The sequence below is a fragment of the Agrobacterium sp. lyk4-40-TYG-31 genome, from assembly GCF_030209855.1.
GTDB classification, from domain to species: domain Bacteria; phylum Pseudomonadota; class Alphaproteobacteria; order Rhizobiales; family Rhizobiaceae; genus Agrobacterium; species Agrobacterium vaccinii.
This window is the reverse complement of sequence record NZ_JARVRE010000003.1, coordinates 287,954-345,624: the sequence shown is the minus strand read 5'-3', so window position 1 is coordinate 345,624 and position 57,671 is coordinate 287,954. Positions and strand designations below refer to the sequence as shown.

Sequence of the window (57,671 nt, the reverse complement as noted above, 5' to 3'; positions counted from 1 at the left end):
TATTTCGTTGAAATAGGTCGCGGGCCCACCGGGTATCGTCTCGAAAACGTGCAGAATCTTCATGATCCACCTTAGCCACGGCATTGGTTCGAAGACGACCTGCCCTTACAGACAAGACTTAAATCTTAAATTCCTTAATCAAGACAGAATATTGAAGGAGAAATAGCAAATGCCTGCTTTCGCCCTTTCATATTGCGCGCAATGCAAAGTGAAAAGGGCGTTTTGGCAGTTCCAGCCATCATTTTATGTTGATCATCTGCGGCAAAGACTACGGATTTTTGCACGGTAGCGTTCAATATATTTAAATGGTTGTAGCGTCATAAAGTAGCAACGGCCAGCAAGCATGGCGAACATCGCGGATTGAGGTAAGCGGATTTGAAAATCTGCATCGTATCGCAGACTTTTGCTCCACAGGAGGAGGGCGGCGCGGAAATTTCCGCGCGCCTCAGCGCAATCGAGCTTGGCATGCGACATGATGTGACCGTTCTTGCCCTGGGCAAGGAAGGCGACGCCATCGCACCTCCGGGAGAAGCGCGGTTGCCGGGCGGTATCCGCGTCGTGCGCCTTCCGTGGAACAACAGCTACCTGCCGCTGCCGCGCAAATCCTCTGCCGGGTTTCTGCGCCGGGCAGGCTGGCATCTGCGCACCGCCATGGGCGCGCTTTGCCCCGAGCAATTGACCCAGTTTTTCGTTACGGAAAAGTTCGACCTCATCTATGCGCAGAATTCGGCTTACATGCAGCCCGCTCTCTTCATCGCGGCGCGCAAGGCAAATATTCCGCTCTGTCTGCATCTGAGAGATTATGCCCTTCTCTGTCCCAAGACGAGCATGTTCCGCAATGGCGACAATTGCGAACGCCCCTGTCTCGACTGCTCCCTTTTAACCCGGCGCATGAAGGACATGACGGGTGACGGCATGACGGTGATCGCAGTCAGCGACGCTTTGCGGCACCGGTTCGTCAGCAACGGCGTGTTGCAGAGTGCCGACTGGCATGTGATGCACAACACCAATGCGACAAAAAGCACATACGACACATTGCTGATCGGCAGGCAGGCACCGGCGGCGGCGAAATTTACCTTCGGCTATCTTGGCGCCATGGCGGAAGAAAAAGGTGTGGCGGATCTCATCCGAGCCTTTTTGTCCCTGCCGCAACGCGGCACCTCAAGACTGGTCATCGCCGGTCGAGGCCACGAACGCGATGTTGCGCGACTTAAAAAGCTTGCTGCGGATGCGCCCATCGAATTCAAAGGCTTCGTCAGGCCGGAAGAAATCTACCGCATCGCCGATGCCATGATCGTTCCTTCGCGCTGGCATGAACCGCAAAGCCGAATTCTCGTCGAGGCACCGGTCTACGGCATTCCCGTCATCGCAACCACGCGCGGCGGCACAACGGAAATGATTCGGGAACACCAGACGGGCTGGTCTTACGATCCCGACAAACCCGATCTCCTCTCCCAACTCATGTCGAAAGCCCTCTCCATCGGCCAGAGCCAATGGTGGGAAAAACGTGACGAGATTTTCCCAGGTCTGGCGGATTTCAAGGGCACAGCGGAGTTATCGGGCTATTACGGACGCCTCGAATCCATCTTGGTTTCGGCTGCGGCTCGTTGAACGATCCAGCCCATATGGCTAACAGCTTCTTAATGGATTTCTGCGACGGTCATCGAACCGTTTTCGTTGCCGCTTCCTGCACAATGCGAGGCAATAAGGTTCGACATGTCCAATCTCGCTTGGCTCATCCTCATTATTGGCTGGTTGGTTTTTGCCTTTTATTACGTCAGCTCATTCTTCAAATGGGGCGTGCTGACCTTCTCGTCCTATTTCTGGATACGGTACAACGTGCTGCCCATTCTGGTCATGTCGCCGTTTGCGGAGTCCGACAAGAATATGGAAGCGGTCGGCGATTCCATCTACATCATCCGCGACTATATCAACGAGGCCTTCTATCTCTCTATTCTCGGCGTGGTCTTCGTTCTCGTCGGCATGGGATTGGCGACATTCAGTTCCGGCAAAAGTGCCATGTTCACCTTTGTCGAGAAGGGATATGCTTTCTGGCAGACGAAACCGGGTGCGTGGCTTTCCCTGATCGTCATTCTTTTCGCGACCATGGGCCTCATCGCACTGGGCGTCCGCCCTTTCCAGGGCAGGCAATTTTCGTTTGAAAACACCTCGTTGCGCCCCGCGATCAATCTCTATTCGGTCATCCTGCCGACGATCACGCTCAGCCTCCTCGTCTATGGTTTCGGCTATAGCCGGTTTTTCGTCTTCGCGGGCTTCATGTGCAGTGCGCTGGGCCTGATGATCGGCACACGCGGCGCCAGCATCGAAGTGCTGTTCATGTTCGTCGTCTGCCTCATCATCGCCTACCGTTACAAAAACCTCGCGACCTTCACCTTGTCCATCGTCGGCTTCGTGACGGTTGCCATCGTCATCGGTATTTTGCGCTCCACTGCAGATGGCAATGACAGCGTCGATATCTTGCAGGTCGTGTCCTACCAGATACTCTACGGCAACAATTTCTCCGATTTCCGCGATTACGCCTGGATTTTGAGTGGCTTCGATGGCCATTTCTATCGCGGCATGACGTATCTCGCGGGCTACATGGCGCTTGTGCCCTCATTCATCAGCGAGTTTCGAAACGACTTTCGCATGGGCATCATCACCAGCACGCTTGCGGGTCTCGATCCGCAGTTCCACGCCGGTCTGCGCCCCACCCTGTTCGGCGAGGCCTACCTGAACTTCGGCGTCCCCGGCGTCATGGTCATCGCAACCTTATTCGGGTTCTACTTCGGAAAGCTGCAAATGTGGGTGCACGACAACCTGCAACCCAACCGCTTCGGCCTGCGCAGGGTCGCATGCGGCTATATCGCCTTCCTGTTTCTGTTCAACGCAGTCTTCACACCGGGATTTTATTACGTTTATGTCGTGGTCGCGTGGCTTACGGGCGGCATTATTCTGTCCTATCTGCTGGACAAGCCCGCATCGGATGGCAAGATGACCCCGTCCACCCACAAAGCGTAACGCTATTTGCCGGTTGGCCTGTCTTTCCAGAACGTCCCCAGCCAAACATCGGTCGAGGGCGGCCGGAAGGCGCCAAAGCCGGAGGTTGGGCTGAAGGTCATTTCGCCGAACACAGGCCCGGAAGGCTTGTCGTAGAAATCGATGCGGACGAACTCGAACCCTTTCGCCAGCGTGCGCGCCGCCGAGAGAATGGCATCCAGATGCGGTGGACGCGGAAGCTCGCCTGTCTCAAGCGGATAATAATGCCCGAAATCGAGCTTGTTCCAATGCTCGTCATAAAAGCAACGGCGGTGATCGCTAAACCGTGCCGTATCGATCTGAATACAGGGAATATCATCCTCAAAGCAGAACAGTTTATAATCGACAGGCGCCTCGCCATTCTCGCCGATGAACGGCTCGATGAATATTTCCGGCTCGATATGATTGTACCACTCTTCCGCAAGCCGCCATGCCGTGCGGCCGGCCAGCCAGAGGTCGCATTTTTCCTTGGCACCGACCAGATCGGCGGGGCCATAAACGAATATATTTCGGTCCGACCCGTGGTTGACCTTGATGACATAGGGAAACGGCAGCGGCGGACAATCATCGAGATTTTTGCCGCGCCAGAGGATCGGCGTGACCCACTGCGGACCCAAGACCTCTGCGACATAGGCTTTGACGGCAATCTTGTCGCTGAGCGTGATGAGGCGCGGGTCCGACTGCGGCCCCGTCCAGGCAATCTTGCGCGCGCACAGATGCTCGTTCAGCGTTTTGGGGTGGTCGAGATCGGCCCAGAGCTTGTGGTAGCGATAATATTGCAGTTGCGTCGCCTGCTTGATCGGCAGGCTTTGAATGGCGGCATGATACAGCTTTTTAAGGAAACGACGTCTGGGTGAATGCTGCTTTTGGTCCAATGCCATGTCTTCAACCGCCTTCTTTAAATGAACCCGCTCAGTTAAATTTTCAAATCTATGATCGCGATGCCCGCCACAGCAACGTGCTGGAAATCGTTGCCGTCACAATTGCCGTGAAGAAGGCGGAGAGGCCAGCGCCGATAAAGCCGAAAGCGCTGATCAAGAGAAAACTCATGCCGATCGACAGCAGCACGCTGGACAGATTGACGAATGCGTAATGTCCATCCTTGCGCAGGCTGTTGAGCCCAAGCCCCATTAGGTCCGTGCAGGAGCGGACGACGGCGGTCAAAAGCAGAAGGGCAAAAATACCCTGATGCTGGCCAAGTTCCGGCATATTCATGAAATGCACGAGAATATTGCCGCTGACGAAAATGGCGACACCCAGGCCGAAGGCCACCGCCGCTGTCTTGGTGAACTGCCAGATCATGACCTTACGCCATTCTTTCATGGAGCCGGTATTATAGGCCTTGAACAGCGCAGGAATGGCAACCTGAAGGACCGCCGTTGAAATCAGCGTTTGCAACGCATTGGCCAGCGACCAGTAGAACGTATAGACGCCTGTCAGCGACAGCGTGAGCAGAATGGAAACGATGTAGCGATCCGCATAGACCAGCCCGACATTGCTCATATCGCTGATGTAGATCAACCACGCCTTGCGCATTCGCTTTTTGACCCAGCGTGTGCGCATCGGTGCCTGAAAAATCCGCCGGAACGGCCATTGCCGTAAAAAGCAGGCGAGCCCGAAGAACATGACGATATAGCCAAGGCTCCAGGCGACCATGATCGTTTCGATGTTACGGAAGCTTTCGAAGGCAAGCCCAAGACCGATGACGGGTAATATCCACGACGATGTTCTCAGGAAAAACAGTACATTGGCCTGACTGGACATTTCCTGCGCAATGAGCGGGACGTGGATGTCGCAGGAGATCGTCTCCAGCCAGACGACGAGAAGAACGAGAAAATAAAGCGGGATGACGGCATGGCCCATGAAATAGGCGACGATCAAGGCAATCGCCGTCATCGCAGCCAGCGATGACACGGTCACCATCAGTCGTGTCTTCATGTAGACCCCGGCAATACCCGAGGTCTTGCCGCTGAGGTCACGCGCGATGAAATAATTCAGGCCCCAGCCCAGAGCCGCAGGGGCGGCATTGACCACACCGAGCGCCAGCCCGTAGACGCCTGCAGCCTCAAGACCCATGAACTTGACGATGTAAAACGACAGCGCGAACCGCAGCACCAACGTAGAGCCGCGAAGCCCCATGTTGAAGATGACGTTGAGACCGGTGACGGAGCGACCTTGCAGAAAGGGAATACGCATGGCTGTCCTGTTGTTGTTTTCAGCCAAGGTCGGTCCTCAAAATTGCAAGCCGGACCGCGTCATGCGCAGCACTTTGATATTTTCCAGGCCGCTCTCTTCCAACGATACGAGCGCGATCACGACACTGCCTGTGTCTTCCTCATGCTGCATCAGGAAAACCTCATCCAGACCATGGCGCGCATCTGCATTCAGCCTCGATTTCGCCGCCACGCCACCGTCGATGACGACGAGATCGAAAGCCTCGCCCTTGTCGTCTCTCGGATCAGCGAGGTTTTCGCCGCCACGGATGTTTGCCGGTGCGAAGGTCAGAAGCGGAATGGTCTCGACTTGATACCGACGTTCGGTGGCACCCTCTTCCGCCTGCTCCGGTAGCAGCATGGCGGTCATCAGCGGATCATGGTTTGCGGAATCGACCAGCAGAACGCGGCGTCCCAATTTCGACACCTCTGCCGCCAGATTGAAAGCACTGTAGGCCGCCCGATTTTTCGGGCCCGTGGAGACGACGAGGATTCGGTGATTGCCCGCAGGTTGAAGTGCGGAGGACACAAAGCGAGCCAGACCATCGAAGCCCTCGTCTGCCGGGGCTGCGAGCGACTGCACTTCCCGCTGCCGGATGATACCGCTGCCAGTGGCAACCGGCGTCGCAGCAACGGCACTCCGCATAACAGGTAAAAGTGCCGCGGGCGGCGGGCTTTCGGCAGGGCCTGTCGGAAGAGAAGCCTGTGGCGCGCGCACCATTTGCAGATCACTCGGCTGGCCACGGAACTGATCGCGGAGGATCAGCAGTCCCGACGCCAGGATAAGACCAAAAATGCCGCCACCGGCCAGCATCAGCGCGCGCGGTGGTCCGGCCTTGCGCAGCGGCGGCTCTGCGGTGGAAATGATCTGCGGATTTTCGCTCGACGCGCCCTGCTGTTCGGAAAGCTGTTTGGTTCTCAAGAGGAACGCTTCGTAGACCGCGCGGTCACTATCCAGCTTCCGCTGCAATTCGCGCAGCCGCACCATGGTCTGCTCGTCACTGTTGAGACTTGTTTTCAGCGTGTTGGCGTTGGTGGTGGAAAGCTTCAGCTGATTTTTCAGCCGCGCCAGATTACCCGATGTCGCCGTCGCGAAATTCCGCAGCTGCTCGTCCAGAATATTGGCCAGAGACTGGGTCCGCGCCCGCGCCGCCTGCAAGGACGGGTGCTGCGCACCCAGTGACGTTGCCTGAACGGATTCCTCTTCGCGGCTTTCTTGATATCGCGCGCGCAGGGAGATAATGGCTGGCGTCAACGATGTGTCGGGAATGGACCGCAGATATTGCCGGTCGTTTCTTGCGCGATTGAGCTCGGAGACCAGCGCTTCGTTCTCGGCAACGGAGGCCTGTAAACGTGAAATCTCGGTGTTGGCATCCGCGATGCGCTGCTCGACATCCGGTCGGCCCTGAATATCCGCCAGATTATGCTCGGCCCTGTAGGCCTGAACGGCGCGGTCACCGTCTTCCACCGCCTTGCGCAACTGATCCAGCTGCGCCGCCAACCCACCACCGGTCCGGCGCAGGACATCGCTGTTCATTTCAATGCGCACCTGCGCGTAAGTCGTGGCAATCAGGTTGGCGAGTTCCGCCGCCCGCTGCGGGCTGTCGGACTTCACCGAAATGTTGACAACGAAGCTTTTGCCGACAGCGGCCACGGAGGTGACCTTGCGCAGCGCATCTAGCGCCAGATTGCTGCGCCGCTCCTTGTCGGGATAGACAGGCTCGGCAGCGCCAAAATCGGGATCGTCGTAAAGCTTCTGACTTTCGACGATGCGCGACAGAACCTGCGCCGATGTAATAATGTATTGCTGGTTCAGAACATGTGAGTCCACCGCACGGGGTTGCCCCGGCAGGTCGCTTTCCAGAACCCGCGATCCCTCTGGGTCCAGCAGGATTTGTGACGTCGCGACATAATAGTTGGGGATCAGCAGCGAGGCACCGAATGCCAGAGCCGCACACAATATCCCGATCAGAAGAATGAAAAGCGCATTGCGCCATAATAAAAGTGCCAGCCGCAGCAGATTGTTGGGCCCGCTTGCCTGTTCACGGTAGTGTGGCTCGTAAGACGTGGTCTCGTTCATCGCCATCTCGGTTTACGATCCCATGTTCTTATTGCGAAGTTTCGACATCGTCATACTCTCGAGCGCTCGCTCTTGTCTTTGGCAGTCCAGCCAGATCATACGCATTGCGCGCAATTGTGGCTGAGCCACAGATCTGCCGAACAATCGCCCCGCACTTGACCATCCGACATCCTAGACAGAACGAGTTAATATACCGTTTTGCGAAAACACAGACGCTTCAAGTCTATCGCGCTGGCCGAAACCTTAGATCGCAGGTCTTCTATCGATAGGGCATCATTCAACTTTAAAAGCGAGGGAAAAGGACTACAGGAATAAACTTAGTCGGCTAATGATTATATGCGGCTGTTTCCGAGCCAATCGCCCAGTATCAGAAAGTTGGCGGCGTGCAGGCACTGATCACCTCGCAGGGCACCGGGCCCACACAGCGAAATGTGTGCGGTCGCCTGCTTTCAAAATAATAGGCGTCGCCGGGACCCAGGATGCGTCGCTCGTCATCAACGGTCACTTCCAGCCGACCTGACAGAACGATGCCCCCCTCCTCTCCCTCATGCACCAATGGAACCCGACCCGTACCAGCGCCCGGCTGATAGCACTCCTTTAATATCTGCAAGCTTCTGCCAAACAGATTGTCGCCGATCTGCCGGTAGGAAATTGGTCCCTTGCCGATCTCAACCAGTTCCTCGGCAGCATAAAACGCCTTGCGCGGCATTTCCGGCTCGAACGTGAAAAACTCGGCCAGCCCAATGGGAATGCCATCGAGGATTCGCTTCAACGCCCCCACCGATGGATTGGTGGAATTGGATTCGATCAGCGAAATCGTGGAATTCGTAACCCCCGCCCGCTTGGCCAACTCACGTTGCGATAGCTTATGAATGGAGCGCAAATGCCGCAGCCTGTTGCCTATGTCGACGACCACCTTCGTCTCCCTGTTTTTAGATGTTCGATATTCAACAAACAGTCACACACGCAAACAGCGAAATCAATGGATTAGCCAATAGAAGAAAAGGACTGTTCGACACCGATGACATCTGGAATGGTACGTCATCACAACATGGGGAAACCAATGGATCACAACAGCAAATCCAACATGCCGAATTTGGAAAACTTCTGGATGCCGTTCACGGCAAACCGGCAGTTCAAGGCGGCGCCTCGCCTCCTGGCCAGCGCCGAGGGCATGTATTACACCGATATCGACGGCAAAAAAATTCTGGATGGAACTGCGGGTCTGTGGTGCGTCAATGCGGGACATGCGCGCAAACGCATCACTCAGGCCGTCGAGCGTCAGTTGTCCACTCTCGATTTCGCACCGACGTTCCAGATGGGTCACCCAATCGCTTTCGAATTCGCCGAAAAACTCGCCGCTGTCGCACCTGGCGGACCGGATGCAGAACTCGACCGCGTCTTCTTCACGGGTTCAGGCTCGGAATCTGTCGATACCGCGCTTAAAATCGCAATTGCGTACCAGCGCGCAATTGGCCAGGGAACCCGTAGTCGCATTATCGGGCGCGAAAAGGGATATCACGGCGTCGGCTTCGGCGGCATTTCCGTTGGCGGTCTAGTCAATAACCGCCGCGTTTTCCCACAAATTCCCGCCGATCACATGCGCCACACACTGGATCTGGATCGCAACGCCTTCTCGAAGGGTCTCCCAGCCCATGGCGTGGAACTGGCGGACGATCTTGAACGTCTCGTCGCTCTGCACGGTGCCGAGACCATTGCCGCTGTGATCGTAGAACCCATGTCGGGTTCGGCTGGCGTCATCCTTCCGCCCGAGGGATACTTGCAGCGCCTGCGAGCCATTGCAGACAAGCACGGCATTCTTCTGATTTTCGATGAAGTCATCACCGGCTTCGGCCGCCTCGGCAAACCCTTCGCCACGGATTATTTCGGCGTGGTGCCGGATCTGGTCACGACCGCTAAGGGCATTACCAACGGCGCAATACCGATGGGCGCGGTTTTCGCCAAGCGTGCCGTTTACGACGCCCTGATGCATGGACCAGAAAAACAGATCGAACTTTTCCACGGTTACACCTATTCCGGCCATCCCGTGGCGTGTGCTGCCGGTATCGCAACACTAGAAATCTATCACGACGAAGGCCTTCTCACCCGAGCCGAAACACTGGCAACGGCATGGCAGGACGCGCTGCATTCGGTAAAGGGCCTGCCCCATGTTCTCGACGTCCGCAATCTCGGACTTGTCGGTGCCATCGAACTCGCACCACGTGACGGTGCTCCGGGCACCCGCGCCTACGATGTTTTTGTCGAGTGCCTGAAGAAGGGCCTTCTCACCCGTGTGACCGGCGACATCATCGCTCTGTCGCCACCACTGATCATTGAAGAAAGCCAGATTGGCGACATCATCTCGATTATCAGTGATGTACTGTCCCACACGGCCTGAGATTGCCAAACGTTTCAGAGCGGCCAACCAAGGCCGCTCTGATCAAAAATCAGCGTTGCTTTGCCAAATTTCAGCTGATTTTACTCAATTGAATTAATTGAGAAAATCATGTCATACGAAACCGAAAGAGAACTTTCGTTTCAACACCCCGTATGGTCAATTATCTATGAATTTCCTGAGTTTCGGACCCACTCGGCTCCACTAAAACGGCGATATGCTCAGCCACTTGGCGAGTCTGGCTTCGAATGTCAGGCACAGCAGTAATTTCCCAAAACTGCCCCGCTGTCAAGGCTCCCACGGCAAACAAGCCAGGCCGGGGGGAGCCATCGCACGACAGAACGCGCGATTTGTCATCCACTCTGACGCCGAGGCCAAGTGGATCGATCTCCAGCATGTCCTGTTCCCGCATATGCTGCAAGAGCAGCGAGTGGCCAATTCCCGCACGTTCCATGCCGGTACAATTGACCAGCCAATCAAAAGCGAGAGAGATCTCTTCAGACGTGCCGCGTTTGCGATAAACGAGACTGTTCTCATCACCCTGCCGTGTGATCTTCGATACAAAACCGGCATGCACGGTCACCGTACCGTCCTGCACCAAAGAATCAAAGACCTCATGCACCTGCGGCGCAATCCGGTGCCGGTGAATGTTCCACCAAGCAAGAGCGTGGCGGAGGAAGCGGGAGCGTTGCTCCTGACCAAGGCTCTGCCACAATGGCTGCGTCTGATGCCTCAGTCCCTCCATAACGCCTCGCCACGCCGCGCCTGCCCTCACCTGACCCCGCAAGTCCGAAAGTATCTGGCTTATCTCCCGCCGATCATCTTGAAGTGCTGGCTCAATCGCCTTAACCGGCGCACGGCTATGTGGATGCGGTGCAAGACCCCTGCGCGACAGGACGTGGATTTTTCCACGATGACGTTTGTTGCGAAGCGAAAGAACCTGATCAATCATCGTTAGGCCTGAGCCGAGAATGACAATGGTGTCATCCGCGCCCACGCGAGACAACCAACCCAGCCGCCAAGGGTTCCGCACAACGCGTCGTAAGAGAGCCATGTCAGCATCCGAAGTTAGCCGCGGCAAACTCGCGGTCCCGACGCCCAAACAAAGAGCGACGTTAGCCGACTGCAATTTACGACCGTCACTCAATCGAAAGATCGTTCCATTTTCATCACAAGAAAGACAGGACATGGCTTTCGCTTTGACGAAATCTACTCGGGCCCGCTGGCTTTGGCTCCTAAGCAGAGATGCGAGCGTATCCCTGAGATAAAGACCATAATCATTGCGCGACGCGAACGTCGCGCCATCGACGGCTCGGCCACGCCTCGAAAGCCAATCCAAGAAATCGTTCGGCTTATCTACAAATGCACTCATCCTTGCGGCAGGCACATTAAGCCGGTGCAAATGTAATTCGGTGCGATAGGCAGTGCCTCGACCGAACGCGGAGTCATCCCCTACAATGGCGATGGATGCTGTGGCTGGTAGACGCTCCAAAAGATTGGTGACGAGACTGATCGCGGAGAACCCGGATCCGACAACGGCGACATCATAAACCACTTCAATACTCCCATGCTTTTACAGGCCGAAGAAAACCCCAACTGCTATCGAAAGGCAAACGGGAATCAGCTAGACCCGTACGAGACCTTATACAGCCGTCGCCAGATCGAGTTAGCCGCGGCTAACGGTATCACGTAGCGAACAGCACAACGCCGAAAATCCGGTCACGGAATCCCATTTCACGTGAAAAATCACGGTTAGCCGGCTGAAAAGATTCATGTTTGCTCTCGGCGAATGCCTATTGCACGAAAAAGAGAATCGGCGCTTATATCCCAGTTGCGGAAAAAACCGATTTCAGCGGAAAAAAACGCAACTGATCTAGCAAGTGGAAAAATCCGATATGACTCAAAGTGCCGATCTGAAATCTGCCGAGAAGGCGCCCGACCTGACGGGCCTCATTCTTCAGCATTCGGCCGCGCTGTCGGCGCAGCTGCAAGCGCACAACGCAAACACCTTCGCACCGCTTGCGGAAAAAAGCATGCGGAATTTTTCTCCGTCGGAAACGGCCAAGCTGATCGGGATCGGTGAAGCCTATCTGCGCCAGATCGCAGCGGAGCAGCCTGATCTCAGCGCGTCGCAAAGTGGCGGTCGTCGCAGCTACACCGTCGAAGACATTCACAACATCAGAAAGTTTCTGGACCAGGGCGCACGCGGCACGCGGCGTTATCTGCCGCACCGTCGCGAAGGCGAAGACCTTCAGGTCATAGCGGTGATGAACTTCAAGGGTGGGTCTGGCAAGACAACGACATCGGCGCACCTTGCGCAATATCTCGCGCTGCGCGGTTACCGCGTGCTCGCAATCGATCTCGATCCGCAGGCCAGTCTTTCGGCTCTGTTCGGTCATCAGCCGGAACTCGATGTCGGTCCGAATGAAACACTATACGGCGCGATCCGCTACGACAGCGAACAGCGCCCGATCGCGGAGATCGTCAGGGGAACCTACATCCCGGACCTCCACATCATTCCTGGCAATCTGGAACTCATGGAGTTCGAACATGATACGCCGCGCGCTTTGATGCGCCGTGCGCCTGGCGACACCTTGTTCTTCGCGCGTATTGGCCAGGCGATAGCCCAGGCACAGAACTTCTACGACGTTGTCGTCATCGATTGCCCGCCGCAACTCGGTTACCTCACGCTTTCGGCTTTGACGGCAGCAACATCGGTTCTGGTTACCGTTCACCCGCAAATGCTCGATGTGATGTCGATGAATCAGTTTCTGGCCATGACCGGCGATCTGCTGGCAGAAATCGGCAGAGCCGGCGCTCGTTCCGATTATCACTGGATGCGCTATCTCGTGACCCGCTTCGAGCCGAGTGATGGTCCGCAGAACCAGATGGTCGCGTTTCTCCGTTCCATATTCGGTGAACACGTCTTGAACCATCCGATGTTGAAAACGACGGCCGTTTCCGACGCTGGATTGACCAACCAAACACTCTTCGAAGTCGAGCGTACCCAGTTCACACGGTCTACCTATGACCGCGCGCTGGAATCCATGACCAACGTCAATGCCGAAATAGAAGGCTTGATCAAGAAAGCCTGGGGTAGGGCAGCATGAGCAGAAAAGAAATCTTCGCAAATCTTGGTGGCAAGACCCCGGATAACAACGAGGCACCCGCAGAGCGTTCGCGCCCTCGCATCCGCCCAATCCTTGGTTCGCCAGAACTGGTCACGGATGTCGTGAATTCGCCGGTCGGAATGATCGGGCAATCGCTGAATGAAGTCTCCGAGCGTTCCAAGCGTGCGGAAGAGATCGAACGCAAGCTGGCCGAAGGGCTGACGATTGTCGCTCTTGACCCGGCAGACGTCGATCCATCCTTCATTCCCGACCGTATGCCATCGTCCATCGAAGCGGATGTCGGTCTTGTCGAAGCAATCCGTGAGCAGGGACAACAGGTTCCTATTCTCGTTCGCCCTCACCCAGACTATCCGGGCCGCTATCAGGTGGCCTTCGGTCATCGCCGTCTGCGTGCCGTGGCCCAGATTGGCATTCCGGTTCGCGCCGTTGTTCGTGACCTGACCGATGAGCAGCTCGTCGTTGCCCAGGGACAGGAAAACAACGAACGTCGCGACCTGAGCTATATCGAAAAGGCGCGCTTTGCCCAGAAGCTTCAGATGCGTTTCTCGCGTGAAACCATTATGGCTGCCATGTCGCTTTACAAAGGCGATCTGTCCAACATGCTGTCCGTCGTCGGTCGTATACCGGACGATATCGTTGACAGCATCGGTCCAGCACCCGGTGTGGGTCGCCGCAACTGGATGGATTTGGCAGAGCAGCTTTCCTCGTCGAAAGTCAATGAAGCTGCGCGCGCTTATCTCAGCGATGAGAGCGTTGAAAAGCTTCCTTCCGAAGAGAAATTCAAATCGATCCTCGAGTTTCTGAAGCCTAAAGCCGAGCCAAAGAAGACGGGTGTTCTTTCGACGCAAAACGGCCAGAAGCTCGCAAAGATCGTCGAGACTGACAACAGGGTCGATATCTCTATCGATCGCAGACAGGCGCCGGAGTTTGCCGCGTTCGTTCTCGATCATCTACAGGCGCTTTTCGAAGAGCATCGCGCCAAGCAGTAACACGCATATCAACAGAACGATTAACAGGAGCAGCAAGCCCAAAAGAAAAAAGCCCCCGAACGTTGCCGCACGGAAGCCTTTCTTTGATCTAAGCAACCAAAGAATCTCATTTCCGCGAATCATAGTCAAGAGTCTTGGCATCGATATTTCTTCGGTGAGCGATTTTCTTTTGCCTTTTTGAAGGTGAGAGACATGAATAGCGATATTGTAGCGACGCCTTTCGGGCGGCGGGGGTTATCCCTTGGCCGTTTGGCAAGTCAGTTCGCATCGAAAACGGTCGACCCCAACAGGTCCATCGACAAATGGAAGATGTTTCGCGCGACTTGCGAAGCACGACCTCTGCTGGGCGTAAGCGATAGATCGCTGGCGGTCCTGAACGCTCTGATCAGCTTTTATCCAAAGGCAGAGCTGTCGGAAGAAAATGGCTTAGTCGTCTTTCCGTCCAACCAGCAACTTTCCCTTCGCGCCCACGGCATGCCAGAGCAAACGTTGCGGCGTCACCTCGCAGCCCTGGTCGATGCCGGTCTTATTCTGCGCAAGGATAGTCCCAACGGGAAGCGTTATGCGCGCAAAGATCGAAGCGGCGGTATCAGCGATGCCTTCGGTTTTTCACTCGCGCCACTGATCACCCGTGCAGACGAGATCCAAGCCATTGCAAGACAGGTCGTCGATGACAGGCTCGAGCTTCAGCGCCTGCGTGAAAAAATCAGTTTGTGCCGACGCGACATCATCAAATTTGCCGAAATCGCACTTGAGGAAAACGCAGACGGTGACTGGGCAAAGTTTCAAACGCGCTATTTCACGCTCAAATCGTCCTTGGATCGCAAATCGAAAGCGCCACATCTGACGCTCGTACTCGAAGATTTGACGATTTTGCGCAATGAGATGGCTAACCGACTGGAAAAACACATAGAAATTCAAAAAATAAGCGCCAATGCCTATCAAAATGAGCGGCTTATACAGAGTTCAGAATCCGAATCTATTTTTGAAACGGAGCATGTGGATAATTCTGTGGGAACAGCTGAAAACGCGCAGCCTGTGGAAACGAACTCAGCTTTTAAAAAACTGGATGAAGCTACCAGCACACAGACCAAATCTGTCGCCAGAACAGAAGGCTTCGACCTCCAGACTGTAATCAAAGCATGCCCGGAAATATCGCTCTATGGCCCGAATGGCGCTGTCAGAAGCTGGCAGGAGATGCAACACGCCGGTAAAGTGGTCAGAAAGATGCTGTCGATCAGCCAGTCGGCCTATGATGACGCGGAAAGAGCCATGGGCGTGCATGCAGCAACAGCAATCTTAGCGTGTATACTCGAGAAATCAGCAACCATCCAATCTCCGGGCGGTTATCTGCGAACGCTGACGGAAAAAGCGCTATCCCGCCAATTCTCGATCAAACCCATGCTGATGGCGTTGTTACGGACACAATTATCATCGAAGTTTGAGCCTCGCTTGCAATAGCGAAAACTGGATGAGTGACCCACTACGTGAAGTCAGTAATAAATGTTGACTCACAACTGAAAGATTTTTATGTCGGCTGGAACGAAGATGACGAGGAAGAACCGATGACCGCTGCCGGACTGGCCGTAGACGTGCACCACATGGAACCAAGCCGCACCAAGCGCCTGAAAGCAGCGACACGGGGTGCTCACGAGGCGCTGGACGGCTTCATCATGGCTGCAAAACCTTTCGAAAGCCGTGAAAATTTTGGCAAGTTCGTCCAGACCCAGTACCTCTTTCACAGTGATCTTGATGCTTTGTTCTCGAACGAAACACTGGACGGGCTTCTGCCGGATTTGAAGGGCCGCAGGCGACTGGCTTTTATCGTGCAGGACTTGAACGATCTGAGCATTTCGACACCGGAAACACAGGCCACGCGGCTCACCATCGATGACGCGGATTTCGACCTACCAGAGGCTTTGGGATGGCTCTATGTCATTGAAGGATCGAACCTCGGTGCTGCTTTTCTGTTGAAGGATGCAGCCAAGCTTGGGCTCGACGAAACCTTTGGCGCACGCCATCTGGCTGGGGCACCGAAAGGGCGTGGTCTGCATTGGCGCACCTTTGTTGCAGCGCTTGACGCCATTGAACTCACCGCAGAAGAAGAAGACCGTGCCATTGCCGGTGCCGAGGCCGCATTCCGCGCGGTTCACGAGCATGCCAAGCGAATGATGATCTGACGATCCGGTGATGGTTGTAGCCACGGATAAGCTCTAGCTTGCCCTCAGCACAGGTTGAGCTACTATGGCCCGGTGGCGGGGAGGCCACTCATAGGAGGTTCAATGACGTATCGACTTATTACACGGCGCACTGCCATGGCGCTTGCCGCGTCCGCAGTCTCACTTTTCTCGGTGGGCACTGCGGCTCACGCGCAGGGTTTTCCAGACCGGGCAATAACGCTCGTTGTTCCTTTCGCTGCGGGTGGTTCGACCGATGTGGTTGCCCGCGTTATCGCGCAGAAAATGGGGGATGATCTGGGGCAGCAGGTCATCGTTGAAAATATCGCAGGGGCAGGCGGCAATCTCGGTGCCGACAGGGTCGCCAGAGCCGAGCCGGACGGATACACGGTGCTGATGGGCACGGTCGCAACCCACGCGCTCAACCCTCTCATCCTCAAAACCAAGCCCTATGATCCCGAAAAAGACTTCGCCCCGATCTCGCTGCTGGTTGTCGTTCCCAATGTACTGGTGGTCAATCCGCAGCTTCCGGTGAACACGGTTGCCGAATTGGTCGCGCTGCTGAAGGCTGAGCCGGACAAATATGCTTATGCCTCCTCCGGTAACGGCACCCCGCTTCACCTGTCGGGTGAGCTGTTCAAGAGCATGACAGGCGTTTCGATGCAGCACGTTCCCTACAAGGGGTCCGGTCCTGCGTTGAACGATCTCCTTGGAAACCAGGTTTCCATCATGTTCGACAATCTTCCGTCGTCATCGGGACACATCAAATCCGGCACATTACGTGCACTGGGCGTGACCACCGCGGAAAGAGCATCGTCCTTCTCTGACGTACCGACGATTGCCGAAACCGTGCCCGGCTATGAGACCTACACCTGGAACGCACTGTTTGCGCCCACCGGGACGCCAACGGAAGCCATAGACCGGCTGAATGCGGCTGCGAAAAAAGCACTCGCAGATCCCGGCGTTGCCGCTCGCATGGCCGATTTCAGCGCCCAGATTGTCGCATCGACACCGGAAGAATTGAAGACCCACGTCTCAGAAGAAATCGCAAAGTGGGGACCGGTCGTTAAGGACGCAAACGTTCAGATGGACTGACGCTGCGTCGAAGATAGGCGTAGCGCCAAGGTCATGAAGATGATCGGCCCGGTTTTCCGGGCTGGTCTGCATGCTGTTCCATATGCGACAGTCTGCTCCAGTCCCCAGATGGCGGTTAATGCATATCCCAGTAATGTCCCGAATAGCACGCTCCCAGTCTGGATGGGCTGCAACGGCATGAGTGCTTGCCTTTTTACGGTTTCCCTGCCAGCTTGCAGGCCATAGTGGCGCTTTGGTGGGCATGGAAATGCGGCGAGACGATCTTGATACGGTGATCGGCCTTGTTGCTCTGTCTGATCGGAAAGCATTCGCTTCGCTCTACACGCGAACGAGCCCGAAACTTTTCTCCATATGCCTTCGTATACTCAAAGACCGCACGGACGCCGATGAAGCGTTGCAGGAGGTCTATGTAAAGATATGGCAGCGTGCGCGGCAGTTTTCCGCCGTGACCGGAACAGCCGAGATATGGATGGCAGCAATTGCCCGCAACACAGCCATTGACATGATCAGGGCGCGCAAACCCGTTGCCAGTGAACTGAGCGACGGCCCGGAACTGGTCGAAACTGCGCCCGACCCGGAGCAGACGCTGCTGTACAAGGACACGGGCCGGGGAATTGACCTCTGTCTCGGCGAGTTGGAGGACAACAAGGCAAAAGCCGTTCGACAGGCCTATCTGGAGGGCATGACCTATCAAGAGCTTGCCGAGAGTTATGCCGTACCCTTGAATACGATGCGAACATGGTTGAGGCGCAGCCTCATCAAGCTGAAAGAGTGCATGGAGCGATGACAGAACCTGACGACAGCAATGGAGACATTCACCGGGACGATATCATCGTTGCCGAGTATGTGCTTGGCGTGCTGTCCCTCAGCGACCGCCAGCAGGTGGAAAGACGCATGCGTTCCGATGATGCATTCGCCCAGCAGGTCCATCAGTGGGAAGCACGGTTTTCAAGTCTGAATGAAGACTATCAGCCTGTTTCGCCGAATGCTTCGACCTATACAGCCATTGAGGCCCGCCTGTTTGAACAGACCGGCGCGGCTGGGCGGGGTCTCGTGCCATCCCTGTGGGGGTCGCTTGTATTCTGGCGTGGGCTCAGCGCGCTGACGACGGCCTGTGCAATCATCGCGGCTGTCTCCTTCATAACATTGCCCCAGCAATCGCGTGTTTCATACATGGCAGAGCTTTCATCCCCAGACGCTCCCATGGCGCTGATGGTGTCCTATGATGCGGGCTCCGGGCGGATGGCGATGACGCCGATGGCGGCTGGTGAGGCGTCGCAGAAGTCTCTGGAACTGTGGATGGTCAAACCGGATGGTACGCCCCATTCCTTGGGCGTTTTCGATCCGAAAAGCGATGCTGAGATGATCATTCCCGTCGATATGCGGGACCAGATGCGCGATGGTGTGACACTGGCCGTCAGTCTTGAACCCTATGGCGGATCTCCCACCGGCAAGCCGACGGGACCCATCCTTGCCAGTGGAGCGACGCGCCAGCTTTAAAAAAGTATAAAGGCTGAAACTTTGGCTGAACATCATCCGTAGTTTCTCATGTACCGGATACGTCACTTGCAAAAACGCTCGTGACGATTGGCGGAACCAGAGGAGATAACGCCATGATGAAGTCCAGCCTGCGCATGATCGCGCTTGCCGCAGCCGTTTCGACCGTCGCATTTGCAGCACAAGCCAAGAACCCGATGGTCGGTGGCGCTGCCATGTATGAAAACAAGAACATCGTTGAAAACGCCGTCAACTCCAAGGATCACACGACGCTGGTCGCTGCCGTCAAGGCCGCCGGTCTGGTCGAGACACTGGAGGGCAAGGGCCCGTTCACGGTGTTTGCACCCACCAACGAAGCCTTCGCTGCCTTGCCAAAGGGCACCGTCGAAACGTTGTTGAAGCCTGAAAACAAGGCCAAGCTGACCAAAATCCTCACCTGTCACGTCGTTGCTGCTGACGCCATGTCAAAGGCTATCGAAAAGATGATCAAGGATGATGGCGGCACCCACGACGTGAAAACGGTTGGTGGCTGCATTCTGAAGGCCAAAGAAAGCATGAACAAGATCACGTTGACCGACGAAAACGGCACCGTGGCGCATGTCACCATCGCCGATGTGAAGCAATCGAATGGCGTCATCCACGTCATCGACAAGGTTCTGCTGCCTAAGATGTAGAACCTGCGGCACACGGCACCATGCGTTCCCCCAAACGCTTGGTGCCGTGTTGCAACTCTAAAATGCCAGCCGGTTTACTCGGCTGTTGCCTGAATATCGACCTTGTCCAGAAGAAGCAGCGGATCGTTTGACGCTGCGACGAGGTCAAGCAGACCCAGGCCATTGGGGCCATTGGATTTGACCGTGACCGTGAGCGTTCCCGGTGTGCTGATGAAGCGCAAAAGTGCATCGACCGCACTGCGCAGCTTTGGTTGTTCGGCTGCGAGCTGTTGAAGCGTCACGTTCACCACCAACGCCATCAAGCCCCGCACTTCATCTTCGGTGACCTGGTTTTGAAGGGCATAAAGCTTGATCGCCTTGGCCATCATGCCTTCGTCCTTGATCGTGAATGTCATTTCGCGACCGGCGAGGCCGAAGAGTGCGGCCTGAGCGCGGCCCGTGTCGAAGGCGAAAAATTCTTCCGTGAAGCCGCTGATCAGACCTGAGACATTGATGCTGCCGAATTCCTTGCCGCTCAGCGAGATCTGCCGGATCACCAGATTGTTGTTAGGCTGGTCCCAGCCACTAGAAAGCGCATAGGACATTGTGAAAGATTCGAGACCCAGCTTGCGCGCCTCGACGAAAGCTTCGTCCGTCGAATCCGCCGGGATCGGAACCGTGAGATCGTCCTGCTTGATCTCGATATCGGTGGGGATGCCGTTGAAGGGCTTCGTCAGTCCCATTTCGAAATTCTTCAGCGCGAACTTGACCCGCTCAGGCGCTCCGGCTGGCTCTTCTCCAGCCGTTTCAGGCGCGATGAAATCGACGTTGATACCAGCGACGCGGACCTTGCCCAGCTCCGGTATCAGGCGATTGAAGGGGAGGTTCTGGATTTGTGTTTCATCGAGCCCGACGATTTGGGTCAGACTCTCCAGTGTAGAACCCCAGTCAAAGCCCTTTAGGCTGGCCTCGGCGACTTCGATCCTGTCGTCGCCACTGCCAAAGGACATGCCGTGAAGGCCGAAATCTAGCTTGCGGTTATCCATCTGCATCTCGAGACGATCGACGGACGCCTTGATCCGTTTGCCCGTGGACCCGGCGCTTGTATCCGGTCCTTCCGCCTTGAGGCCGAGCAACTGAATGTTGCTCTTGCCAATCATGTCAGCGAGGGAGACGGCCTTGGCAACCAGTGCCTGACGCTCCTGCGGTGACAGTTCGTCCGGTTTTTTGGTTGTCGTCAGTTCCTTCAAGGTGTCCAGAAGCGGTTCGGCCGGCATGCGGGCGGTAAAACCATCGCTGCGGATTTCGTCATAGCTGAACTGGCTATCGCCTTCCTTGAAAGAAACGTTCTTGATGGACAGAGGGCCGTAGAGGGGCTTCGGTTCCTTGTCGTCAGGACCAGCTTTTTCCGTGTAGAGGCGGGCGAGATAAGCAAGATCGAAGTCCTGACCGGTGATAGCACCTGTCGAAACGACCACGTGCTTTTCCGCCATTGCCCCGTTGGCATCCGGCAGGCTCATCTTGATATCGTAACTGCCAGTATCACTGGAATAGCGCGCGATGCGGCCATCTGCGATGTCGGAAAACGCAACATCTTTGTAGATCGTCTTTTGCTCGGTCGTCGCGATGGACTGCGTGAGCGTGACGTCAGGCGTCGAAATTCGGCTCGCGGAAAAGCCTTCGATACGTCTGGACAGAGAATGGGCGTTCGCCTCGTCGGATGTCGCAGAAACTTTCTCGAAGGCGGCGTTTTCTACGCGTGCATGGGGCATCGAGATTTTGCCGGTCGGCACATCGATATCGATGTTGCTCAACTCCAGTGCGCCATCCAAAAAGGGAAGCTTTGGACGACCGTCAACAGCGGCAATGCGGATGTTTTTGCCATCTTGAAGCGGGAGTGTCAGATCACGAATATGAACCTGACCGAGAAAATCGACCTCTACGGAACCGGTCGTTGCGCCGCTGCGAGCGACCAGTTCGTTGACTTTCGATTGGTAGAAGGCTTTAGCCCCCACGACACCTCCGGCTGCAATCGCCAGAATCGCGACCGTTGCCCACAAAGCCTTGGAGCGGCTCTTGCCGTTTTGGGTATTTGCCTGTTCCACGAAGTTGGTCCTATTCGACGCTGATTGAGACTTCGCCTCTTTTAGGCATGCTAAAGTTGCTGCGCAAGTGGCCGCTGCCGGAAGGGTTGGTAATTGTTCGAGGGGGTTATCCCACCTACGCCAGCCACCTAAATCACCAGCGTCAAGGAGAACAACCAGCCACGGCTTTGGCTGGTTGTTGTCTCTTTTACAGCGCTGGATCAGGCATCACGCCTCAAGCCAGCGAACCTGTTCGGGCGTCAGCTTGATGTCGAGCGCGGAAAGGCTGTCTTCCAGCTCGGCGATGGTGCGCGGGCCGATCAGCGGCAGCACAGGGAAGGGCTGGGCAATGACGTAGGCAAGCGCGATATGGATCGGGTTTCGGCCAAGCTGTTTTGCGAGCTCGATTGCCCTGTCGCGACGCTCAAAATTGCGCTCCGAATACCAGACGCGCACGATCTCCTCATCGTCACGCTTGTCGCGGCCTGCCCGGTCGGTGAAGAAGCCGCGCCCCTGACTGGACCATGCGAAGTTTGGTATCTGCCGCTCCCTAGCCCACTCCTTCCACGGTTCGTCGGAGGCTGCCACGCATCCGGCCCAGATCGGGTCCAGCATCTCGGCCAGCGAGAAATTGTTGGAAAGTGCGGCGGGCGCTGTCTTCCCCGTTTTCTGCGCATAGGAGATTGCTTCGTCCATGCGCTGGCGTGTCCAGTTGGAGCCACCGAAGATGCCTCTGATACGACCGCGTTTGACCTCGGCATCCATCGCATCCACGAATTCGCCAACCGGCACGTCCGTATTGTCGCGGTGCATGAAGTAGACATCGACGTAATCGGTTTTCAGTCGGTCGAGAGACTGATCCAGCTGTTTGGTGATGATATCAGGGTAGCAGAGCGGGGAATGCGCGCCTTTGCCGATCAGCACGATATCTTCGCGTGGCACGTTGCGGCTCGTATGCCAATCGCCGAAGATGGCTTCCGTTTTGCCGCCGCCATAGACGAAGGCCGTGTCGAAGAGATTGCCGCCCGCCTCGTAATATGTGTCGAGGGTAAGCGATGCGGCAGCGAAATTGGGGAAGAATTCGAAGCCGAGCGCAACGACGGAAGCCGGCTTCGAAAGCCCGGGTATCTGCCGCTTCGGCACGGAATTTCCAGGAGCGACCTTTCCACCGGCGATATTGAGGACACGCTTGGCCGCAGTTTCCACGCCGTACTCCAAACCGACCGATGCACGCCACTGGTCCATGACCCTGAGATTGCCGAGACTGTCGGCCCAGTTCATGCCGGGATGGGCGAATTCCGACGCGTTGTTGCGGATGGCCTCTCCGGCAGCATCCACCTCGAATGAATAGAGCCAACGATCTTCATCGACTTCGATCGTCTGGTGCTCGCCCTTGCCTTTGAAGACCTCGATTTTGCCGACGCCGCCCTTGTGGCCGGATGCAAACCAGAAATCCTGAACCTCGATCCGACCTTCCGATCCGATGATGCGCAGCACATTGTCCTGATTGGCCATGATCGAGCAGGACACTTCCGCGATGATCTCGTTTGGAAACTTCAGGATTGCGGAAGCCCACTCATCGACACCGGATTGTCCGAGATGAGCAACGCCCGCCACTTTAATCGGCTCAAGGAAGGGCTGACCGGCAGTTGCACCGGCGATCAGCCGCGCCATGGAGACCGGATAACCGCCGACATCGAGAATGCCGCCGCCTGCGCTGTCATTGGCGAACAGGCGGTGGTCGGCCCGGAAACTTCCCATGTTGAAGCCGAAACTGGAGCGAATGATCCTGACATCACCAATCGTACCGCTTTTGACCAGCTCCACAATTTTCGCGGTCTGCGGATGCAGTCGGTACATATAGGCTTCACCGGCAAAAACACCTACCTTCTTAGCTTCGTGGAAGATCGCCTCGGCATCATAGGCCGTCAGCGCGATGGGCTTTTCCACCAGTACATGCTTGCCTGCTCGTATCGCCTTGATGGCCCATTCCGCGTGGCTGGTATGGGGCGTGGCGATATAGACGGCATCGATTTCGGGATCGAAAAGCAGGGCGTCATAGCCATTGATGATGCGCGCACCGGGAAAACCGTCGCTAAGGCCCGGACGATCCGGGTTTCGTGACGCAATCGCCACGAGTTTTCCTGTTTTGGAATGGGCAATGCCCTCGGCAAAGGTCTTTGCGATTGTGCCGGGTCCGATAATGCCCCAGCGGACGGTTTGAAAGTCGGGCATGATATTCCTCATTTACGTGGGTCTTGAGATGCGGTGTTTTCAGCGAAGGCGCTTGCCATCGCTGTCGAAGAGAAAGGTTTTTTCGGCAGATATCGACACGGTCAGCCGGTCGAGCTTGCCGACATGGCGGGATTCGGGCCGCTCGATGATCAGGGGAAGGTCATGAGCCAGATGCGCATAGACGTAGCTGGTGTTGCCCAGATGTTCGGCGACATCGACCTCAACAGTGAGATCGGTGGCGCCATCGCCCGCACTCTTGAAATGCTCCGGGCGGATGCCGAGGGTTACAGGCGCTCCTTCGCCGGGTCGTGCGGTGATCGGCAGCGTCAGCGATACGGATGGTGCATGGTCCAGATTGACCGTCACGCCCTGCGCGCTTTCTGTCACGATCTTGCCGGGCAGAAAATTCATCTTGGGCGAGCCGACAAAGCCCGCCACGAAGCTGTTTTCCGGGTCGTCGTAAAGATCGAGCGGCGCGCCGATCTGCTCGATATTGCCTTTGCGCAGCACCACGATCTTGTCAGCAAGCGTCATTGCTTCAGTCTGGTCATGGGTCACATAGATCATCGTGGTCCCCAACTGCTTGTGCAGCTTGGAGATTTCCACCCGCATCTGAACGCGCAATTCGGCATCGAGATTGGACAGCGGCTCATCGAACAGAAACACCTGCGGCTGGCGCACGATGGCGCGACCGATGGCGACGCGCTGCCTTTGCCCGCCCGAAAGCTGCTTTGGCCTGCGCTTCATCAACTCGTTTATCTGCAATATCTCGGCGGCACGGCTGACCCGGCCATCGGTGTCTGCCTTCGGATTTCCGTTCATCCGCAGACCGAATGACAGATTTTCCTCGACGGTCATGTGCGGATAGAGCGCGTAGGACTGAAAGACCATGGCGATGCCGCGGTCAGCCGGTTCGGCATCGTTGACCACCGTGCCGCCGATGCTGATATCTCCGCTGGATATGTCCTCGAGACCGGCAATCATTCTGAGCAAGGTGGACTTGCCGCAGCCCGAGGGGCCGACGAAGACGACGAATTCGCCGTCTTCGATATCGAGATTGGCGCCGTGGATGATCTCGAGAGCACCGTAACGTTTGACGACATTTTTGAGTGAAAGTCCCGCCATGCGGCTCCTCCCGGATTACTTGACGGCGCCGGCGGAAATGCCGGCGATGAAGTGGCGCTGCAGGACCACGAAGATGATGAGAATGGGTGCTGTCAGCAACATGGCGCCCGCCATGATCCCGCCCCAGGAGACCTTGGTCAGCCCGATCAGGGTGCCGAGCGCTACCGGTGCCGTCATCATGCCCGGACGGGAATTAATGAGCAGCGGCCAGAGATAGTTGTTCCATGAGGCGAGAAACAGAATGATGGACAGCGCCGCCATGGTGGGGCGGGCCAGCGGCAGGGCGATGCGCAGGAAGATTTGCCACTCCTTGACACCTTCCACCCGTGCAGCATCGAAGAGCTCGCCCGGCATCATCGAGAAGGATTGCCGCATGAAGAGCACGCCAAGCGAATTGAAGAGCGGCGGTACGATGAGCGCGACCCAGCTATTGGCCATCTTGAACTCGCGCGCGACCATGATGAATTGCGGGATGACGACGACCGCATAGGGCAGGGTGATCGTCCCCAAAATGATCGCGACGACGACAGAGCGCCCGGCGAAGCGATAGCGGGCGAGGGCCCACCCGGCCATCGATGTCAGCATGACCGAGAGAAAGGTGTAGATCACCGCGACCGTGATCGAGATGAACATGGCCCTCAGAAAGTTGGTGTCAGCCTGGAGGTTGCGGAAGTTCTCCACGAAATGGGTGGAGGGCATGAGTTCGATGTTGGGGCTGAAAATGCCGTTATCCGGCATGGTGGAGAAGACGAACATCATCCACAGCGGAAACAACCAGATCAGCGCAAGCGGCGTCAATGCCGCATGCAGGGCGATCTTTTGCCAGAGAAGCGATCTTGATTTCGAGTTCATGTCCGTTCCCTCCCGAACCAGAGATTGAACATCGATATGAAGATGGCCAGCGCCGCGATCGTGTAGGCGATTGCCGAGGCATAGCCGAAGTTGAGCGAGGTGAAGCCTTGGCGATAGAGGAAGATGCCGAGCGTTTCTGTTCCGCCGCCGGGACCGCCTCTGTTGGTGATGAGGAACGGCTCGGTGAAGAGTTGCATGGTGCCGATGACGGACAGCACGACGCAAAAGATGATGATGGGTTTGAGAAGGGGCAGTGTGATGTGGAAGAACTGCTGACGCTTGCTGACCCGGTCCAGCCGCGCGGCCTCATAGACATCACCGGGAATGGATTGCAGTCCGGCGAGGATGATGATGGCGTTGTATCCCGCCCAGCGCCACGTGACCGCGATGATGATCAGCGCCATGGCCGCGGTGGCATTGTCGAACCATGCGATGGGCGAGAGGCCGACCGTCACGAGCATTTTGTTGATGACGCCGAAATCGGCGCTGAACATCAGCCGGAAGACAGCGGCATAGGCCACTTCTCCAACCACGACCGGCGCGAAGAAGGCGAAACGATAAAGCGGACGCGCCTTCAGCAGCGGCGAATTCAGAAGAACAGCCATCACGGTCGCAAGCGCGATCATCACCGGAACCTGGATGACCAGAATGATCAGCGTGTTATAAAGCGCGTTGTAAAATGCGGGATCACCGACCAGACGACCCCAGTTCATGGTCGGCGCAAAGCGCCACGGATTGATGCGCGTGTTCTGGAAGGACAAGAGAAACGAATTGATGATCGGCCAGAGCCAGAACGTGGTGAAGATCAAAAGATAGGGCGCCAGAAACGCATAGGCGACCTTGGTCCTTAGCGGCATCTCAACCTCCCTGAGCATGATGATGAAATTTTACCGAACCTTCCGGGCGCCCCATCGAAGGGCGCCCGGCTCTGGTTCAGGCTTGGGAGATTTATTGCGCGGTCGTCAGGCCCGTGGCCGCTTCGATCTGCTTTGCAGCATCGTCGAGTGCGGTCTTTGCATCCGGGAAGCCACCCGCCAGATACTTGGTCTGCGTTGCGCGGTAGATGCCTTCGGCGTCCGACTGGAAAGCGGTGCCACGGCTTGGAACGATCTTCGGCAGGGTCGCCAGAATATCGGCCCAGACGGCCTGCCCGCCCCAATAGGGCTGCGGTTCCTTGACGAAGGGATCGTTCACAGCAGACAGCAGAGATGGAACGAGGCCGAAGGATTTCAGCATTTTCACCTGCCCCTCGCTCGTCGTCAGCGCGTAATCGACGAATTTCCAGGCGGCTTCCTTGTTTTCGGAAACGGAACTGATGGCCAGTGAAGAACCGCCAAGGTTTGCGGCATGCGGTCCATCCGCCGTCAGGCTCGGCATAGGATAGACACCCCATTTGCCGGACAAGTCAGGCGAGTTGGACCGGATGGAGCCCTCATACCAGCCGCCATACATCTGGCTGGCAACCTTGCCTGCCGTGTTGGCCTGGATTTTCTCGTCCCAGATGGCCGCCGTTATGATACCGGCATCCTTCATCTGCTTCAGTTTTTCCAGCGTGGCAACGCAGGCGGGCTGGTTGACGGTAATGTTTTGGCCGTCTGTCGAAAAGTAACCGCAGCCCTGTTCGTTGGCCATCATGCGAAACCATTCGCTGTCGCCGTTGAAATCAGCCTGGGTCATTACCGTGCCGGGGTTGGCTTCCATGACCTTCTTGCCAGCAGCGATGAAATCATCCCATGTCTTGATGGTTGCCGGGTCAACACCGGCTTTCTCGTAGAAATCCCGGCGGTAGAACACGGCGACCGGACCGGAATCCCATGGCACGGCATAGGCCACACCATCGACTTCGAGTTCGGTGCGTTTGAATTCGGGGAAAAGCGCTTGCTTTTCAGGCGTGTAACCCAGCGCGGTCACGTCCGTGAAGCAATCTGGAAAACGGCTCCAGAAGACTTCGGCCTCGAAATTTTCAACTGTCACGATATCCGGCAGGCCCTCTCCCCCAGCCGCACAGGCAGCGATTGCCTTGTCGTAGACCTGGTTGTTTCCAAGATCCTGCACATCGATCTTGATGTCGGGGTTCGTCTTGTTGAAGTCTTCGGCCACAGCGCGCAACGATGACGCGGCGACATCCCAGCTCCAGATTCGAATTGTCGTAGATTGTGCGGCAGCTGGTGTGGCTGCGAGCAGGGCGAGCGATACCGCAGCGCCCGTGATTTTATAGCACATTGAAAACCTCCCTTTTTTCAATTGCCGTTCTTTAGCGAACATGTGCAGATTAGCGTCGTGACGAAATCTGTCTCGTAAAATGGGAACGTGAAATTGTCGAAAAGTAAGATCGAGGAAAGAGCCTTCTACCAGCCGGGTGCCAGCAGCATCGAAGGGTGGCCGACAACGCTGCAGTTTTTCTATGCGCACCCGCCCATTATGCTGATGCCGCACTGGCATGCGCAGGTGGAGATCAACTACGTCATGTCCGGCAGTGTGCACTACCGCATGGGCGATCACAGTTTCAGCATGGGCGCCGGGCAGATGTGTCTGTTCTGGGGTGGTCAGCCCCATCAGATGGACGTGTCGTCGGAGGATTCCTTTTACGCCGGAGCCCATCTGCCGCTCTTCCACTTCTTCCGCATGCGTCTTCCCGCCGCCGTATCTGCGATGCTGATGGGTGGAGCGACCATGCTGACGCACAACACCGGAAAGGCCGATGACGAGAATTTTGCGAGATGGCAGCGCTATGTCAAATCAGGCGATGCCGCCAAGGCTCAGAATGCTGTCGAGGAGTTGATGCTGCGGGTGGAGCGCATGTTTCTGGAGCCCTACAGCGTCATCTCGCCAACCTCGGGCGATCATCAGGCGAATGTTCACGAAAATTCTGCCTCTGGCGCCGTCGTCAGGATGTGCGACTACATCGCCGCCAATTTTCTCGAAGATATCGACGCAACCGATATTGCCCGGGCCGCCAATCTTCATCCCAAATATGCGATGAATGTCTTTCGAAAATCCACCGGCATGACGTTGATCAAGTACCTGACGTTGCTGCGCCTTTCGCGCGCGCAAGCCATGCTGGTCAGCGGCAAGGACAACATTCTCAGCATCGCCATGGAAAGCGGCTTCGGCTCCGTCAGCGCGTTCAACAAGGCGTTTCGCCAGATCGCTGGCATGCCGCCCTCCGGGTTCAGGCGCGGTTCGAGCGGATTTTTCCAGTGAGGGAGGGTGGTTCAACGTCAGGAAGCTATCCCGTCTACAAGGCCGAACGTATCGCTGGCTCTGTCTGCGCTCTGGGAGAATCGCCGGTATGGGATGCATCCAGCTCCACTGTCACATGGCTGGATAACGCATGCTGTCGGGTGCATCAGTTCTATCTCTCGACAGGCCAAGTGAAAGCATTTCAACTTCCTCTCAAACCCGGTGCTATTGCCCTGATATCGGGCGGTCGATTCATCGCCTCGACCGATAAAGGCTTTGCAAGACTAACGATCGATCAGGATAACGCCGCAGTCGAATTTGGGATCGGCCCGCAACTATCGTCGGGGTGGCGCATGAACGACGGCGCCTGCGACAGGCAGGGGCGGTTCTGGTCGGGCTCGATGGCGCCCGATACGTCTGCTCCAGATGGTTTAGGCACGCTGTTCAGCATCGATGAAGAGGGCAGGGTGGTCGAGCGGGGCGGACGCTACCGAACGCAAAACGGCCTCGCCTGGAGTTTGGATGGACGAACTATGTATGTTTCGGACTCCTATCCCAGCAACCCGGACGTCATGGCCTATGACTTTGATGGAGACAGCGGCGACCTGTCGAATGGCAGGCTGTTTGCTGACCAAAGCCTGCTGGGCGGAAGACCGGACGGAGCTGCCGTGGATGCAGACGGCTGCTACTGGATCGCAGCCTCGGATTCTGGAAAGGTCTTGCGCCTGACACCGGACGGCAAGGTCGATGCCGCCATCGAGGTGGACGCACCGAACCCGACGAACCTGTGCTTTATCGGACCCGATCTCGACACCGTGTTCATCACGACCCTCAAGCAGGGCGGCACGGGGCCGGGAGGGGAGACATATATGGCAAGAATACCGCATCGCGGCGCGCCGGAACCCATCTTTTCAGATGCTGCCCTGACAGCATTTCCTCACACAAGTCCCGGCTTTCGATTGGCCGACGCTGTCTGCGCCGATCCCAATTTGGCGGCGTCTTGATAAGCACCTCGGCGAAGCCTTTTGCCCATTATATGCCGAGATAGCGGTCCTGAACGTCGGCGGCCAGATCAGAACTCGCGCCCTTCCAGACGGTGCGCCCGTTCTCGATGATGACGCAACGGTCGGCGACCGGTAAAAGCTCTGAGAGTGTCTTGTCCACGACGAGAATGGAAAGACCTTCGGCTTTGAGCTTGCGGATGGCGCGCCAGATATCCTGACGAATGACGGGGGCCAGCCCCTCCGTCGCCTCATCGAGAATGAGAAGCCGCGGGTTGGTCATCAGGGCGCGGCCGATCGCCAGCATTTGCTGCTCGCCGCCTGACAGCGACTTGGCCATCTGGTCGCGGCGCTCCTCCAGACGTGGAAAAAGTGCGTTGACCTTCTCCAGTGTCCAGGGGCCAGGTCTGGCCGCTGCCACCAGATTTTCGTAAACGGAAAGGTTTGGAAAACACCGCCGCCCCTCCGGCACCAGCCCGACGCCCAGCCGTGCTACCTTGTAGGGCACCAGCCGCTGCGTAGACTTGCCGCCGAAAGTGATATGGCCCGTTTTGGGTGGCATGAGATTGCAAATCGACTTGATCGTCGTCGATTTCCCCATGCCGTTGCGGCCCATCAGGGCCACGACCTCACCTTCGTCTATAGTCAATTCCACACCGAACAGTGCCTGGCTAGCGCCGTAATAGGTGGTGATATCCTGCACATCCAAGAGCATCAGGCATGGTCTCCCAGATAGGCGGTACGCACGGTCGGATCGTTGCGGATGTCGTCTACTGTGCCCGTCGCGATGACCTTGCCGTAAACGAGAACGGAAATCCGGTCGGCGAGTGCAAAGACCGCATCCATATCATGTTCGACCAGCAGGATCGGCGCTTCATGCCGCAAGGTGTCGAGAAAGCCGGTCAGTTTTTTCGAGCCTTCCGGCCCCATTCCGGCCATCGGCTCGTCGAGCAGAAAGGCTTTCGATTTGAGCGCCAGCGCCATGGCAATTTCCAGTTGCCGCCGTTCCCCGTGGGAAAGCTCGGCGGTTGGCAGACGCGCGCGGTCGGCAAGTCCCACACGCTCCAGGATAGCCATTGCGGGATCGACAAGCGTCTTGTCTTTCATGACCGGCTTGAAAAAGCGAAAACTGGTTCCCTGTTTGGCCTGCACGGCCAGCATGACGTTGCGCAGTGCGGAGAACTCAGGTGCCAGCGAAGACACCTGAAATGTGCGTCCCAGACCGCGCCGCGCTCGCTCTGCTGTGTCGAGATGGCTGATATCGTCTCCGGCAAAGCGGATCGTGCCTGTGTCCTGTCGCAAGGTTCCGCAAATCTGATGGATGAGCGTGGATTTGCCTGCACCGTTCGGGCCGATCAGCGCGTGGATTTCACCCGGCCGCAGATCGAGCGTTACGCCATCGGTAGCGCGCAAGGCACCGAAACTCTTGACGAGATTGTCTATCTGGAGAACAGCATCAGCCATGTCTTGCCTTTCCAGCCAACAGGCCCAGCAATCCACCGCGGGCAAACAGAACCACACCGAGAAGAATGAGGCCGAGGAAAAACTGCCAGCGCTCGGTCAGGCCGCCCAATGCGAATTCAAAGGCCACGAAAAGCGCCGCTCCTGCAACGGGACCGAACAGACGGCCCGTGCCACCCAGAATGATCAGCACGATGAGTTCGCCTGACATGTGCCACGACAACATGGAGGGGCTGACGAAGCGGTTGAGATCGGCGTAGAGCGCACCGGCCAGCGCCGTGATCATGGCGGAGATGACGAAGCCAACGAGGCGGATGCGATATGGGTGAATGCCGACAGTTGCTACCCGCGTCTCGTTCTGCCGTGCTGCCTGCAATGCCGCCCCGAAACGGGACGCGCGGATGAGCGCGAAGAGACCGATGCCCGCCATCAGCACGATATAGCTGACGAGAAAGAAGCTTAGCGGCTTCATGGTGTTGATGCCGGGAAACTGATTGCGCACGAGAATGGACAGACCATCCTCGCCGCCATAGGCGGGCCAGGAAATCGCGAAATAATAGACCATCTGCGCAAAGGCGAGTGTGATCATGATGAAGTAGACACCTGACGTGCGCAGGCTGATCATGCCGATGAGCAATGCCACCAGACCCGCCGCGCAGACAGCGACGATCCAGATGACAGGCATCTGCACCGTACCGGGCAAACCGAAGAGCATCGGGTCGCCGGAAAAACCGTGGCTGGCGAGAATGCCTGCGGCATATCCACCGATACCGAAAAACGCGGCATGGCCGAAGGAGACGAGACCGCCAAGCCCCAAGGCAAGATTGAGACCAAGCGCTGCCAGCGCCAGAATGGCGATGCGGGTTGCAAGCGTGATGTAGAAGGGTTGGCCAAGGGCATTGGCAGCAAGCGGAGCCGCCAGCAACGCGATGGCAAGCACGAGATTGACTGTATTTTCGCGGGTCAGCAACATCATTGAGCCTGGACCTCACGCATGGGCCGGCGGGAAGAGCCCGCGCGGTTTGACAGCCAGAATGATGGCCATGACGACATAGATCAGCATGGATGCCGCAGCGCCGCCGATCATGCCTGCCTGCGACGGATCGACAAACAGGCTGAGCAGTTGCGGCAGCAGAAGGCGTCCCAGCGTATCGGTGACGCCAACCAAAAGCGCGCCATAAAGCGCCCCTTTGATCGAGCCGATGCCCCCAATGACGATAACGACAAAAGCGAGGATGAGCACCGGTTCGCCCATGCCGACCTGCACCGATTGTAAGGCGCCGACAAGCGCACCGGCGAGCCCCGCAAGGGCCGATCCCAGCGCAAAGACCAATGTGTAGAGGGTGCGGATATCGACACCCAGCGCGCCGATCATCTCGCGGTCGCTTTCACCCGCACGGATACGCATGCCAAGCCGCGTCTTACCGATGAGCAGGTAAAGACCGAGTGCTACAAGCGCACCGACGGCGATGATGGCCAGCCGATAAAATGGGTAGCTGGCGTCTCCCGGGAGATTGACGACGCCCTGTAAAAGCGGCGGAATATCGAGGTAGAGCGGGAAGGAGCCGAAGATCCAACGGGTGCCCTCCGAAAAGATGAGAATGAGCGCGAAGGTCGCCAGAACCTGATCGAGGTGATCCCGGTCATAGAGCCGCCTAATGACGGTCAGTTCGACAATCGACCCGGCGGCGGCAGCGCAAATCAGACTAGCCACGAGGCCCAGCCAGAAGGAGCCCGTCCAGGTGGCGACGGTGGCGCAAGCAAATGCGCCGACCATGTAAAGAGAGCCATGAGCAAGGTTGATGAGGCCCATGACGCCGAAGATCAGCGTCAGCCCGGCAGCCATGAGAAACAACATGACGCCGAGCTGGATGCCGTTCAGCAACTGTTCGATAGCAAGTGCAAGGGTCACGCCGCTGCCTTAGATCTTGCAATCTTTGGCATAGGCGTCGCCGTGGTCGGCAAAAATCTTCTCGACCGTCTTGTTGGTCAGAACGCCATCCTTCTTCACCACTTCCGTGATGTAGATATCCTGAATCGGATGCTGGTTGGTGTTGAACTTGAAGTTTCCGCGCGGCGACTTGAAGTCGGCCTTCAGCAGTTCGGCGCGGAAGGCATCTGCATTCTTGACGTCGGCCTTGGCAGCGGCTGATACGATCAATTGTGCGGCGTCATAGGCCTGCACGGCATAGATCGATGGCAGGCGGTTATATTCCTTCTGGAAGTCGGCAACGAATTTCTTGCTCACATCCGTATCGAAATCCGGCGCCCACTGGCCAGACGCCTTGACGCCGAGTGCGGCATCGCCAATGGCGGGCAGAACATCCTGGCTGAAGGAGAAGCCGGGACCCATGACGGGAACCTTGACGCCCGATTGCGCGAACTGCTTCATGAAGGCAATGCCCATGCCACCGGGAAGAAAGGTGAAGATGCCATCGGCACCCGATGCGCGCATCTGGGCAATTTCGGCAGCGTAATCCGTCTGTCCCACCTTGGTGTAGACCTCGGAAACGACCTCACCCTTGTAGTAGCGCTTGAAACCGGCAAGCGAATCCTTACCAGCCGGATAGTTCGGCGCCAGAATGAACATCTTCTTGAAACCCTTATTGGCGTATTCGCCCATGGCTTCATGAAGATTGTCGTTCTGATAGGCGGCGTTGAAATAGAGCTTGTTGCAGCCCTGACCAGCCAAGGCCGCCGGTGCCGCATTGGTCGAAACATAGAACTTGCCCTGTGCGACGGCGCCCGGAACGACGGCCATCAACAGGTTGGACCAGACGATGCCTGTCAGCACGTCGACATTGTCGCTCTGGATCATCTTGTCGGCAATCTGAACCGCCAGTTCCGGCTTTTGTGCATCATCTTCAGTGATGACTGTGATGTCCTTGCTGCCGGATTGCTTGATGGCCAGCATGAAGCCATCGCGCGTATCAACGCCAAGGCCTGCACCGCCACCGGAAAGGGTGGTGATCATGCCGATCTTCAGCGGTTCGGCCATAGCAAGGCTGGATACGCATAGGCTGAGCGCCAATGTCGTCGTGGCAAGTATTGTCTTCATGTCGTGTTCCCCGTTTTGTCTTTCTGTTCCGCTCAGCCCGTGACTGACGAAACGTTACCATCCACAATCATATGACGACTTGCAATCACCTTACGTGAGGTTTCATGTGCGTTTGCTGTTATACCGCCTCGCGCTGTTTCAGTCTGAACCGCTGGATCTTGCCGGATTCGGTCTTTGGAAGCATATCGGTGAAGACGACCGAGCGCGGATATTTGTAGGGCGCGATGACCGCCTTGACGTGATTTTGCAACAGCTTGGCCATCGCATCGCAGGCGTCGTAGCCGGGCGCGAGCACGATATGCGCTTCGACGATCGTCCCACGGATATCGTCAGCCGCGCCGATCACGGCGCATTCTCTGACAGCCTCATGCTTCAGAAGCGCTGCCTCGACTTCGGGTCCGGCAATATTGTAGCCCGCGGATACGATCATGTCGTCGGAGCGGGCGGAAAAATGGAAATAGCCATCTTCATCCTGCACGAAGGTATCGCCGGGCAGGTTCCAGCCATCACGAACGAATTTGCGCTGACGATCATCGGCTAGGTAGCGGCAGCCGATGGGCCCCTTGACGACGAGATGTCCGGGCGTGCCGCGCGGCACTTCCTTCATGTCGGCATCGACAACCAAGGCCTCATAGCCGGTCAGCGGCTTGCCGGTGCAGCCGGGCTTAAAATCATCCGGGCGGTTGGAAATGAAGATATGCAGCATTTCCGTGCCGCCGATGCCGTCCAGAATAGGCTTGCCGGTCTTTCTCACCCATTCCTCGAAGACGGGCGCCGGGAGCGTTTCGCCCGCGGAAATCGCAAGTCGCAGCGACGAAAGATCGGCACCTTCGTCCATTGCGGCCAGCATGGCGCGGTAGGCGGTGGGCGCCGTGAAGCAGATGGTGGCCTTGTAGCTCTCGATGATCTCGATCATGTTCGGCGGTGTCGCGCTTTCGAGAAGCGCTGCACTCGCGCCGAAGCGCAGGGGAAAGACCGCCAGACCGCCGAGGCCGAAGGTAAAGGCGAGGGGCGGGGAGCCGACGAAGATGTCGTCTTCTTTGACATCGAGCACTTCGCGAGCATAGGCATCGGCGATGATGAGGATGTCGCGATGGAAATGCATCGTTGCTTTGGGCACACCGGTCGAGCCTGATGTAAAGCCAAGCAGGGCGACGTCATCACGACCGGTTTGTGCCGCTTCGAACTGAACCGGCTTGTTGAGCGCTGCCCGGTCCAGCTCGGCATCGTGGTTGGCCGTACCGTCGAAGCCGATTACCTGGGTGAGATAGTCGCTGTCCTTTGCGGCCATCACCAGCTCATCCATCAGGCGCGTGTCGCACAGCGCGACGGTGATTTCCGCCTTGTCGATGATTTTCGTCAGCTCACCGGCGCGCAGCATCGGCATGGTGTTGACCACGACCGCGCCTGCCTTCGTCGCCGCCAGCCAGCAGGCGACCATGGCAGGGTTGTTGGCGGAACGGATGAGAACGCGGTTGCCCGGCTTGAGGCCGTAATCTTCCGTGAGCGCACGTGCGATGCGGTTCGTCCAGTCGGAAAGCTCCTTGTAGGTGCGACGTCGGCCATTGCCAATGAGGGCGGTGCGGTCCCCGAAACCACGCTCGACCATGCGGTCTGTCAGCTCGACGCCCGCATTCAACCAGTTGGGATATTGGAACCCACCGAGCTTGATGTCCGGCCATTCTTCGAAGGGCGGAAGGTTGTCGCGGGCAAAGGTATCCTGATGGCCTGACGGTCCCAGCATAGTATCGTTCCCATATTCTTATCGATGCGGCTTTTTGCCTTTCGTTCAGGATTGCACCGGAATGTGGGTCTGGCAAGAGAGAAAGTTTAAGTGTGTACTAATTTTTGAAGTTGCCAAAAAACGCAAATCTGCGTCTATAAAATATATGTGTAAATTGCCGGATTCCGCAGGGGAAGAAAGTGCTGTATTACAGCCAGAAGTGGTGCGCACTATATCTCAGGTATCAATCTAAAATCACCTTCGATGAAAAGATTTTGCTATTAAATCCAGTTAGTTATAATTTTGGTGGAAACCACCTAATACGTCCGATCAGATGCCGTCCTTGTCATCGGCAGACAGGTGATTGCGCGCGGATTGCTTGACTTGTCCGACATGGGTGAGAAGGCTGGAAATAACAATCGGATCGACATCGCCCATCATGTCTTCGAGCCATGTGCCATGGGCCTCAGCCATTGCTTCAAAGGTCGTGCGGCCTTTCTCGGTTAGGCATGCCACGATAACACGCCGGTCATCCGCCGGGCGCTGACGAAGGACGAAGCCATCCGTCTCCAGCCGCTCCACCAGTCCGGTGATATTGCCATTGGTCACCATGGTGCGCTTTGAAAGTTCCCCCAGCCGCAAACCTTCAGGTTCGCGGTAAAGCTGCGACATGAGGTCGAATTGCGGGAGCGTCGCGCCAAACTCACGGCGCAGGCGCCTCCGGATTTCCTGCGAAATCAACTTGGTCGTTGAAAGAAGGCGCAACCACAGGCGAAGTTCCTGTTTCTTGCCTTCCTGCGTATCACTGATGATGATTTCGAGGTCGATTGCCGACATATGTCCGTTCCTTACACGCCGTCAGACCTCAAACACCATTCGTTGCGGTCACGTCAACATGTTTGAACGTTCAAGGAACGTAGGAAATATCAGTCGCTGGCGCGTTTTGCCAGCGACCTTCCATAAAAGGGGCGGGAGCTTGCATCTCCCGCCAGCCAAATTTCAATCCGGGAAAATATTCGTCTGGGCTGCGACGCGCCGATAAGCAGCGCCTGCGGTAAAGCCACCATCGATGACGAAGTCTTCGCCGGTCATGAAGCTTGAGGCATCGGAGGCCAGAAACAGCACGAGTTCGGCAATCTCTTCCGGCTTTCCGCTGCGCTTCATCGGCGTCATCTCGATCATCGGCTTCAAATGCGGGCTGCTGGCGTTGAGACCGGTGACCACGAGGCCGGGGCAGACCGCGTTGACGCGGATGTTTTTCGATACAAGCTCCATGGCAGCACTGCGGGTCAGGCCGCGCAGACCCCATTTGCTTGCGGTATAGGCCGGGTCGTAGTGGCCGGAAAAGCCGCTATTGGAGGAGATGTTGATGATGGAACCGCCGCCACCTTCCGCCATGCGGTCGGTGACCGCCTGAATGCCGAGGAAGGCACCGGTCAGATTGACCTTGAGAACGCGTTCCCATGCTTCCAGACCTGTCGTCGCAACTGTCGAGCGATTGATGATACCCGCATTGTTGACGAGAATATCGATGCGGCCCTTCCACTCAGTAGCGAGCGCGATGACGCCCGCCCAGCTTTCGGGATCGGTTACATCGAGGTGGATGAAACGGGCTTCTAACCCGTCATCCTGCAAGGCCTGCGCCAGGGCGCTTCCTTCCTCGTCAAGCACATCGGCGATGATGACGGCTGCACCCTTGGACGCCAACAGCCGCGCTTCGGCTTCGCCCTGTCCGCGCGCACCGCCGGTGACGATGGCCAGACGGCCCTTGAGATCGCTCATGGTCATGCCCTCGCCGTAATGGTGGTCTGGCGCTGTTCGCCAAGGCCTTCGATGCCGAGCGTCATGACCTGACCGGGCTGAAGGAAAACCGGCGTTGGCTTGATGCCCATGCCCACACCCGGTGGCGTGCCGGTGGCGATGATGTCGCCCGGCATCAGCGTCATGAACTGGCTGATATAGCTGACGAGATGGGCAACGCCAAAGATCATGGTGGAGGTGTTGCCGGTCTGGCGGCGCTGGCCGTCCACATCGAGCCAGAGCGCCAGGTTCTGCGGGTTCGCAACCTCGTCACGCGTCACCAGCCATGGGCCGATAGGACCGAAGGTGTCGTGGCTCTTGCCCTTTGTCCACTGTCCACCGCGTTCCGACTGGAACGCGCGCTCGGACACGTCGTTGACCACGCAATAACCGGCGACATAGGACAACGCATCGGCTTCGCTGACATATTTGGCGCGTTTGCCGATGACCACGCCAAGTTCGACTTCCCAGTCGGTCTTGGCGGAGGTGCGGGGTATTTCGACATCGTCATTCGGGCCGACAACGGCTGTCGTTGCCTTCATGAACAGGATCGGCTCGGGAGGTGGCTCCTTGCCGGTCTCCTTGGCATGGTCGGCATAGTTCAGTCCGATGCAGATGAACTTACCGACATTGCCGACACAGGCACCAACGCGATCAGCGGAAACGACTGGCAGGCTTGCCGGATCAATGGTGCGGATTCGGTTTAGAGCCTCATCATCAAGAGCTTCGCCTGCGATGTCGGAGACGATGCCGGAGAGATCGCGCAATGTGCCATCATCAGCCAGAAGGGCGGGCTTTTCAGCGCCAAGCGCGCCTAGTCTCAACAGTTTCATTCTGCTCTCCTGAAGCCAACCAATACGCTGTCGTCAACGTCGGGCAGATTGACGACGATGTTGTCGGGCGTGCGGGTCGTCAGCCAGACGAGTTCTTCCGTCGTCGACATGTTGACTTCGATGTGTGGCCAGTTCGGCGGCACGAAGATAAAGTCGCCTTCTTCCATGTCGAGAAACTCCTGCCAGTTCTCTCCGAAATAGATGCGCGCCTTGCCCTTCAGAACGTAACCGCCGGTTTCGGCTTCACCGTGGTGGTGCGGAAAAGAGCGATAGCCGGGGTCGTTGGAGACCTTGCCGAACCAGATTTTGGTGGCGGGCGTATGCTGCGGGCTGACGCCAGATATGCGCACGCAACCGCCGGACTGGCCGGTACCGGTATCTTCCTCGCCCTTGCGGGTAATCACGGGCATGACTTTGCTGGTCATCGAATTCTCCTCCTCTTTGAACTTGAAATCAGTCCGGCACGACGGCAAGCGACTGGATCTCGATCTTGGCGCGATCTTCCATCAACGCCACGACCTGCACGGCGGCCATGGGCGGAAAGTGACGACCGATGATCTCGCGGTAGACGGCACCGATTTCCCGCATGCGGGATTTGTAGGCTTCGCGATCGGTGAAATACCATGTCATCTGGATGAGATGTTCCGGCTTGGCATTGGCCGCTTCCAGCACGCTGACGATGTTCAAAAGCGTCTGGCGCACCTGATCTACAAAGTCATCGGAATGGAACTGGCAATGCGCATCCCAGCCGATCTGACCGCCGACCTGAACGATGCGTCCACGGGCGCTGATACCGTTGGAATAGCCGATGGGCTTTGCCCAACCGTCCGGTTGGATGATTTCATGCATCATGTTTTGGCTCCAGATAACGTGTCAGGCCTGCGCGAATGTCGTCGGGCCAGGGATGGGATTTATGGTCTTCAAGCGACGTCATCACGATGCGCTGGCGCACCGTCCAGATGATGTCACCGCGCACAGTGACGATGGTTTCCAGATCGAGCGAGGCGCGACCGATGGAACGTACATGGACGGCAAAATCCAGTACATCGCCGTAGACGGCGGGCTTTTTGAATTCGAGGTTCATGGTCACGGTCGGCAAACCCAGCTTGCGCTCGAACATGATTTCTTTCCAGGTGACGCCAAAGGACGCGAACATCGCCTCGTTGACATCGACCAGCATGGATAGATAGGCCGGATGGTAGGCGATCCCGGTGAGGTCGCAATCGCCAAAACGCATCGGCTTGGAATGGGTATAGGGCATGTGTCCTCTCGCTTCTTTCTCGCTCAACCAACCATGATTTCACCGCCGGCAACCGCGATGGCTTGGCCGGTGATGGAGCCTGCGCCCGGTGAGGCGAGCCACAATACGGTGTCTGCCACCTCCTGCGGCTGGATCAGGCGTCCTTGAGGGTTTGACTTGGTGAACTCGGCCAAGGCGTGATCGCGGCTGCGACCGGTCTTTTCCATAATCGTTTCCAGCGAACGCTGAATGATCGGCGTATCGGTAAAACCGGGGCAGACGGCATTGACCGTTACGCCCTTTTTGGCCAGTTCCAACGCCAATGCCCGTGTCATGCCGATGACGCCATGCTTGGCAGCGCAATAGGCGGAGACATAGGCGTAACCCGTCAAGCCCGCCGTGGAGGCGATGTTGATGATGCGGGCACCCGCGCCGTGCGTCTTCAGGTCGGCAAGCGTTGCCTGCGTGACGTTGAAAACGCCGGTGAGATCGACTGACAGCACATGGCTCCACATGTCGAGTGTGGTCTTCTCGAACGAGGCACTCGGCGCTTCCCCGGCATTGTTGACCAGAATAGAAACCGGCCCGAATGTTGCTCGCGCCGTCTCCATGCCCTTGGCAATCGCTTCCGGCTGGGTGACATCGAAACCATCGAGAACCAGGTAATTACCACCAATGGCAGCAGCCACATCCTCCAGCGGCTGACGACGGCGACCGGCCAGCGTAACTTTTGCTCCTGCCTTGGCCAGCGTCATGGCAATGGCCGCACCGATGCCGCTTCCGGCACCAGTCACCAGCGCATGGCGGCCTTCGAGGGTCTGCGTTACCATGCTGACCTCACTTTGCCGCCGCTGCGCGGTCGAGGTTGGCTTCGTATTGCGCTCTTGCCGACATATATTGCTTCGGCCACGCCACGGATTTCAGGCCGATCTTGGCGGCTTCATGCAGAGCCCAGGATGGATCGGCGAGATGCGGGCGGGCGACGGCGCATAGATCCGCACGACCTGCCGAGATGATAGAGTTAGCGTGGTCGGCCTCCGAGATCGCACCGACGGCGATGGTCGGAATGCCGATTTCGTTGCGGATCTTGTCCGAGAATGGCGTCTGGAACAGACGGCCGTAAACCGGCTTTTCTTCTGTCGACACCTGACCGGACGAGCAGTCGATCAGGTCCGCACCCGCATCCTTGAACATCTGCGCATAGATGGCCGCATCCTCAGGCGTGTTGCCGCCTTCGGCCCAGTCGTGGCAGGACAGGCGGACCGAAATTGGCTTGTCCTCGGGCCAGGCTGCACGCACGGCTGCAAAGACTTCCAGCGGATAGCGCGCCATGTTTTCGTGGCTGCCACCATATTCGTCGTCACGCAGATTGGTGAGCGGCGACAGGAAGCTGGACAGCAGATAACCGTGGGCGCAGTGCAGTTCCAGCCAGTCCGCGCCGGTTTCAGCCGCACGCTTGGTTGCGGCAACGAAATTGGCCTTGACGCGGTCCATATCGGCTCGGTCCATCGCCTTGGGAACGACGCTGTGTTTCAGATAGGGTATGGCTGACGCCGAAAACAGCGGCCATGCGCCGTCCTCAAGCGGCTGGTCGATGCCTTCCCAGGCCAGTTTCGTCGCGCCCTTACGCCCGGCATGGCCCAGCTGAATGCCGACCTTTGCCGCACTGTTGGTATGGGCGAAATCCACGAAGCGTTTCCAACCGGCAATCTGCTCGTCGTTCCATAGCCCAAGGCAACCCGGCGTGATGCGGGCATCGGGCGATACGCAGGTCATTTCGGCAAACACGAGACCGGCGCCACCCATGGCGCGAGCGCCCAGATGCACCATATGGAAATCGTCTATCAAACCATCGGTCGCCGAATACATCGCCATGGGCGAGACGACGATGCGGTTGGCAAGCGTGGTGCCGCGCAGCGTATAGGGCGTGAACATTGGCGGCAGACACCGCTCATTGTCCTTCACCTGAAGGCCGGATTGCTGGGCAAACCAGTGTTCGTAGCCTTCCAGCCAGTCCTTGTCGCGCAGGCGCAGATTTTCGTGGCTGATGCGCTGCGAGCGGGTCAGCATCGAATACATGAACTGTTCGGGCGGCAGGGTATCGGCATAACGCTGGCCCACCACTTCAAACCATTCCATGGCATTGCGTGCCGCATTCTGAATGCGGGCGACATCGACGCGGCGAATATCCTCATATGTCTTGAGAACGTCGGGAATGCTGTCCTTGCCGTGACCGGCCTTGTTGAACTGGTTGGCCAATTCAATGGCGTCATCGATGGCAAGCTTGGTGCCGGAGCCGATGGCAAAATGGGCGGTGTGGGCGGCATCGCCCATCAGCACGACATGAGAGTTGCCATTGAAATGGCTCCACTTGCCGCAGATCAGACGGGTGAAGTTGAGCCACGCGCTGCCGCGCATGTGGCGCGCATTGGTCATCAGCTCTGAACCCTCAAGCGTTTCGGCGAAGAGGTCCTGGCAGAAATCAATGGATTGCTGCTGGTCCATCTCACTCAGACCGTGGGCCTGATAGGCCTCTTCCGTCGTTTCGATGATGAAGGTCGAGGTATTCTCGTCGAACTTGTAGATATGCGCCTGGAACCAGCCGTGATCCGTCTTACGGAAATCGAAGGTGAAGGCATCGAACAGCTTGTTTGTGCCAAGCCAGATATAGCGGTTTGGCCGCACCACCAGATCGGGTTCGAAAATCTCTTGATACTTGTTGCGGATTTTGGAGTTGAGACCATCCGACACGATCAGCAGATCGGCGTCAGGATAGTCCAGATCGCTTTGAACTTCGGTCTCGAACACAAGCTCGACACCCAGTGCCTCACAGCGTGCCTGAAGAATGTTGAGCAGCTTCTTGCGACCGATGCCGACGAAACCATGGCCGGTGGTGCGCTGGCGCGTGCCCTTGAACAGGACCTCGATATCGTCCCAGTGGTTGAACGCCTGCTGGATTTCGTCGGCGCTGTCCTTGTCCCAGACCTGCATCGACGCCATGGTCTGATCGGAAAAGACAACGCCCCAGCCGAAGGTGTCATAGGGACGGTTGCGCTCCACCACCGTCACCTGGTGCTCGCGATGCAGCTTCTTCATCAACAGTGCGAAATACAGTCCCGCAGGACCTCCACCAACACAGACGATACGCATGTGACCCTCCACGGTTTTCGACTAAAGCGTCGAGGCAGATATTTATTTGAAGGTTAAAGTAAGTTTGCCGCTCGCCGTTGTCAACCAAAACAAAATCGATTTCACGAATTAGTTTATGTTTAAACTAATTTGATTGGACGCTTGGACGGATGATGCCTCAGAGAGGAGGACAGTCGAACACTTTGCCCGGGTTCATGATGCTGTTGGGGTCGAGCGCCCCTTTGATTGTTGCCATCAGAGCCAATTCTTCCGGCGTGCGGGAAAGGCTCAGATATGGCTTCTTCAACAGGCCGATGCCGTGTTCCGCAGAGATGGTGCCACCTCTGGCCGCAACGAAATTGAAGACCAGTTCGGTAATCTCCTTGTGTGGCTGTTGCTGACCGGCGGAGGGAATGTTGCAGACGAAATGCAGATTGCTGTCGCCGATATGGCCGTAGCTCAGACCGATTGCATCCGGCCAGCGGTGCTGGACCGCAGCTTCGATTTCATCCACGAGTTCGCCTGCGGCACTGGTTGGCACGCCAACATCGAACGCTGTCATCGGCCCCATCAGCTTGCCATATTCCGAAACGCTTTCGCGCACGGCCCAGAGAGACTGAGACTCTCGCTCGGACGATGGCAGGATAGCGTCGGATACGGAGCCTGCTTCGAGCGCTTCTCCAAGCAGTCCCTCCAGAGACGTGCGATTATCATCGGCATCGCGACCCGCCGCTTCGATCAGCACATAGATGCCATGCGGTTGGTTAAAGGCGCAGCGCAGATGCGGCAGGTTTCCGGTCATGAAGTCGTAGAAGCTCGGCCACATGACTTCGAATGAGGTCAGCGCGGACCCGAGGCGCTGGCGTGCGCTCTTTAGCAATTCAAGCATTGAGGGAAAGTCCGGGCAGCCGCAAAAGGCGCTCGCCAGATCTGCGGGTTTTGCCTGAAGCCGCAGGACGGCGCGGGTGATGATGCCGAGCGTTCCCTCCGAGCCGATGAACATGTGCTTGAGATCATAGCCCGCATTGTTCTTCAGCATCTTGTTGAGCGACGTGACGATGGTGCCATCCGGCAGCACGACCTCAAGACCAAGCACGTGTTCGCGTGCCATGCCAAAGCGAATGACGCGGTTGCCCCCGGCATTGGTCGCAAGGTTACCGCCGATGACGCAGCTATCCCGGGCGCCGAGATCGAGACCGAGGAAAAGGCCCGCATGTTCGGCAGCTTTCTGTGCGGCACCCAGTGGTACCCCGGCCTGTACGGTCATGGTTGCCATGACCGTATCGATCTCTTCGATCGCATTCATCCGGTCTAGCGACAGGGCCACGCCGCCTTCGATGGGTCGCGCACCACCTGCAAGACCCGTCAGGCCACCTTGCGGCGTGACGGGAATCTTGAACTGATTGCAGAGTTTAAGCGTCTGCGACACCTGTTCCGTGGTTCTTGGCCGAACCAGCGCCAATGGTACGACGGACGTCATGCCGGACCAATCCGTGTGAAACCGGGCTGGGATATCTGACCCGAACACCACATCGGAGCCGAGTTCGGCTTTCAGGCTGTCCAGAAAATCACTCGCCATGGCCACTCTTCCCCTCGGTTGGCTTGGCTTGGCCACGCGCAACGCAGCCAAGCCTTTGGTCTCGTCAGCGCAATGCTTCGACCATGCGGTCTACGGCGGTCTTCAGGCGCGCATGATCGCGGAACACGCAAAGCCGGATGAAGCCGTTGGAGACGTCGCCGAAGAGGTGGCCGGGGGCGAGCCCGACGCGGGCCTTTTCGAGGATCATGGTGCAGGCTTCGCGGGCATCCGGCACGCCGTCCAAACTGAAGAAGGCATACATGCCGCCTTGCGGCTTTTCGGGCAAGATGATGGAGTTGATCTGCGACAGGCCGTCATAGACGATATCCAAACCGGTTTTCACACGCTCGCGAATATCGGCCACCAGTGGCTCACCCTGCTCGATGGCAGCCACCGCCCCTGCCTGAATAATCGGCGATGTCCCGCTGTTGATATATTGCGTCATCGCCGCCACCTGATCGGCAACGCTTTTCGGGTGGGTCAGCCAGCCCACGCGCCAGCCGGTCATGGCCCAGGCCTTGGAGAAGCTGTTGATGGTGATGACGCGATCTTCTTCATCGGAAATAGGCAGCATGGACGGAGCGACATTGCCCTTGAAATAAAGCCGTCCATAGACCTCGTCGGAGATGATCCAGATACCGGTGCGGCGGCTGAACTCCAGCAGCGCCGCCATTTCTTCCGCCGTCGCCGTCCAGCCCGTTGGGTTGGCGGGGGTGGAGAGGAAAATGGCGCGGGTGCGCGCGTCGCAGGAGGCGAAGAGCTTGTCCAGATCCAGATGCCAGCCATTGTCATAGTTCAGCGAGACAGGACGTGGCTCTGCACCCAGCAAGTGTATGGCGTTGTGAATATTAGGCCACTGCGGCGCGACATAGACGACATTCGTGCCGACCTCGGCAATCAGGGCCAGCGCGATGTAAAGCGCCTGCATGCCGCCCGGCGCGACGGTGGTGCAGGCAAGATCAATATTGCGACCGTGCAGCTTCGATTGGTATTCGCTAAGTGCGGCCTTCAACTTGTTGGTACCGCGCATATCCGGCACATAGAAGGTCTCGCCATCATCCAGCGCCTTCTTGGCGGCTTCGCGGATGAAGGATGGCGTGACCATATCGCCTTCGCCATACCAGAGCGCGATGACGTCTTCGAGCTTGGCAGCGCGCACGGCAAGGGCCGCGATATTTTCGGTGTGCAGATCCTTGATCTGGTCCCGGATGCCGCTGAAAGCGGTCAATGCGCGGTTCTTCGCCGCAATCTGACTGTCCATGAAAGACATGTTGGTTCTCCCTTTCGTGACGTGTCCCCGTTTCATCGGGGAATGTGGTTATGGGTTTGGTTGTCCCAGATCGTGATAGAGCCCGGCCATGATCGCGAGGCCTTCGCGCACAATGCTGACGGGCAGATGTTCGTTGGCAGCGTGTTGCAGGCAGCCGGGGTAGGAATGCGGAATCCAGACCGTCGGCAGGCCAAGCTGATCCGAGAAGATATTGTTGGGCAGAGAGCCGCCGAGATTGGGCAGGATGGCCGGTGGCGTGCCGGTTGTCTTTTCAATGGAAGCCGCAACGCGGCGCACCCAGGGATGATCCGGGTCCAGACGGCTGGCCGGAAAGATCGCGTCTGATGGATCGGTGACGACCACGCGGTCATAACCCGCTTCTTTCAGCACCCGCCGGACCGCCGGGACCACCGCTGCGTAATCGACATTGACCGGAAAGCGCAGCTGCATACGCGCTCGCGCCTTGGGCGGAATGGCGTAAAGCGGCTGGGCAAGGTTGCCGCATTCCATTTCCATCACTTCGAATGACGACCAGGCGAAGACTTTTTCTTCAGACGTCAGCCCCGGTTCGCCCCACCATTCCTCGATGGAAGGATCGCCCGCTGTCGGCTCGATATGGCAGCGCGTGAGTGCGGCGCGCACGTTTTCAGGGATATGACCCGGTGTCATTTCCGGCACCTTGATCTGGCCGGTACGGCTGACGAGTTCGGTAATGGCGTGGCAAAGCTCGATGCCAGGATTCGCCAGCAACCCGCCCCAATTGCCGGAATGCTGGAAGTCTTCGCGGGCATTCACTTCCATATGGAAAGACAGGCCGCCGCGTGCGCCGAGAAAGATCGTCGGCTGATTGAGTGCCAATCGTGGACCATCCGAGGCGATCAGCACGTCTGCCTTCAGCAAATCGCGATTGCGTTCGCAGACGGTATCAAGACCCGGTGAGCCTGACTCCTCACCCATTTCGATCAGGTATTTGAGGTTGAAGCCAAGGGAGCCACGAGTCGCAAGCACGGCCTCGATGGCAGCCATATTGATGGAATGCTGGCCCTTGTTGTCGGCGGTGCCGCGCCCATACCAATTGCCGTCCCGCTCGGTCATCTCGAAAGGTGTGAGACCCTCCGCCCATTGCCCATCCAGACCGGCGACGACATCGCCGTGACCATATTGCAGGATGGTGAGGAAATCAGGATTTTCGATGCGCTGCGCCAGCAGGAACGGGCCGGGTGCCGCATCGTCATGCAACAGGGTGGTCATGAAACCCATGCGCTCGAAATGCGGCTGCATTTCCTCATGCAGATAGCGTTCGAGATCGGCCTTGCGCTCCTTGAGACGGCTGGCCGACTGGATGGCCACACGGCGGCGCATCGTGGCCTCGAAGGAACCGTCCGAGAGCTGATCGAGTGCCCTGGTAATGGCATTCTCGCGCGATGACAGGGTCTGGTTCATGCTCCGGTCCTTGTTTTGAGTTCACGCATGGCAGCAGCTTTCGCCGAGGCGGTCGAGAAAGGCGACGCAGCGTTCCAGTTCAGAGATTTCGATGCTTTCATCCGGCTGGTGGGCATCGGCAATATCGCCCGGACCGACGACGAAGGACGGTGTGTTTGCCAGCTGGAAGATACCGGCCTCCGTGCCATAGGAGACGTAGCGTGGTGATGGCTTATCAAGAAGATCGAGCACCTTGCGTGTCAACGTTTCAGCTTCGGGTTTGAGGCCGGGTATACGGGCCTGAACCTCGATGCTGATGCCGCAATCGGGGTCCACCGCTTTCATGGCGGGTTCGATAACATCGGATGCGTAACGTTTGATGCGATCGAGAACTGCGTAGTCATCCTCACCCGGAATGATCCGCATCTCCCAGAAGAAATCGCAAGTCTCGGCCACGATATTGCCATGCAGCCCACCTTTGATCTGGTTGACCTGAATGGTGGAATAGGGTGGATCGAGGCCCTCGAATTGCGGCCCGCTGCGCATATCCGCGCGGATTCTGTTGATCTCGGAAATCAGTTCGGCGGCGGCCATCACCGCATTGACGTAGCGATCCGGCTGCGAGGAGTGCCCAGGTTTGCCGCGCAAGCGCGCCCAGCCGATGAGGCCGCCCTTGTGTGCCGAAACGACATCCATGGCTGTGGCTTCACCGATGATAGCCATTTGTGGCGCAAGCCCGCTTTTGCCGATCCACTCGGCCATGGAGCCCACGCCGGTGCAGCCCACTTCCTCATCGTAGGAAAAGGCGAGATGAACAGGGCGTTTCAAGGGTCGCGCAGCGATTGTGGGCAAGGCAGTCAGGCAGCAGGCGAGAAAGCCTTTCATATCCGTCGCGCCTCGTCCGATGACTCGCGAACCGTTCTGGCGCAAGACCCAAGGATCCCCGCTCCAGGCTTGGCCAGCCACGGGAACGACGTCGGTGTGGCCGCTGAAGACGATGCCGCCGGGGGCGTCCGGGCCAATCGAGACCAGCAGGTTTGCCTTGTCACCTTCCGCATTGGGAAAGCGCCGTAGCCTTGCGCCGAAGGGCGCAACGGCGGTTTCCAGGTGATCCAGCAGGGTGAGATTGGAGACGGCGCTGACGGTTGGGAACGCGACGAGGTCTGCGAGGTGGCGGGTGACGTCAGTGGAGATGGACACGGACTTGTCTCCCCGAAAAACTTACGCGATTGAGCGTTTTGATGTGCCGCTCACTCCCCTCTGTCCTGCCGGACATCTCCCCCACAAGGGGGGAGATCGACTCGCGGCAGCCTGTCGGCCATCTCGTAGGTCGATAAATGGGTGATGTCGGTGCGTCTTGCCGATCTCCCCCCTTGAGGGGGAGATGCCCGGCAGGGCAGAGGGGGGTATCCCACGCTCCAACATTCATAGTCACATGCCCATCAGACCGCATCAGACAATCCCTCCGCCTTGAAATCCTCAGCGAAATGGCAGGCCGCAAACCGATTGGTATCGGTCTGCCGCAGCGCCGGGCTGTCATTCGAGCAAAGAGGCCGCGCGATTACGCAGCGGGGATGGAAATGGCATCCCAATGGCGGGTTGAGCGGAGACGGCATCTCGCCCTTGATCGCTGTGAAAACCCGCTTCTTCGGCTCGAGCGTCGGAATTTCCTTCAACAGCGCGCGCGTATAGGGGTGGTGCGGATTGGCGAACAGCGTTTCGGTTTCCGCAAGCTCCACGATGCGGCCCAAATACATGACGGCGATGCGGTCGCAGAAGTTTTCGATCATGCCGAGATCGTGGCTGACGAAGATATAGGTAAGATCCAGATCCTTCTTCAACTCGACGAAGAGGTTGAGGATCTGCGCCTGAATGGACACGTCGAGTGCAGCGGTCGACTCGTCGCAGACGAGAATGCGCGGCTTGACGGCCAGCGCCCGCGCGATGCCGATGCGCGCCCGCTGGCCACCGGAAAACTGGTGCGGATAGAGATCGCGGCTGGCGGGGTCCAGACCCACGCGCTTCATGATGTCGCTGACGTAAGTCGTCATTTCGCTGCCGCGGATGATGCCATGGAAGACTGCCGCCTCGCCAATCGTTTCCATCACCCGCTTGCGTGGATTGAGCGATGCGGTGGCGTCCTGAAACACCATCTGGACGGAAAGGCTTGCCTTGCGCCGCTCTGCTTCAGACATGGTCGCAAAGTCGCGGCCCTCCAGCAGGATTTTGCCCTGAGACGGAGCCAGAATGCCCGAGATGATGCGGGCGAGCGTGGATTTGCCACAGCCGGATTCGCCCACGAGGCCGACGATTTCGCCGGGACGGACATCGAGATTGATGCCATCGACGGCGCGAACGACCTGTTCGGAATTCTTGCGGGTGACGAAATCGACGATGCGCTGGGCAAAATCCGGCGTGCCGCGAAACTGGCGCGAGACGGCGTCGAGTTTAAGGATGGGCTGCATGTCTCAAGCCTCCTGTCGCGGATGGTGGCAGCGTGCAAAGCGGCCGGAGGGATCGGTGACGACGGGAGGAAGTGTCGTCGTGCAGATCTCCGTGCGGGCCGAACAGCGCGGATGGAAGGCGCAACCTGTGGGCATATTGCCAAGGCTGGGTGTCGAGCCCGGAATTTGCGCCAGCGGTTGGCCGCGCTTGTTCTGACTGGGCACCGATGCGATGAGGCCAGCGGTATAGTGGTGGCGCGGCGCGGTCAGCACCTCGGCCACTGTCCCCGTTTCCACGATGCGACCGGCATACATGACGGCGATGCGGTCTGCGAGACCGGCCACGACCGAAAGGTCATGCGTGATCCACACCAGTGCAGTCCCGTTTTCAGCCGCCAGCCGCTGCACCTCACCCAGAATCTGGGCCTGAATGGTGACATCGAGCGCCGTCGTTGGCTCATCGGCAATCAGCACCGCGGGACGATGCAACAGCGCAATGGCAATGGCCACACGCTGGCGCATGCCGCCGGAAAACTGGTGCGGATAGGCCTCCAGTCGCGATTCCGGCGAGGGAATGCCGACGGCTTTCAAGGCTTCGATGGCACGCGCGCGGGCGGCGGACCTGGAAACCTTCTCATGGGCATCGATTGCTTCGATAATCTGCGTGTCGATACGCAGCACCGGGTTGAGCGTCGAGATCGGGTCCTGAAAGATCATGGCGATGCGGTTGCCGCGCAGGTTGCGCATGGCACTATCGCTGATATCGGCAATGCTGCGACCTTCAAGGATCACCCGACCGGCGGAAATCTTGCCGGGCTCATCGATCAGTCCCATCGTGGCCAAACCCGTCACGGATTTGCCGGAACCGGATTCGCCCACCACCCCCAGCACCTCGCCGGGATTGACGTGAAAGCTGACGTCATTGACCGCTGTTACCACGCCCTTGCGGGTGTGGAAGGTGACGCTGAGATTTTCAACCGAAAGAGCAGGTGTGATCATTTTCGTTTGTACCTGCATCATTGGACGAACCTCGGGTTAAGCACGGCCCGCAGGCGATCACCGACCAGATTGATGGCGACGACGATGAGGACGAGTGCGACGCCGGGATAGGTCGAGACCCAGTAATTGCCTGACAGCAGGAAGTCATAGCCGGAGGCGATCAGCATGCCGAGCGATGGCTGGGTGACGGGAACGCCGACGCCGAGGAAGGACAGCGTCGATTCCAGTGTGATGGCATGGGCCACCTGAACCGTTGAAACGACGATGAGCGGCGGAATGCAGTTCGGCAGCATGTGCCGCACGAGGATGCGCCACTGCGAAATCTCAAGACAGCGGGCAGCGGCAATGTAATCCTTGTTCTTTTCGACCAGCGCCGAACCGCGCACCGTTCTGGCATAATAGGCCCATTGAACGAAGACGAGGGACAGAATGACCTTGTCGAGACCGCGTCCAAAGACCGTCAGAAGCACGAGTGCAATCAGGATCGAGGGAAAGGAAAGCTGCAAATCGACGATGCGCATCACCAGCGCATCGAAACGCCCGCCGATATAGGCCGAGAGGACTCCAACCAGCGCCCCGATGATGCTGGCAATCACCACCGAAGCAATGCCGACGCCCAAGGAAACGCGCATGCCATACATGATGGCCGAGAGCATGTCGCGGCCCTGATCATCGGTGCCGAGCCATGCGGTCAAGCCGGTTCCAAGCGTCGAGCCCGGTGGCAGCATGTTGTCCATGATGTCGAGTTGCATCAGGTCGTAAGGGTTCTGCGGCGCGATCAGCGGTGCGAAGATCGCGACGAAGGCGAGGATCAGAAGAATGGTCAGTCCGATCACGGCTTCCGTGCTGGAAACCAGATCGCGCAATTGCCGCAGAAGCAGCTTTTCGCCCTTGGAGGTGGTTGCCGGAAGAGGTGGCGTGGTGGCGTCTATGTTGCTCATGGCTTACTCGCTTGTCCCGCCGAGCCGGACGCGCGGATCGAGCGCGACATACAGCATATCGACGATGAAATTGATGACGACGAAGATCACCGTGGTGACCATGAGGTAGGCGACGACAACGGGCCTATCGAGCCGGTTGATCGATTCAATCAGCAGTTTGCCCATGCCGGGGAAGGCAAAGACCGTTTCGATGACGACGGTAAAGGCGATCATCGCGCCGAATTCCATGCCGAGGATGGTGACGACCGGAATCATCATGTTCTTCAACAGATGCAACCGAATGATGCGGAAGCGGCCAAGGCCCTTGGCGCGGGCAAAGCGGATATATTCCTGCGTCACAACTTCGCGGGTTCCCGCCTCACACAGTCTGACGACCAGCGACGCCTTGTAGAGCGCAAGTGTGAGCGATGGCAGGATGAGGTGACGAATGCCTTCCCAGGTGAAGATCGACAGCTGCATTCCAAGTACGGTGGTGGTGGGGCCGCGCCCGCCTGCGGGTAGCCAGCCCAGATAGACCGAGAAGAACAGGATCATCATCAGGCCGATCCAGAAATTCGGCAGGGAAAAGCCGAAGATCGAGGTGGACATGATGGCGCGCGCCGCAATCGATTTTGGCCGCAAGCCGGCGATGACGCCGAGGGGAACGCCGATGAGAACCGAGAAGGTGAGTGCCAGAACGGCAAGCTCCAATGTCGCGGGCAACCGTTCCCCGATTACCGACAGCGCCGATTTGCCGTAGACGAAGGAGGACCCGAGGTCACCATGCAGAGCATTGGTGATGAAGCTGACGAATTGCACCGGCAAGGGCTGGTCGAGGCCGAAGCGGGCGGCAAGGGCTGCGCGCTCGGCCTGATCCGCATCGGGGCTGGCCAGCATGTCCACCGGACTGCCGAGAGCGAAGACCGCGAGAAAGACGAGAACCGCCATGGTGAAAAGCACCAGGCAGGATTGTCCCAACCTGCGTATGAGATAGGCTACCATCTGTTCGACCACCGAAATAGCTGACGCAGGGCGCTGTGGCGCACCGCGTGATTATATTTGGGGAGGGCGAACCGGCGTGAGGCCGATCCGCCGTGATACAGCTTTATTGTGCAGGCTCGAAGCTCAGCGCCGAGGTGCGTTCATCCATGCGCGGGATGATCTTGATGCCCTTCTTGGCCGCCCAGGTCATGCCCTGGAAATAGAGCGGCACGATTGGCATGTCGTCATTGACGGTATGGACTGCTGCCTTCAGCATATCGTTGCGCTTGGCGTCGTCCATTTCAGATGTCAGGGCCACAAGCTGTTCGGTGAGTGCCGGATTGCAATAATGGCTCCAGTTCACCACACCCCAGCCGCGGGCCTTATCGGGACACGCCACCATCATGCGGATACCGGAGGAAGCCTCGGCAGTTTGAACACCCCAGCCCATCATGACGGCTGAGAACTCGCCCTTGTTGCCCTTGGTGTTGATGGCAGAGAAGGGAACGGCATCGACATCCGTGCGAATGCCGATACGTGTGAGCATCTGCGCGATGGCCTGTGCCACGCGCTCATCGTTCAGAAGGCGGTTGTTCGGCGTGCCGAGCGTCAGGCGGAAACCATCGGGATAATCGGCATCGGCCAGAAGCTTTTTCGCGGCGGCTTGGTCGAAGGGTACATTCTCCAATGCAGGATCAAAGCCCAGCATCTGATCGGTGGAGAGATTGTTGGTCGGATAGGCAAGGCCCATCATGAGGCGGTCGCTGATCGCCTTGCGGTCGATGGCCATGTTGATGGCTTTGCGCACGCGCACATCGGTGAGCGGGTTCTTGGCAATAGCGGAACCATCCGCAGCCTTTACGCCCGGCGAGCTGTCACGACCGCTGTCTAGGAAGAGGAATACCAGACGGTGCGTCTTCTTGGCACTGTAGACCAGATCGGGATTGGCTTTGACCTTTTCGATATCAGGTGTGGGCACGTTTTCGATAGCGTTGACATCGCCAGACAGCAGAGCCGTCATGCGGCTGCCATCGTTGGGCATGAAGCGGATGGTGACGTTGTCCCAGGCTGGCTTGCCACCCCAGTAGTCATCGAAGCGGGTCATGACGACGCGGTCGTCAGGTGTGTATTTCACGAACTTGTATGGCCCGGTGCCGATCATATGCTCAGGCGTCGCGAATTTCTCGCTGGTAATACCTTCGCTTGCCTTTTTGCTGACGATGAACACCGAGGTGAGGTCGGCGGGCAGCAAGGGATAAGGCGTCTTGGTGATCAGGCGAATGGTGTGCGGGTCCACGACCTCTGTCTTGGTGATGGCGCGTGTGTAGATCGCGAAGCTGGACGGGCTGTTTTCAATCGTGTTGGGGCGCTGAAGAGACCAGGCGACGTCTTCGGCGGTGAAATCGCTGCCATCCTGAAACTTGGCGGGGCGCAGTTTGAATTCCCAGGTGAGATCATCGATCTTCGTCCAGGATTCGGCCAGATTGGGTATGATCCGGCTGTCGGGGTCCATCTGGGTCAAGGTTTCGAACATGTTGCGCGAGACGGCAATGTTCTGGCTCGCATTGTGGAATTGCGGGTCCATGGATGTCGCCGACGAGCTGTAGGCGAGATTGAGGTCTTCGGCCCACACGTTGGCGGCAGGCACAAGTGCCGAGAGCGCGAGAGCGGCGGCAAAGCGTCGTAATGATGAATAGGGCAGTTTCGCTGAAGCGTGCATTGTCTGTTCCCTTTATTGATTGACGGAATTCTTTTATGTCTCTTGTAGTGGACATATGATCCCTATAAGATAGTTTAGGGTTATAATTTCTGCGATGTCAACAGGGAGATATGTGCAAATGCATGTGAGGGCGCGGGGGACAGATCGGCTGCTGGACGTGCTGGAACTGGTGGCGGCGCAGCAGCAGCCGGCCACGCGCAATGCCATAGCAGCCATGCTCGGCGCACCGCGATCCACGGTTTACAGCATCATCGATACGTTGATGGAGCGCGGATTTCTGGACCAGACGGAGCCGGACGGTTTGATCGTGCCGGGCAGGCAGTGCGGACTCCTCGGTCAGGTCTATGACCGCAGCGCACCGCTGGCCCGTCAGGCGAAAGAGGTGATCCGAAACCTTGCCCAAAGCACCCGCGAAGTCTGCGAACTCGATCTGCTGCACGATTGGAAGCAGTTGATTATGATATCCATTTCCGGTCGCGGCCATGGATATCGTACCGCCGTCGAAGGCTCTCGTTTCCCGCTGCCATCCACCGCCGCCGCCCGCTTTTTGCTGGATGGTTACAGCGCAGCCGACCTCGAGCGTTCTATCCCGGCAGAGGATTTTACCTCGCTGACCGGCACCGTCTCGTCACCCGCCCAGCTTCACCGGGAGGTCGAGCTTGCGCGCGCGCAGGGTTATTGGGTCACACGCGCGCTGGTCGACCCCTATGTCGCCTGCGTCACGGCACCCGTTCGCGACCGGCAGGGGCGCTGCATCGCGTCGATCTGCCTTGTGGTGGCATTGCAAGATATCGACAAGCGTGAGGCTGACTATATTTCTGCAACGACGGCGGCGGCAGCGGAACTCAGCCGCCATTGCGCGCTGCTGGAGAACCCGACGTTCTAGCAAGGGATGCTTACCGCACCTTTTCCCGGCTGAATTTCTTTTCCAGCATGCCGACCAGCCGCACCATCGGCCACAGAAACGCGATGTAGATCAGTGCCGCCCCGATGAGCGGCGTCGGGTTGGCGTAAAGCGCCTGGGCATCCAGCCCTTCCTTCATCAGTTCCGCCAGCGCCACGGTCGAGGCCAGTGAGGTATCCTTGAACATCGACACGCAATTGTTCGTCGCTGGCGGAATGACGACACGCACCGCCTGGGGCAGGATGACTTTGCGCAAGGTGACCAGAAACGGCAGACCGAGCGCGGCAGCGGCCTCGAACTGCCCGGAGGGAATGCCTTCGATGCCGGAGCGGAACACCTCGGCCATATAGGCTGCCATCACCAATGCGAAAGCGAGGATCGCGCAGGTCCAGGATGACATGCGAATGCCGATGAATGGCAAAGCGAAGTAGATCAGCATCAGCACGACCAGCATCGGTGCTGCGCGGAATATGTCGATATAGAACACCGCCAGATAGCGCACCGGCTTTGGCCCATAGAGCCGCAGAAGCCCGATGATCAACCCTGCCGGTATGCCAAGGCCGATGCCTGCAATGCCAAGCAGAAACGTGTTGAGCAGACCCCGCAGCAGTGCCGGAAACGCGCTGCCCAGGATTTCGGCGTTGAAGAAGGTGTCGAGGATGGTCATATCCGTAAGCCTCTGAAACATGCCACCCCGAGGCGCTGTCGCGTGAGGTCAAGACATGGGAATGGGCGCCCGATCACCGTCAGGCAGCCGTCATGGTACGATTGACGTCGGCACGATGCCGATCATGATCGGCATCGATGATGGGGCGGCTCAAGGCTGCGGTATGGGCATTTCGACGGCAGCGGCCGAACCGGCAGCAGGCTCGCTACCGAACCACTTCTTGTGAATGGCGGCAAGCGTGCCGTCCTTCTTCATAGCGGTAATCGCATCATTGGCCTTGCCCAGCAGCGGATGGTTCTTGGCCATCATCAGCCCATATTGCTCGCCGGTCTTGATGCGAACCTTGACAGCAAGATCCTTCATCTTGAGGAAGGCGTATTCCATGCCGGGAATGTCACTGACGGCAGCGTCCGCGCGGCCAGCGGACATATCCATCAGCATATCCTGTTGAGCATTGTAGCTCTTGATATCACTGATACCGTATTTTTCCTTGTTATCCTTCGCCCACTTATCGCCGGTGGAGCCCGCCAGAACGCCGACCACGGCGCCCTTCAAGTCCTCGGGAGTGGCAATCTTGCTTTCCTTGCGGGTGGCGATGCCCATATCGGCATCATAATAGGGCTGTGTGAAAGACTGGCTGCCCAGACGTTCCTTGGTGATGGTGATCGATGATATCGCCACATCGATGCGCCGAGAGGCGGTGGCGGCAAACAGCGCCTGAAACCCGAAATCGGACACCTCGAGCGTCATATCGAGGCGCTTTGCGACTTCGGCTGCGATATCGACCTCGAAGCCTTCGAAGGTGCCGCTGGCATTCTTGTATTCGAACGGCGGATTGCTGGGGTACGCACCCGCCACGAGTGCGGCCGCAGATGCAAGGCCTACACTTGCAACAGAGACGGCGGCAGTGACCGCAATACCCATGAAAGCGCGGCGGAAGACGGATATGGTCATGAATCAGTTCCCTCTGTTTTCGTAACCAGCAGCGTTTCCGGGCCGGATCGAATATTCATTTTTATGGTCCTCGGTGATCGCTCTTCGCAGGGATCGTCTGGAATGGTGAGGCAAAATTCAGCGGGATTCAAGTGTAAAGATTTAAGCTTAAAATAGGTTGCGCACTGCCAAGCGGGTGTGACATGTTTTGCGTCTGAACGATCTGACGCCTTTGATTGCCGTCCATTCGCGGATCGTAATCTACACTATCTTTCCTGACATTGGAGCCTCCCCATGCGTTTCGCCTACCTCGCTTTTTTCGAGAATACGCAGGACAGCCAGCTCGTAGCGAGCAAGGTCGATATCGAGGCGGTGGCGGAGATCATCGCGCTGACGCCGGGGCTGACGTCTGCAAACCTCTACACGCCAGAGACGGCGCAGGACCTGTTCAATCCGCAGGAAGAAACGCCGGTTTTCGGCATGCAGCTTTACTTTGATGAGTTGTCCGCGCTCGAAGATGCCATGGCACCATCAGGACATCTGCAAGCGTTGGCCGATCCCGGCGTGCTGTCGAGCATCCAGGGTACCAAGGCAACGCAGCAGGCCATGTATGTCCGGCATTTTCCGGTCGATGACGCGACGCTCGACATCGCGAAAAACGGCAACCCTTGTTCCTACGTCGTGCATTATCCCGGCCCGGCGCAGGATCTGAACATCTGGATGCACCACTACATCGCTCACCATCCGCAGGTCATGCGCCAGTTTCCCGGCATTCGTGGCATCGAAATCCTGTCTCGCGTGGACTGGACCGGGTTCCTACCCTGGGAGCGGGCCCATCA

The 57,671-nt window shown here is 57.7% G+C and carries 52 protein-coding genes (2 of these 52 running past the window's edge); 15 read left to right on the top strand and 37 right to left on the bottom strand.

The window, feature by feature from the left end:
- On the bottom strand, window positions 1-63 hold the 5' portion of the coding sequence (locus QRN55_RS04755; RefSeq protein WP_284775268.1) for a glycosyltransferase. Its footprint begins 1,044 nt before the window's first position; 63 of the gene's 1,107 nt are visible here — the first part of the coding sequence; the start codon lies at window positions 61-63; its stop codon lies off the left edge, out of view.
- Window positions 64-375: 312 nt separating this feature from the next.
- Here QRN55_RS04755 and QRN55_RS04750 point away from each other — a divergent pair, with 312 nt between their 5' ends.
- Together QRN55_RS04750 and QRN55_RS04745 are read left to right on the top strand one after the other, a co-directional pair.
- A complete protein-coding gene (locus tag QRN55_RS04750) occupies window positions 376-1,611 on the top strand; it encodes a glycosyltransferase (RefSeq protein WP_284775266.1) in 1,236 nt (411 codons plus the stop codon).
- Between the two features lie 105 nt (window positions 1,612-1,716).
- Window positions 1,717-3,021 carry an O-antigen polymerase gene (locus QRN55_RS04745; RefSeq protein ID WP_284775265.1) on the top strand — a complete coding sequence of 435 codons (1,305 nt, stop codon included), beginning with the start codon at window positions 1,717-1,719 and terminating at the stop codon, window positions 3,019-3,021.
- A gap of 2 nt (window positions 3,022-3,023) precedes the next feature.
- Here the strand turns inward: QRN55_RS04745 and QRN55_RS04740 are convergent, their stop codons facing one another.
- The 4 genes from QRN55_RS04740 to QRN55_RS04725 all read right to left on the bottom strand — a co-directional run bounded on the left by QRN55_RS04740 (window position 3,024) and on the right by QRN55_RS04725 (window position 8,248).
- Window positions 3,024-3,920, bottom strand: a complete 897-nt coding sequence (locus QRN55_RS04740; RefSeq protein WP_284775263.1) for an ATP-grasp fold amidoligase family protein — start codon at window positions 3,918-3,920, stop codon at window positions 3,024-3,026.
- Between the two features lie 49 nt (window positions 3,921-3,969).
- The gene (locus tag QRN55_RS04735) at window positions 3,970-5,262 is read right to left on the bottom strand and encodes a lipopolysaccharide biosynthesis protein (RefSeq protein ID WP_284775260.1); all 1,293 of its coding nucleotides are present in this window, start codon (window positions 5,260-5,262) and stop codon (window positions 3,970-3,972) included.
- Window positions 5,263-5,271: 9 nt separating this feature from the next.
- Window positions 5,272-7,332: a GumC family protein gene (locus QRN55_RS04730; protein WP_284775258.1), complete on the bottom strand. Its 2,061-nt coding sequence runs from the start codon at window positions 7,330-7,332 to the stop codon at window positions 5,272-5,274.
- Window positions 7,333-7,699: 367 nt separating this feature from the next.
- Window positions 7,700-8,248: a cupin domain-containing protein gene (locus QRN55_RS04725; RefSeq protein ID WP_233124466.1), complete on the bottom strand. Its 549-nt coding sequence runs from the start codon at window positions 8,246-8,248 to the stop codon at window positions 7,700-7,702.
- A 147-nt stretch (window positions 8,249-8,395) separates the two neighbouring features.
- Between QRN55_RS04725 and aptA the strand changes: the two genes are divergently transcribed.
- On the top strand, window positions 8,396-9,730 hold the full coding sequence (aptA, locus tag QRN55_RS04720) for an omega-aminotransferase AptA (protein ID WP_284775254.1): 1,335 nt from the start codon (window positions 8,396-8,398) through the stop codon (window positions 9,728-9,730).
- A gap of 160 nt (window positions 9,731-9,890) precedes the next feature.
- Here aptA and QRN55_RS04715 read toward each other — a convergent pair whose 3' ends face one another.
- On the bottom strand, window positions 9,891-11,282 hold the full coding sequence (locus tag QRN55_RS04715) for an FAD/NAD(P)-binding protein (RefSeq protein ID WP_284775252.1): 1,392 nt from the start codon (window positions 11,280-11,282) through the stop codon (window positions 9,891-9,893).
- A gap of 340 nt (window positions 11,283-11,622) precedes the next feature.
- On the opposite strand from QRN55_RS04715, the gene repA reads away from it, so the two are divergent.
- From repA to QRN55_RS04675, 8 genes are all read left to right on the top strand, one after another.
- Window positions 11,623-12,837, top strand: a complete 1,215-nt coding sequence (repA, locus tag QRN55_RS04710; RefSeq protein WP_111838722.1) for a plasmid partitioning protein RepA — start codon at window positions 11,623-11,625, stop codon at window positions 12,835-12,837.
- Window positions 12,834-13,847 carry a plasmid partitioning protein RepB gene (gene repB, locus QRN55_RS04705; protein WP_284775249.1) on the top strand — a complete coding sequence of 338 codons (1,014 nt, stop codon included), beginning with the start codon at window positions 12,834-12,836 and terminating at the stop codon, window positions 13,845-13,847. Before repA ends, repB begins: the two co-directional genes overlap by 4 nt.
- A 192-nt stretch (window positions 13,848-14,039) precedes the next feature.
- Window positions 14,040-15,308, top strand: coding sequence for a plasmid replication protein RepC (gene repC, locus QRN55_RS04700; protein ID WP_284775247.1), 1,269 nt, complete (start codon window positions 14,040-14,042; stop codon window positions 15,306-15,308).
- A 104-nt stretch (window positions 15,309-15,412) separates the two neighbouring features.
- Window positions 15,413-16,027: a biliverdin-producing heme oxygenase gene (locus tag QRN55_RS04695; protein ID WP_284775246.1), complete on the top strand. Its 615-nt coding sequence runs from the start codon at window positions 15,413-15,415 to the stop codon at window positions 16,025-16,027.
- Between the two features lie 102 nt (window positions 16,028-16,129).
- Window positions 16,130-17,119: a Bug family tripartite tricarboxylate transporter substrate binding protein gene (locus tag QRN55_RS04690; protein ID WP_284775244.1), complete on the top strand. Its 990-nt coding sequence runs from the start codon at window positions 16,130-16,132 to the stop codon at window positions 17,117-17,119.
- 247 nt (window positions 17,120-17,366) lie between these two features.
- Entirely contained in the window at window positions 17,367-17,906 is a 540-nt protein-coding gene (locus tag QRN55_RS04685) for a sigma-70 family RNA polymerase sigma factor (RefSeq protein WP_284775467.1), read from the top strand.
- Window positions 17,903-18,619: an anti-sigma factor gene (locus QRN55_RS04680; RefSeq protein ID WP_284775242.1), complete on the top strand. Its 717-nt coding sequence runs from the start codon at window positions 17,903-17,905 to the stop codon at window positions 18,617-18,619. The genes QRN55_RS04685 and QRN55_RS04680 overlap by 4 nt, the downstream gene beginning before the upstream one ends.
- Before the next feature lie 113 nt (window positions 18,620-18,732).
- Window positions 18,733-19,290, top strand: a complete 558-nt coding sequence (locus tag QRN55_RS04675) for a fasciclin domain-containing protein (protein WP_111838729.1) — start codon at window positions 18,733-18,735, stop codon at window positions 19,288-19,290.
- A gap of 74 nt (window positions 19,291-19,364) precedes the next feature.
- On the opposite strand, the gene QRN55_RS04670 is transcribed toward QRN55_RS04675, so the two are convergent.
- The 6 genes from QRN55_RS04670 to QRN55_RS04645 all read right to left on the bottom strand — a co-directional run bounded on the left by QRN55_RS04670 (window position 19,365) and on the right by QRN55_RS04645 (window position 27,788).
- Window positions 19,365-21,374 carry an aq_1923 C-terminal domain gene (locus tag QRN55_RS04670; RefSeq protein ID WP_284775239.1) on the bottom strand — a complete coding sequence of 670 codons (2,010 nt, stop codon included), beginning with the start codon at window positions 21,372-21,374 and terminating at the stop codon, window positions 19,365-19,367.
- Between the two features lie 207 nt (window positions 21,375-21,581).
- A complete protein-coding gene (locus tag QRN55_RS04665; RefSeq protein ID WP_284775238.1) occupies window positions 21,582-23,588 on the bottom strand; it encodes an aldo/keto reductase in 2,007 nt (668 codons plus the stop codon).
- 39 nt (window positions 23,589-23,627) lie between these two features.
- Entirely contained in the window at window positions 23,628-24,713 is a 1,086-nt protein-coding gene (locus tag QRN55_RS04660) for an ABC transporter ATP-binding protein (protein ID WP_284775235.1), read from the bottom strand.
- Window positions 24,714-24,728: 15 nt separating this feature from the next.
- Window positions 24,729-25,565: a carbohydrate ABC transporter permease gene (locus tag QRN55_RS04655; protein ID WP_284775234.1), complete on the bottom strand. Its 837-nt coding sequence runs from the start codon at window positions 25,563-25,565 to the stop codon at window positions 24,729-24,731.
- Window positions 25,562-26,422 (bottom strand): carbohydrate ABC transporter permease, encoded by an 861-nt coding sequence (locus QRN55_RS04650; protein ID WP_284775232.1) that lies wholly within the window; start codon window positions 26,420-26,422, stop codon window positions 25,562-25,564. Before QRN55_RS04650 ends, QRN55_RS04655 begins: the two co-directional genes overlap by 4 nt.
- A gap of 91 nt (window positions 26,423-26,513) precedes the next feature.
- Window positions 26,514-27,788, bottom strand: a complete 1,275-nt coding sequence (locus QRN55_RS04645; protein ID WP_284775230.1) for an ABC transporter substrate-binding protein — start codon at window positions 27,786-27,788, stop codon at window positions 26,514-26,516.
- Between the two features lie 87 nt (window positions 27,789-27,875).
- On the opposite strand from QRN55_RS04645, the gene QRN55_RS04640 reads away from it, so the two are divergent.
- Complete coding sequence (locus QRN55_RS04640; protein WP_284775228.1) at window positions 27,876-28,769, top strand: helix-turn-helix domain-containing protein; 894 nt, start codon at window positions 27,876-27,878, stop codon at window positions 28,767-28,769.
- Entirely contained in the window at window positions 28,766-29,752 is a 987-nt protein-coding gene (locus tag QRN55_RS04635; protein WP_284775226.1) for an SMP-30/gluconolactonase/LRE family protein, read from the top strand. The genes QRN55_RS04640 and QRN55_RS04635 overlap by 4 nt, the downstream gene beginning before the upstream one ends.
- 28 nt (window positions 29,753-29,780) lie before the next feature.
- On the opposite strand, the gene QRN55_RS04630 is transcribed toward QRN55_RS04635, so the two are convergent.
- From QRN55_RS04630 to QRN55_RS04520, 23 genes are all read right to left on the bottom strand, one after another.
- A complete protein-coding gene (locus tag QRN55_RS04630) occupies window positions 29,781-30,464 on the bottom strand; it encodes an ABC transporter ATP-binding protein (protein WP_502871286.1) in 684 nt (227 codons plus the stop codon).
- Complete coding sequence (locus QRN55_RS04625; RefSeq protein WP_284775224.1) at window positions 30,464-31,213, bottom strand: ABC transporter ATP-binding protein; 750 nt, start codon at window positions 31,211-31,213, stop codon at window positions 30,464-30,466. Before QRN55_RS04625 ends, QRN55_RS04630 begins: the two co-directional genes overlap by 1 nt.
- Window positions 31,206-32,186: a branched-chain amino acid ABC transporter permease gene (locus QRN55_RS04620; RefSeq protein ID WP_502871285.1), complete on the bottom strand. Its 981-nt coding sequence runs from the start codon at window positions 32,184-32,186 to the stop codon at window positions 31,206-31,208. The genes QRN55_RS04625 and QRN55_RS04620 overlap by 8 nt, the downstream gene beginning before the upstream one ends.
- Window positions 32,187-32,198: 12 nt before the next feature.
- On the bottom strand, window positions 32,199-33,122 hold the full coding sequence (locus QRN55_RS04615) for a branched-chain amino acid ABC transporter permease (protein ID WP_284775221.1): 924 nt from the start codon (window positions 33,120-33,122) through the stop codon (window positions 32,199-32,201).
- 9 nt (window positions 33,123-33,131) lie between these two features.
- A complete protein-coding gene (locus QRN55_RS04610) occupies window positions 33,132-34,268 on the bottom strand; it encodes an ABC transporter substrate-binding protein (protein ID WP_284775219.1) in 1,137 nt (378 codons plus the stop codon).
- A gap of 118 nt (window positions 34,269-34,386) precedes the next feature.
- Complete coding sequence (locus QRN55_RS04605) at window positions 34,387-36,012, bottom strand: benzoate-CoA ligase family protein (RefSeq protein ID WP_284775217.1); 1,626 nt, start codon at window positions 36,010-36,012, stop codon at window positions 34,387-34,389.
- Between the two features lie 309 nt (window positions 36,013-36,321).
- On the bottom strand, window positions 36,322-36,828 hold the full coding sequence (locus QRN55_RS04600) for a MarR family winged helix-turn-helix transcriptional regulator (protein WP_284775216.1): 507 nt from the start codon (window positions 36,826-36,828) through the stop codon (window positions 36,322-36,324).
- A 162-nt stretch (window positions 36,829-36,990) separates the two neighbouring features.
- Window positions 36,991-37,773 (bottom strand): SDR family NAD(P)-dependent oxidoreductase, encoded by a 783-nt coding sequence (locus QRN55_RS04595; RefSeq protein WP_284775214.1) that lies wholly within the window; start codon window positions 37,771-37,773, stop codon window positions 36,991-36,993.
- Window positions 37,774-37,775: 2 nt separating this feature from the next.
- Window positions 37,776-38,624 (bottom strand): fumarylacetoacetate hydrolase family protein, encoded by an 849-nt coding sequence (locus QRN55_RS04590; RefSeq protein WP_284775212.1) that lies wholly within the window; start codon window positions 38,622-38,624, stop codon window positions 37,776-37,778.
- Window positions 38,621-39,049 carry a cupin domain-containing protein gene (locus QRN55_RS04585; RefSeq protein ID WP_111838745.1) on the bottom strand — a complete coding sequence of 143 codons (429 nt, stop codon included), beginning with the start codon at window positions 39,047-39,049 and terminating at the stop codon, window positions 38,621-38,623. The genes QRN55_RS04590 and QRN55_RS04585 overlap by 4 nt, the downstream gene beginning before the upstream one ends.
- Window positions 39,050-39,077: 28 nt before the next feature.
- Entirely contained in the window at window positions 39,078-39,473 is a 396-nt protein-coding gene (locus QRN55_RS04580; protein WP_045229606.1) for a RidA family protein, read from the bottom strand.
- Window positions 39,466-39,885, bottom strand: a complete 420-nt coding sequence (locus QRN55_RS04575; protein ID WP_233137338.1) for an acyl-CoA thioesterase — start codon at window positions 39,883-39,885, stop codon at window positions 39,466-39,468. The genes QRN55_RS04580 and QRN55_RS04575 overlap by 8 nt, the downstream gene beginning before the upstream one ends.
- Window positions 39,886-39,908: 23 nt before the next feature.
- Window positions 39,909-40,694: an SDR family NAD(P)-dependent oxidoreductase gene (locus QRN55_RS04570; RefSeq protein ID WP_284775209.1), complete on the bottom strand. Its 786-nt coding sequence runs from the start codon at window positions 40,692-40,694 to the stop codon at window positions 39,909-39,911.
- Between the two features lie 7 nt (window positions 40,695-40,701).
- Window positions 40,702-43,014, bottom strand: a complete 2,313-nt coding sequence (locus tag QRN55_RS04565; RefSeq protein WP_284775206.1) for a bifunctional salicylyl-CoA 5-hydroxylase/oxidoreductase — start codon at window positions 43,012-43,014, stop codon at window positions 40,702-40,704.
- A gap of 157 nt (window positions 43,015-43,171) precedes the next feature.
- Window positions 43,172-44,572 carry an FAD-binding oxidoreductase gene (locus tag QRN55_RS04560; protein WP_284775204.1) on the bottom strand — a complete coding sequence of 467 codons (1,401 nt, stop codon included), beginning with the start codon at window positions 44,570-44,572 and terminating at the stop codon, window positions 43,172-43,174.
- Between the two features lie 64 nt (window positions 44,573-44,636).
- On the bottom strand, window positions 44,637-45,842 hold the full coding sequence (locus tag QRN55_RS04555; protein ID WP_284775202.1) for a pyridoxal phosphate-dependent aminotransferase: 1,206 nt from the start codon (window positions 45,840-45,842) through the stop codon (window positions 44,637-44,639).
- 48 nt (window positions 45,843-45,890) lie between these two features.
- The gene (locus tag QRN55_RS04550) at window positions 45,891-47,285 is read right to left on the bottom strand and encodes a M20 family metallopeptidase (RefSeq protein WP_284775200.1); all 1,395 of its coding nucleotides are present in this window, start codon (window positions 47,283-47,285) and stop codon (window positions 45,891-45,893) included.
- A gap of 21 nt (window positions 47,286-47,306) precedes the next feature.
- Entirely contained in the window at window positions 47,307-48,464 is a 1,158-nt protein-coding gene (gene argE / locus QRN55_RS04545; RefSeq protein WP_284775198.1) for an acetylornithine deacetylase, read from the bottom strand.
- Window positions 48,465-48,706: 242 nt separating this feature from the next.
- Window positions 48,707-49,729, bottom strand: a complete 1,023-nt coding sequence (locus tag QRN55_RS04540; RefSeq protein ID WP_284775196.1) for an ABC transporter ATP-binding protein — start codon at window positions 49,727-49,729, stop codon at window positions 48,707-48,709.
- Window positions 49,730-49,732: 3 nt separating this feature from the next.
- The gene (locus tag QRN55_RS04535) at window positions 49,733-50,704 is read right to left on the bottom strand and encodes an ABC transporter ATP-binding protein (protein WP_502871294.1); all 972 of its coding nucleotides are present in this window, start codon (window positions 50,702-50,704) and stop codon (window positions 49,733-49,735) included.
- Between the two features lie 20 nt (window positions 50,705-50,724).
- Window positions 50,725-51,648: an ABC transporter permease gene (locus QRN55_RS04530; protein WP_284775194.1), complete on the bottom strand. Its 924-nt coding sequence runs from the start codon at window positions 51,646-51,648 to the stop codon at window positions 50,725-50,727.
- Window positions 51,649-51,651: 3 nt separating this feature from the next.
- A complete protein-coding gene (locus tag QRN55_RS04525; RefSeq protein ID WP_284775192.1) occupies window positions 51,652-52,629 on the bottom strand; it encodes an ABC transporter permease in 978 nt (325 codons plus the stop codon).
- Window positions 52,630-52,732: 103 nt separating this feature from the next.
- Entirely contained in the window at window positions 52,733-54,328 is a 1,596-nt protein-coding gene (locus tag QRN55_RS04520) for an ABC transporter substrate-binding protein (RefSeq protein ID WP_284775190.1), read from the bottom strand.
- 118 nt (window positions 54,329-54,446) lie between these two features.
- Between QRN55_RS04520 and QRN55_RS04515 the strand changes: the two genes are divergently transcribed.
- Window positions 54,447-55,214 (top strand): IclR family transcriptional regulator, encoded by a 768-nt coding sequence (locus QRN55_RS04515; protein WP_284775188.1) that lies wholly within the window; start codon window positions 54,447-54,449, stop codon window positions 55,212-55,214.
- Window positions 55,215-55,224: 10 nt separating this feature from the next.
- Here QRN55_RS04515 and QRN55_RS04510 read toward each other — a convergent pair whose 3' ends face one another.
- Window positions 55,225-55,899 (bottom strand): amino acid ABC transporter permease, encoded by a 675-nt coding sequence (locus QRN55_RS04510; protein ID WP_284775456.1) that lies wholly within the window; start codon window positions 55,897-55,899, stop codon window positions 55,225-55,227.
- A gap of 150 nt (window positions 55,900-56,049) precedes the next feature.
- The gene (locus tag QRN55_RS04505) at window positions 56,050-56,847 is read right to left on the bottom strand and encodes an ABC transporter substrate-binding protein (RefSeq protein WP_284775454.1); all 798 of its coding nucleotides are present in this window, start codon (window positions 56,845-56,847) and stop codon (window positions 56,050-56,052) included.
- A gap of 279 nt (window positions 56,848-57,126) precedes the next feature.
- Here QRN55_RS04505 and QRN55_RS04500 point away from each other — a divergent pair, with 279 nt between their 5' ends.
- Window positions 57,127-57,671 carry the 5' portion of a hypothetical protein gene (locus QRN55_RS04500; protein WP_284775187.1) on the top strand. The gene runs 169 nt beyond the window's last position, so the window shows 545 of its 714 coding nt (coding positions 1-545); its start codon is at window positions 57,127-57,129; its stop codon lies off the right edge, out of view.

Excerpts from the sequence above, each read along its gene's own strand:
- QRN55_RS04745 (WP_284775265.1), top strand. The coding sequence starts at position 1,717 with ATGTCCAATCTCGCTTGGCTCATCCTCATTATTGGCTGGTTGGTTTTT.
- QRN55_RS04740 (WP_284775263.1), bottom strand. The coding sequence starts at position 3,920 with ATGGCATTGGACCAAAAGCAGCATTCACCCAGACGTCGTTTCCTTAAA.
- QRN55_RS04730 (WP_284775258.1), bottom strand. The coding sequence starts at position 7,332 with ATGAACGAGACCACGTCTTACGAGCCACACTACCGTGAACAGGCAAGC.
- aptA (WP_284775254.1), top strand. The coding sequence starts at position 8,396 with ATGGATCACAACAGCAAATCCAACATGCCGAATTTGGAAAACTTCTGG.
- repA (WP_111838722.1), top strand. The coding sequence starts at position 11,623 with ATGACTCAAAGTGCCGATCTGAAATCTGCCGAGAAGGCGCCCGACCTG.
- repB (WP_284775249.1), top strand. The coding sequence starts at position 12,834 with ATGAGCAGAAAAGAAATCTTCGCAAATCTTGGTGGCAAGACCCCGGAT.
- repC (WP_284775247.1), top strand. The coding sequence starts at position 14,040 with ATGAATAGCGATATTGTAGCGACGCCTTTCGGGCGGCGGGGGTTATCC.
- QRN55_RS04695 (WP_284775246.1), top strand. The coding sequence starts at position 15,413 with ATGACCGCTGCCGGACTGGCCGTAGACGTGCACCACATGGAACCAAGC.
- QRN55_RS04690 (WP_284775244.1), top strand. The coding sequence starts at position 16,130 with ATGACGTATCGACTTATTACACGGCGCACTGCCATGGCGCTTGCCGCG.
- QRN55_RS04685 (WP_284775467.1), top strand. The coding sequence starts at position 17,367 with ATGCGGCGAGACGATCTTGATACGGTGATCGGCCTTGTTGCTCTGTCT.
- QRN55_RS04680 (WP_284775242.1), top strand. The coding sequence starts at position 17,903 with ATGACAGAACCTGACGACAGCAATGGAGACATTCACCGGGACGATATC.
- QRN55_RS04675 (WP_111838729.1), top strand. The coding sequence starts at position 18,733 with ATGATGAAGTCCAGCCTGCGCATGATCGCGCTTGCCGCAGCCGTTTCG.
- QRN55_RS04665 (WP_284775238.1), bottom strand. The coding sequence starts at position 23,588 with ATGCCCGACTTTCAAACCGTCCGCTGGGGCATTATCGGACCCGGCACA.
- QRN55_RS04660 (WP_284775235.1), bottom strand. The coding sequence starts at position 24,713 with ATGGCGGGACTTTCACTCAAAAATGTCGTCAAACGTTACGGTGCTCTC.
- QRN55_RS04655 (WP_284775234.1), bottom strand. The coding sequence starts at position 25,565 with ATGAACTCGAAATCAAGATCGCTTCTCTGGCAAAAGATCGCCCTGCAT.
- QRN55_RS04650 (WP_284775232.1), bottom strand. The coding sequence starts at position 26,422 with ATGCCGCTAAGGACCAAGGTCGCCTATGCGTTTCTGGCGCCCTATCTT.
- QRN55_RS04645 (WP_284775230.1), bottom strand. The coding sequence starts at position 27,788 with ATGTGCTATAAAATCACGGGCGCTGCGGTATCGCTCGCCCTGCTCGCA.
- QRN55_RS04630 (WP_502871286.1), bottom strand. The coding sequence starts at position 30,464 with ATGCTCTTGGATGTGCAGGATATCACCACCTATTACGGCGCTAGCCAG.
- QRN55_RS04625 (WP_284775224.1), bottom strand. The coding sequence starts at position 31,213 with ATGGCTGATGCTGTTCTCCAGATAGACAATCTCGTCAAGAGTTTCGGT.
- QRN55_RS04620 (WP_502871285.1), bottom strand. The coding sequence starts at position 32,186 with ATGATGTTGCTGACCCGCGAAAATACAGTCAATCTCGTGCTTGCCATC.
- QRN55_RS04610 (WP_284775219.1), bottom strand. The coding sequence starts at position 34,268 with ATGAAGACAATACTTGCCACGACGACATTGGCGCTCAGCCTATGCGTA.
- QRN55_RS04605 (WP_284775217.1), bottom strand. The coding sequence starts at position 36,012 with ATGCTGGGACCGTCAGGCCATCAGGATACCTTTGCCCGCGACAACCTT.
- QRN55_RS04600 (WP_284775216.1), bottom strand. The coding sequence starts at position 36,828 with ATGTCGGCAATCGACCTCGAAATCATCATCAGTGATACGCAGGAAGGC.
- QRN55_RS04595 (WP_284775214.1), bottom strand. The coding sequence starts at position 37,773 with ATGAGCGATCTCAAGGGCCGTCTGGCCATCGTCACCGGCGGTGCGCGC.
- QRN55_RS04590 (WP_284775212.1), bottom strand. The coding sequence starts at position 38,624 with ATGAAACTGTTGAGACTAGGCGCGCTTGGCGCTGAAAAGCCCGCCCTT.
- QRN55_RS04585 (WP_111838745.1), bottom strand. The coding sequence starts at position 39,049 with ATGACCAGCAAAGTCATGCCCGTGATTACCCGCAAGGGCGAGGAAGAT.
- QRN55_RS04580 (WP_045229606.1), bottom strand. The coding sequence starts at position 39,473 with ATGCATGAAATCATCCAACCGGACGGTTGGGCAAAGCCCATCGGCTAT.
- QRN55_RS04575 (WP_233137338.1), bottom strand. The coding sequence starts at position 39,885 with ATGCCCTATACCCATTCCAAGCCGATGCGTTTTGGCGATTGCGACCTC.
- QRN55_RS04570 (WP_284775209.1), bottom strand. The coding sequence starts at position 40,694 with ATGGTAACGCAGACCCTCGAAGGCCGCCATGCGCTGGTGACTGGTGCC.
- QRN55_RS04565 (WP_284775206.1), bottom strand. The coding sequence starts at position 43,014 with ATGCGTATCGTCTGTGTTGGTGGAGGTCCTGCGGGACTGTATTTCGCA.
- QRN55_RS04560 (WP_284775204.1), bottom strand. The coding sequence starts at position 44,572 with ATGGCGAGTGATTTTCTGGACAGCCTGAAAGCCGAACTCGGCTCCGAT.
- QRN55_RS04555 (WP_284775202.1), bottom strand. The coding sequence starts at position 45,842 with ATGTCTTTCATGGACAGTCAGATTGCGGCGAAGAACCGCGCATTGACC.
- QRN55_RS04550 (WP_284775200.1), bottom strand. The coding sequence starts at position 47,285 with ATGAACCAGACCCTGTCATCGCGCGAGAATGCCATTACCAGGGCACTC.
- QRN55_RS04540 (WP_284775196.1), bottom strand. The coding sequence starts at position 49,729 with ATGCAGCCCATCCTTAAACTCGACGCCGTCTCGCGCCAGTTTCGCGGC.
- QRN55_RS04530 (WP_284775194.1), bottom strand. The coding sequence starts at position 51,648 with ATGAGCAACATAGACGCCACCACGCCACCTCTTCCGGCAACCACCTCC.
- QRN55_RS04525 (WP_284775192.1), bottom strand. The coding sequence starts at position 52,629 with ATGGTAGCCTATCTCATACGCAGGTTGGGACAATCCTGCCTGGTGCTT.
- QRN55_RS04520 (WP_284775190.1), bottom strand. The coding sequence starts at position 54,328 with ATGCACGCTTCAGCGAAACTGCCCTATTCATCATTACGACGCTTTGCC.
- QRN55_RS04515 (WP_284775188.1), top strand. The coding sequence starts at position 54,447 with ATGCATGTGAGGGCGCGGGGGACAGATCGGCTGCTGGACGTGCTGGAA.
- QRN55_RS04510 (WP_284775456.1), bottom strand. The coding sequence starts at position 55,899 with ATGACCATCCTCGACACCTTCTTCAACGCCGAAATCCTGGGCAGCGCG.